General features: G+C 37.8%; 55 protein-coding genes (2 of these 55 only partly in view). 29 read left to right on the top strand and 26 right to left on the bottom strand.

All coding sequences use genetic code 11. The annotated features are described in order from the left end of the window. Positions 1-1,620 carry the start of a transcription-repair coupling factor gene (gene mfd, locus EZ456_RS01465; protein ID WP_131526657.1) on the bottom strand. Its footprint begins 1,719 nt before the window's first position, so the window shows 1,620 of its 3,339 coding nt (coding positions 1-1,620); the start codon lies at positions 1,618-1,620; the stop codon falls past the left edge of the window. Positions 1,621-1,851: 231 nt separating this feature from the next. On the opposite strand from mfd, the gene EZ456_RS01460 reads away from it, so the two are divergent. The 5 genes from EZ456_RS01460 (at position 1,852) to EZ456_RS01440 (ending at position 6,381) form a co-directional block, all read left to right on the top strand. Further along, positions 1,852-2,154, top strand: a complete 303-nt coding sequence (locus tag EZ456_RS01460) for a DUF2752 domain-containing protein (RefSeq protein WP_131526655.1) — start codon at positions 1,852-1,854, stop codon at positions 2,152-2,154. 5 nt (positions 2,155-2,159) lie between these two features. Beyond that, positions 2,160-2,528, top strand: coding sequence for a TM2 domain-containing protein (locus tag EZ456_RS01455; RefSeq protein WP_086548454.1), 369 nt, complete (start codon positions 2,160-2,162; stop codon positions 2,526-2,528). A gap of 347 nt (positions 2,529-2,875) precedes the next feature. Further along, positions 2,876-3,973, top strand: coding sequence for a Nif3-like dinuclear metal center hexameric protein (locus EZ456_RS01450; RefSeq protein WP_131526653.1), 1,098 nt, complete (start codon positions 2,876-2,878; stop codon positions 3,971-3,973). Beyond that, positions 3,973-4,716: a zinc ribbon domain-containing protein gene (locus tag EZ456_RS01445; RefSeq protein ID WP_131526651.1), complete on the top strand. Its 744-nt coding sequence runs from the start codon at positions 3,973-3,975 to the stop codon at positions 4,714-4,716. Before EZ456_RS01450 ends, EZ456_RS01445 begins: the two co-directional genes overlap by 1 nt. Positions 4,717-4,893: 177 nt before the next feature. Then, a complete protein-coding gene (locus EZ456_RS01440) occupies positions 4,894-6,381 on the top strand; it encodes a tetratricopeptide repeat protein (protein ID WP_131526649.1) in 1,488 nt (495 codons plus the stop codon). Here EZ456_RS01440 and EZ456_RS01435 read toward each other — a convergent pair. From EZ456_RS01435 to EZ456_RS01425, 3 genes are all read right to left on the bottom strand, one after another. Next, positions 6,378-7,454, bottom strand: a complete 1,077-nt coding sequence (locus EZ456_RS01435) for a 3-oxoacyl-ACP synthase III family protein (RefSeq protein WP_131526647.1) — start codon at positions 7,452-7,454, stop codon at positions 6,378-6,380. The genes EZ456_RS01440 and EZ456_RS01435 overlap by 4 nt on opposite strands. Positions 7,455-7,532: 78 nt before the next feature. Beyond that, positions 7,533-8,186, bottom strand: coding sequence for a response regulator (locus EZ456_RS01430; protein WP_131526645.1), 654 nt, complete (start codon positions 8,184-8,186; stop codon positions 7,533-7,535). Then, complete coding sequence (locus tag EZ456_RS01425; protein ID WP_131526643.1) at positions 8,186-10,063, bottom strand: sensor histidine kinase; 1,878 nt, start codon at positions 10,061-10,063, stop codon at positions 8,186-8,188. Before EZ456_RS01425 ends, EZ456_RS01430 begins: the two co-directional genes overlap by 1 nt. Positions 10,064-10,213: 150 nt before the next feature. On the opposite strand from EZ456_RS01425, the gene EZ456_RS01420 reads away from it, so the two are divergent. Then, positions 10,214-11,203, top strand: a complete 990-nt coding sequence (locus tag EZ456_RS01420) for a hypothetical protein (protein WP_131526641.1) — start codon at positions 10,214-10,216, stop codon at positions 11,201-11,203. A 150-nt stretch (positions 11,204-11,353) separates the two neighbouring features. Here the strand turns inward: EZ456_RS01420 and EZ456_RS01415 are convergent, their stop codons facing one another. The 3 genes from EZ456_RS01415 to rsfS form a co-directional block, all read right to left on the bottom strand. Further along, on the bottom strand, positions 11,354-11,998 hold the full coding sequence (locus EZ456_RS01415; RefSeq protein WP_131526639.1) for a LutC/YkgG family protein: 645 nt from the start codon (positions 11,996-11,998) through the stop codon (positions 11,354-11,356). Positions 11,999-12,062: 64 nt separating this feature from the next. Further along, a complete protein-coding gene (ftsH, locus tag EZ456_RS01410) occupies positions 12,063-14,084 on the bottom strand; it encodes an ATP-dependent zinc metalloprotease FtsH (RefSeq protein WP_131526637.1) in 2,022 nt (673 codons plus the stop codon). Positions 14,085-14,112: 28 nt separating this feature from the next. Beyond that, positions 14,113-14,487, bottom strand: coding sequence for a ribosome silencing factor (gene rsfS, locus EZ456_RS01405; protein ID WP_057930976.1), 375 nt, complete (start codon positions 14,485-14,487; stop codon positions 14,113-14,115). A gap of 44 nt (positions 14,488-14,531) precedes the next feature. On the opposite strand from rsfS, the gene EZ456_RS01400 reads away from it, so the two are divergent. The 4 genes from EZ456_RS01400 to pfkA all read left to right on the top strand — a co-directional run bounded on the left by EZ456_RS01400 (position 14,532) and on the right by pfkA (position 18,573). Next, positions 14,532-15,308 (top strand): biotin--[acetyl-CoA-carboxylase] ligase, encoded by a 777-nt coding sequence (locus EZ456_RS01400; RefSeq protein ID WP_131526635.1) that lies wholly within the window; start codon positions 14,532-14,534, stop codon positions 15,306-15,308. Between the two features lie 7 nt (positions 15,309-15,315). After that, entirely contained in the window at positions 15,316-15,765 is a 450-nt protein-coding gene (locus EZ456_RS01395) for a protein-disulfide reductase DsbD domain-containing protein (RefSeq protein WP_131526633.1), read from the top strand. Between the two features lie 146 nt (positions 15,766-15,911). Next, positions 15,912-17,597 (top strand): protein-disulfide reductase DsbD family protein, encoded by a 1,686-nt coding sequence (locus tag EZ456_RS01390; protein ID WP_131526631.1) that lies wholly within the window; start codon positions 15,912-15,914, stop codon positions 17,595-17,597. Continuing rightward, positions 17,590-18,573, top strand: a complete 984-nt coding sequence (pfkA, locus tag EZ456_RS01385; protein ID WP_131526629.1) for a 6-phosphofructokinase — start codon at positions 17,590-17,592, stop codon at positions 18,571-18,573. Before EZ456_RS01390 ends, pfkA begins: the two co-directional genes overlap by 8 nt. An 84-nt stretch (positions 18,574-18,657) precedes the next feature. Here the strand turns inward: pfkA and EZ456_RS01380 are convergent, their stop codons facing one another. Further along, positions 18,658-18,981 (bottom strand): heavy metal-binding domain-containing protein, encoded by a 324-nt coding sequence (locus EZ456_RS01380; protein WP_025141635.1) that lies wholly within the window; start codon positions 18,979-18,981, stop codon positions 18,658-18,660. A 178-nt stretch (positions 18,982-19,159) separates the two neighbouring features. Here EZ456_RS01380 and EZ456_RS01375 point away from each other — a divergent pair, with 178 nt between their 5' ends. After that, entirely contained in the window at positions 19,160-22,231 is a 3,072-nt protein-coding gene (locus tag EZ456_RS01375) for a VIT domain-containing protein (RefSeq protein WP_131526627.1), read from the top strand. Positions 22,232-22,431: 200 nt separating this feature from the next. On the opposite strand, the gene EZ456_RS01370 is transcribed toward EZ456_RS01375, so the two are convergent. Continuing rightward, the gene (locus EZ456_RS01370; protein ID WP_165501202.1) at positions 22,432-22,953 is read right to left on the bottom strand and encodes a 5' nucleotidase, NT5C type; all 522 of its coding nucleotides are present in this window, start codon (positions 22,951-22,953) and stop codon (positions 22,432-22,434) included. 144 nt (positions 22,954-23,097) lie between these two features. On the opposite strand from EZ456_RS01370, the gene EZ456_RS01365 reads away from it, so the two are divergent. The 10 genes from EZ456_RS01365 (at position 23,098) to EZ456_RS01320 (ending at position 30,813) form a co-directional block, all read left to right on the top strand. Next, the gene (locus EZ456_RS01365; protein WP_131526625.1) at positions 23,098-23,673 is read left to right on the top strand and encodes a 30S ribosomal protein S16; all 576 of its coding nucleotides are present in this window, start codon (positions 23,098-23,100) and stop codon (positions 23,671-23,673) included. Positions 23,674-23,842: 169 nt separating this feature from the next. Continuing rightward, the gene (gene rimM, locus EZ456_RS01360; RefSeq protein ID WP_131526623.1) at positions 23,843-24,370 is read left to right on the top strand and encodes a ribosome maturation factor RimM; all 528 of its coding nucleotides are present in this window, start codon (positions 23,843-23,845) and stop codon (positions 24,368-24,370) included. Positions 24,371-24,500: 130 nt separating this feature from the next. After that, positions 24,501-24,965, top strand: a complete 465-nt coding sequence (locus EZ456_RS01355; protein WP_131526622.1) for a hypothetical protein — start codon at positions 24,501-24,503, stop codon at positions 24,963-24,965. Beyond that, positions 24,955-25,155, top strand: coding sequence for a helix-turn-helix transcriptional regulator (locus tag EZ456_RS01350; protein ID WP_131526620.1), 201 nt, complete (start codon positions 24,955-24,957; stop codon positions 25,153-25,155). The genes EZ456_RS01355 and EZ456_RS01350 overlap by 11 nt, the downstream gene beginning before the upstream one ends. Before the next feature lie 108 nt (positions 25,156-25,263). Continuing rightward, positions 25,264-25,938 carry a tRNA (guanosine(37)-N1)-methyltransferase TrmD gene (gene trmD / locus EZ456_RS01345; protein WP_131526619.1) on the top strand — a complete coding sequence of 225 codons (675 nt, stop codon included), beginning with the start codon at positions 25,264-25,266 and terminating at the stop codon, positions 25,936-25,938. A 63-nt stretch (positions 25,939-26,001) separates the two neighbouring features. Beyond that, positions 26,002-26,637, top strand: a complete 636-nt coding sequence (locus tag EZ456_RS01340; protein ID WP_131526618.1) for a response regulator — start codon at positions 26,002-26,004, stop codon at positions 26,635-26,637. Continuing rightward, a complete protein-coding gene (locus EZ456_RS01335) occupies positions 26,615-28,396 on the top strand; it encodes a sensor histidine kinase (protein WP_131526617.1) in 1,782 nt (593 codons plus the stop codon). Before EZ456_RS01340 ends, EZ456_RS01335 begins: the two co-directional genes overlap by 23 nt. Positions 28,397-28,510: 114 nt before the next feature. Then, positions 28,511-28,999 (top strand): leucine-rich repeat domain-containing protein, encoded by a 489-nt coding sequence (locus EZ456_RS01330; protein WP_131526616.1) that lies wholly within the window; start codon positions 28,511-28,513, stop codon positions 28,997-28,999. A gap of 220 nt (positions 29,000-29,219) precedes the next feature. Further along, entirely contained in the window at positions 29,220-29,567 is a 348-nt protein-coding gene (gene rplS / locus EZ456_RS01325) for a 50S ribosomal protein L19 (protein WP_025141628.1), read from the top strand. Between the two features lie 70 nt (positions 29,568-29,637). Further along, positions 29,638-30,813: a mechanosensitive ion channel family protein gene (locus EZ456_RS01320; protein ID WP_131526614.1), complete on the top strand. Its 1,176-nt coding sequence runs from the start codon at positions 29,638-29,640 to the stop codon at positions 30,811-30,813. A gap of 436 nt (positions 30,814-31,249) precedes the next feature. Here the strand turns inward: EZ456_RS01320 and EZ456_RS01315 are convergent, their stop codons facing one another. The 3 genes from EZ456_RS01315 to EZ456_RS01305 form a co-directional block, all read right to left on the bottom strand. Beyond that, positions 31,250-31,909, bottom strand: a complete 660-nt coding sequence (locus EZ456_RS01315) for a phosphatidylserine decarboxylase family protein (RefSeq protein ID WP_116250366.1) — start codon at positions 31,907-31,909, stop codon at positions 31,250-31,252. Between the two features lie 55 nt (positions 31,910-31,964). Then, positions 31,965-32,507: a hypoxanthine phosphoribosyltransferase gene (gene hpt / locus EZ456_RS01310; RefSeq protein WP_131526612.1), complete on the bottom strand. Its 543-nt coding sequence runs from the start codon at positions 32,505-32,507 to the stop codon at positions 31,965-31,967. 117 nt (positions 32,508-32,624) lie between these two features. Further along, positions 32,625-34,784 carry a transglycosylase domain-containing protein gene (locus EZ456_RS01305; RefSeq protein WP_131526610.1) on the bottom strand — a complete coding sequence of 720 codons (2,160 nt, stop codon included), beginning with the start codon at positions 34,782-34,784 and terminating at the stop codon, positions 32,625-32,627. Positions 34,785-34,915: 131 nt separating this feature from the next. On the opposite strand from EZ456_RS01305, the gene EZ456_RS01300 reads away from it, so the two are divergent. The 3 genes from EZ456_RS01300 to EZ456_RS01290 are packed head-to-tail and all read left to right on the top strand — an operon-like array spanning position 34,916 to position 36,961. Further along, positions 34,916-35,992 carry an Mrp/NBP35 family ATP-binding protein gene (locus EZ456_RS01300; protein WP_108197003.1) on the top strand — a complete coding sequence of 359 codons (1,077 nt, stop codon included), beginning with the start codon at positions 34,916-34,918 and terminating at the stop codon, positions 35,990-35,992. A gap of 34 nt (positions 35,993-36,026) precedes the next feature. After that, on the top strand, positions 36,027-36,272 hold the full coding sequence (locus EZ456_RS01295; RefSeq protein WP_025141622.1) for a NifU family protein: 246 nt from the start codon (positions 36,027-36,029) through the stop codon (positions 36,270-36,272). Between the two features lie 53 nt (positions 36,273-36,325). Beyond that, complete coding sequence (locus EZ456_RS01290) at positions 36,326-36,961, top strand: peptidase associated/transthyretin-like domain-containing protein (RefSeq protein ID WP_057930958.1); 636 nt, start codon at positions 36,326-36,328, stop codon at positions 36,959-36,961. 227 nt (positions 36,962-37,188) lie between these two features. Here EZ456_RS01290 and def read toward each other — a convergent pair whose 3' ends face one another. The 4 genes from def to EZ456_RS01270 form a co-directional block, all read right to left on the bottom strand. After that, positions 37,189-37,749 carry a peptide deformylase gene (gene def / locus EZ456_RS01285; protein WP_131526608.1) on the bottom strand — a complete coding sequence of 187 codons (561 nt, stop codon included), beginning with the start codon at positions 37,747-37,749 and terminating at the stop codon, positions 37,189-37,191. A gap of 146 nt (positions 37,750-37,895) precedes the next feature. Continuing rightward, positions 37,896-39,128, bottom strand: a complete 1,233-nt coding sequence (locus EZ456_RS01280) for a M16 family metallopeptidase (RefSeq protein WP_131526606.1) — start codon at positions 39,126-39,128, stop codon at positions 37,896-37,898. A gap of 26 nt (positions 39,129-39,154) precedes the next feature. Continuing rightward, the gene (locus EZ456_RS01275; RefSeq protein ID WP_131526604.1) at positions 39,155-39,607 is read right to left on the bottom strand and encodes a hypothetical protein; all 453 of its coding nucleotides are present in this window, start codon (positions 39,605-39,607) and stop codon (positions 39,155-39,157) included. Positions 39,608-39,730: 123 nt separating this feature from the next. Next, a complete protein-coding gene (locus EZ456_RS01270; RefSeq protein ID WP_131526602.1) occupies positions 39,731-41,881 on the bottom strand; it encodes a S9 family peptidase in 2,151 nt (716 codons plus the stop codon). A 244-nt stretch (positions 41,882-42,125) separates the two neighbouring features. Between EZ456_RS01270 and proB the strand changes: the two genes are divergently transcribed. Then, a complete protein-coding gene (proB, locus tag EZ456_RS01265) occupies positions 42,126-43,205 on the top strand; it encodes a glutamate 5-kinase (protein WP_131526600.1) in 1,080 nt (359 codons plus the stop codon). A gap of 87 nt (positions 43,206-43,292) precedes the next feature. After that, the gene (locus EZ456_RS01260; RefSeq protein WP_131526598.1) at positions 43,293-44,540 is read left to right on the top strand and encodes a glutamate-5-semialdehyde dehydrogenase; all 1,248 of its coding nucleotides are present in this window, start codon (positions 43,293-43,295) and stop codon (positions 44,538-44,540) included. A gap of 148 nt (positions 44,541-44,688) precedes the next feature. On the opposite strand, the gene EZ456_RS01255 is transcribed toward EZ456_RS01260, so the two are convergent. Then, positions 44,689-46,071 (bottom strand): MBL fold metallo-hydrolase RNA specificity domain-containing protein, encoded by a 1,383-nt coding sequence (locus tag EZ456_RS01255; RefSeq protein WP_131526592.1) that lies wholly within the window; start codon positions 46,069-46,071, stop codon positions 44,689-44,691. A gap of 193 nt (positions 46,072-46,264) precedes the next feature. Further along, positions 46,265-46,615, bottom strand: a complete 351-nt coding sequence (locus EZ456_RS01250) for a hypothetical protein (protein WP_131526590.1) — start codon at positions 46,613-46,615, stop codon at positions 46,265-46,267. Between the two features lie 82 nt (positions 46,616-46,697). On the opposite strand from EZ456_RS01250, the gene EZ456_RS01245 reads away from it, so the two are divergent. Continuing rightward, positions 46,698-46,967, top strand: a complete 270-nt coding sequence (locus tag EZ456_RS01245; protein WP_394343135.1) for a hypothetical protein — start codon at positions 46,698-46,700, stop codon at positions 46,965-46,967. A gap of 52 nt (positions 46,968-47,019) precedes the next feature. Here the strand turns inward: EZ456_RS01245 and EZ456_RS01240 are convergent, their stop codons facing one another. The 6 genes from EZ456_RS01240 to ffh form a co-directional block, all read right to left on the bottom strand. Continuing rightward, a complete protein-coding gene (locus EZ456_RS01240) occupies positions 47,020-47,697 on the bottom strand; it encodes a type 1 glutamine amidotransferase domain-containing protein (RefSeq protein WP_131526588.1) in 678 nt (225 codons plus the stop codon). Positions 47,698-47,782: 85 nt separating this feature from the next. Then, on the bottom strand, positions 47,783-48,352 hold the full coding sequence (locus tag EZ456_RS01235) for a Crp/Fnr family transcriptional regulator (RefSeq protein ID WP_131526586.1): 570 nt from the start codon (positions 48,350-48,352) through the stop codon (positions 47,783-47,785). 75 nt (positions 48,353-48,427) lie between these two features. Beyond that, positions 48,428-48,799, bottom strand: coding sequence for a hypothetical protein (locus tag EZ456_RS01230; RefSeq protein WP_131526584.1), 372 nt, complete (start codon positions 48,797-48,799; stop codon positions 48,428-48,430). A gap of 345 nt (positions 48,800-49,144) precedes the next feature. Further along, a complete protein-coding gene (locus EZ456_RS01225) occupies positions 49,145-49,801 on the bottom strand; it encodes a SanA/YdcF family protein (protein WP_131526582.1) in 657 nt (218 codons plus the stop codon). Positions 49,802-49,895: 94 nt separating this feature from the next. After that, positions 49,896-51,434 carry a YifB family Mg chelatase-like AAA ATPase gene (locus tag EZ456_RS01220; protein WP_131526580.1) on the bottom strand — a complete coding sequence of 513 codons (1,539 nt, stop codon included), beginning with the start codon at positions 51,432-51,434 and terminating at the stop codon, positions 49,896-49,898. A gap of 369 nt (positions 51,435-51,803) precedes the next feature. Next, positions 51,804-53,141: a signal recognition particle protein gene (ffh, locus tag EZ456_RS01215; RefSeq protein ID WP_131526578.1), complete on the bottom strand. Its 1,338-nt coding sequence runs from the start codon at positions 53,139-53,141 to the stop codon at positions 51,804-51,806. 191 nt (positions 53,142-53,332) lie between these two features. On the opposite strand from ffh, the gene EZ456_RS01210 reads away from it, so the two are divergent. Beyond that, on the top strand, positions 53,333-55,756 hold the full coding sequence (locus EZ456_RS01210; protein ID WP_131526576.1) for a DUF5916 domain-containing protein: 2,424 nt from the start codon (positions 53,333-53,335) through the stop codon (positions 55,754-55,756). A gap of 69 nt (positions 55,757-55,825) precedes the next feature. On the opposite strand, the gene EZ456_RS01205 is transcribed toward EZ456_RS01210, so the two are convergent. Then, complete coding sequence (locus tag EZ456_RS01205; RefSeq protein WP_131526574.1) at positions 55,826-56,815, bottom strand: helix-turn-helix transcriptional regulator; 990 nt, start codon at positions 56,813-56,815, stop codon at positions 55,826-55,828. Between the two features lie 96 nt (positions 56,816-56,911). On the opposite strand from EZ456_RS01205, the gene EZ456_RS01200 reads away from it, so the two are divergent. Continuing rightward, on the top strand, positions 56,912-57,640 hold the full coding sequence (locus tag EZ456_RS01200; RefSeq protein ID WP_131526572.1) for an SIP domain-containing protein: 729 nt from the start codon (positions 56,912-56,914) through the stop codon (positions 57,638-57,640). A gap of 2 nt (positions 57,641-57,642) precedes the next feature. On the opposite strand, the gene EZ456_RS01195 is transcribed toward EZ456_RS01200, so the two are convergent. Then, positions 57,643-57,671: the 3' end of a DUF3078 domain-containing protein gene (locus tag EZ456_RS01195; RefSeq protein WP_131526570.1), read on the bottom strand. Its footprint extends 976 nt past the window's final position; only the last 29 of its 1,005 coding nucleotides appear in the window; its start codon lies beyond the right edge, outside the window — the gene reads right to left on this strand; it ends in the stop codon at positions 57,643-57,645.

Below are 57,671 nucleotides of genomic sequence, written 5' to 3'. Positions count from 1 at the left end.
TCCAGCCTGATTTTTGCGCAAAGCATAAAGCTTGATCAAGTCCCGGGCGATATCTTTAACTTTTTTTTTAGTGGTTTTTTTTAGCTTGTCCCAGGCATCAGTACCCAGTTTATTCATCTTAGGCACACCGCTTTCTTTGCCACTGTATTTGGCAATGCGGTTTAGCGAGTTGATGTTTACATAAAGCAGGTCGTTATCTGCATAAATTAAACGGATCATTTCCTGGGTTTTGCCATTTACCTCAACTTTTTCGAGCCCGGCATATTTTCCAATCCCGTGATCAATATGAGTAACATAATCGCCAGATTTCAGTTCCCTTAAATCTTTTAGGGTAATGGCCTGGCTTTTCTGGTAGCCTTTTTTAAGCTTATATTTATAGTAACGATCGAAAATCTGGTGGTCGGTATAAAATGCCGTTTGAATCTTCGGATCTATAAAACCCTCGCGCAGCATGCTATTGATCGGCGTAAATTTGGCTGTTTTATCAATATCCTCTAAAATGGCATATAAACGCTCGATCTGTTTTGGCGAATCGGTAAAAATAAAGTTAACAGTGCCTTCTTTTTCGTTTTCCTTAAGGTTGTGAATCAGTAGGTTGAAATCTTTATTGAACGATGGCTGTGGTTTGGTTTCAAATTCAAAGCGGTCGTCTGTTTTATAAAAAAACTGTTTGCCGAATTCGATAATGGGAAAATCCTGAAGATGGTCGCCTAGTAATTTTTCGTCAGTAAAGGCAAACTTTGGATCAATCCATTCGGGATTTTGGTTTTTATCTGCCGCTGGTAGTGCTTTCCACAGTTCAACCGCCTTTTTAAAACCAGCTTTAATAATATCGAGCGTAAACTCAACATCCTTAAACCAAAGTTGTGTATCCTGATCGATATAATCGAGAATGCTGATATTGCTTTCAGTTAAGAACTTCGCCTGAACATTCGGTACGATGGTTAACGATTTAACATCTTCTACCGACAATTGGCTTTCAATTTCAAAACTTCTGATGCTTTCTACCTCATCGCCAAAGAATTCGATGCGATAAGGAAGATCAGACGAGAATGAAAATATATCTACAATACCACCACGGATTGAAAACTGCCCTGGTTCGTAAACAAAATCCCTTCTGTCAAAATCGTAGTCAATTAAAAATTCATTGATAAAATCGATGCCCAACTTAGCGCCTAAACTAATTTCTAAAGTGTTTTTTTCTAATGCAGAGCGGTCAATTACCTTTTCGGCAATGGCTTCGGGGTAAGAAACTACAATTTTTCCGTATTCCGAATCGTGGTTCAGCTCGTTCAATACCTCTGCCCGGGCCAGCACATTGGCTGTATCTACCTGCGTAAAATCGAAAGATTTGCGGTACGAGGAAGGGAACAATAAAACCTGCTTATCCAATACGCTTTCAAGGTCGGATTGAAAATAAGCGGCCTCTTCTCTGTCAGGCAAAACGAACAGAATGGGCTTATGTACTAAGAAATAAGAAGAAAGTGCAACGATAGCATCAGCCGAACCTACCAATCCCTTTAATTGTATCTTAGGGTTTTTGGCGCTGTTCAACGCTTTGGTAAATCGGGTTACCCTGTCGTCGGTTTTGTATCTGTTTATTAAATCGCGAATGTTCAAGGCACAAAAATAAGCTTATCTTTTAATATTAACCCGCAATTTGTGTAAAGGTTTTTTTAACTATTTTTGACCGGGTTGCAGGTGAAAATTAAAAACAGGAAAAGAAATAAGATTCAATTCTTAGATTCCATTACTCGTTTGGTCGAAATATATCCCCCTTTTGTCGATTAAGAGCAAATTGATGTAACAAAGGTGGTGCTATGACCTCTAAATTATATAAAAAGTGAAACAATGAAGTACATTAAAAGCTTTCCACTAGAACTTTTTTTCTGGGTAGCGGCTTTAGTATTACTGGCAACAGCGAATGGCCACGAGCATCACTTTACACTTTGTCCGTTAGCCAATTTGGGTTTTGAGGACTGGTGTCCGGGATGTGGTATAGGCAGGTCAATCAGTCATATTTTACATGGCGAGTTTACCGAAAGCTTTTCCGAACATTGGTTTGGGTTTCCGGCACTTTTTATAATAGTTTATAGAATTTACACATTGATAAAAGATAAAAATAAGTTTAAAATTTCAACCACAAATACATAGAAACCATGGATATATATCAATCACCTCTAATGTCGTTACCAGGCATAACGCCAGAAGAATTCTCATACTTACAACAGGCCACTACTGGATTAACCGAGCAACAGTTGCGTAACTTCTTAATGGTTTACAGCAGCAAAAGGAAAAATCCATCAGATATGCTTATTTTCTGTTTAATCGGCTTATTTGCAGTTCCAGGCTTGCAAAGGTTTATCATTGGCCAGATTGGGATGGGTATTTTATACCTGGTAACCGCAGGTTTGTGTTTTATCGGATCGATTATCGACGTAGTAAACCATAAAACCCTTGCTTTTGAGCACAACCAGAAAATGGTTTTCGAAAGCCTGCAGATGGTAAGAATGGGTGGGTTTCAGTAAACCTTTCATTTTAATTGCATTAATGTTTTTTGGAAAGCAAAAACAGAACAATTTTTAACGTTCATCCCGCCATACACGACAAGTCCGCACCCGATGAAAAATCGGGTTTGCGGGCTTTTTGTTGCTGTCGGGTTTATAAACTTGGGTTGGTGAACCTTGAGGGGGCTGAAGGATCAAAAGGGTTACAGGCTGGCGTTAGCTAAACCCGACAGCCGCGATTCCGATTCTTCATCGGATAAGCAAATAGCGGGGCTGCTCTGGCCATTTGCGCCTACTGTACGTTTCCAAAACAAAAACATTAATCATTTCTCTTATCAACAAAACCCCAAATTTTCTATATTTATCAAATGAAATTAGCTGAAATTACCAATTATTTAGAAAGCATAGCACCACTTAACTATCAGGAAGATTATGACAATTCTGGTTTGATCGTGGGCGATCCGAATATGGAAATCCGTGGAGCTTTGGTGGCTTTAGATTGTGTGGAGAAAATTGTGGATGAGGCGATTTCAACAGGTTGTAACCTCATTATTACCCATCACCCAATTGTTTTTAAAGGATTAAAAAAGCTCAACGGTAAAAACTATGTGGAGCGAGTTGTGCTTAAGGCAATCAGGAATAACATTGCACTTTATGCCATCCACACCAATCTCGATAGCATTCATACTGGTGTTAATGCCAGGATCTGCGAGCGGTTGGGCTTAACGGGAACCAAAGTGCTTTTGCCTAAAACAGGTCTTCTGAAAAAGCTGGTTACCTATTGCCCGCAGGCACAAGCCGAGCAATTGCGATCGGCATTATTTTATGCGGGTGCAGGCAATATTGGCAATTACAGTGAATGCAGTTTTAATGCCGATGGTTTTGGCACATTTAAAGGAAACGAAGATGCCGATCCTTTTGTAGGTGAGAGAGGGATTCGCCACCGGGAGGCAGAAGTGCGGATTGAAATGGTTTACCCAACACAGGCTGAGCGAAAAATTCTGGTAGCATTGTTCGAAAACCATCCTTATGAAGAAGTGGCTTACGATATTTACAAACTCGAAAATAAACATCAATTGGTTGGTTCGGGCATGGTGGGCTGGCTGGAATATGATATGGATGCCTACGATTTTTTACACTTGGTAAAAGATAGGATGCAGGCTAAAGTGGTTAGGCATACGGAGGTAATTGGCAAAAGGATCAAAAAAGTGGCGGTTTGCGGGGGCTCAGGAAGCTTCCTGTTAAAAGAGGCCATTGCTGCCGGGGCAGATGCTTTTATTACTGCCGATTTTAAATATCACGAGTTTTTTGATGCGGAGGAAAAATTGATCATTGCCGACATCGGACACTTTGAAACTGAACAATTTACCTCAAATTTATTGCTTGAAATTATTCAGAAAAAATTTACTAACTTTGCAATCCGTTTAACGGAGCAAAATACAAACCCCATAAATTACTTGTTTTAATGGAACAAACCGTAGAACAAAAGCTAAAGGCTTTATACGAATTACAAAATATCCACACAAAAATTGATAAGATCCGCCAGGTACGTGGTGAATTACCAATGGAAGTTGCCGATCTTGAGGATGATGTTTTAGGATTAGAAACTAGAATTGCAAAAATCAAAGGCGAACTTGATGATCTGGAGGATTCAATCGTAACCCGTAAAAATACAATTAAAGATGCGCAAGCTGCCATCAAAAGATACGATACTCAATTAAAAGAAGTTAAAAACAACCGTGAATACGATGCTTTAACTAAAGAAATTGAGATTCAAGGTTTAGATATTCAGGTTTCTGAAAAGAAAATTAAAGAACACGGTTTCGAAATCACTTCTAAAACTGAAATCTACGAAGCTGCTAAAGCTGAGTTAGATGGCAGAAAGAAAGATTTAGATGTGAAAAAAGGTGAGCTTGATGTAATTACTGCTGAAACTGAAAAAGAAGAGCAAGATTTACAAAAGAAAGCTGATAAAGCTGAGCCTCAGATTGATGAGCGTTTATTGGTTGCTTACAAGCGTTTACGCAAAAATGCGATTAACGGTTTGGCTGTAGTAACAATCGACCGCGATTCTTGCTCAGGTTGTTTTAACCAGATTCCACCTCAACGCCAGTTAGATATCCGTCAACGTAAAAAAATTATCGTTTGCGAGCACTGTGGCCGTATTTTGGTTGATGAGGCTTTAACTCATGAAGTAGCAGAAGCTTAATTCGCGTCATAAAATTATTAAAACGTCCCGACTTAATCGGGACGTTTTTTGTTTACACCTATTTTCTGGCGTTTACACAAAACAAGAATATGATTTTAGCGTTTAATGTAGATATTTGTTTAAATGTGAATTACTGTTGCTTTAGCAGCGCAGGATCAAACTGAAATATATTCCCGAATGACTAAAATCTTCCCTGTTTTTGCGTTTTCTGCTCTTCTCCTGTTTCCAGCATCTTTATTTGCAAATTTCGACTTTAACAGCAATTGCCTAAATGCTTATAAAAGTATCTTCGAGCTTAAGCTGGGTAATGCAAGGGCATACATTTCTACCGAAAAAAAGCAGCATCCCAATAATTCTATTATTCCCCTTTTAGAAAACTATGTAGATTATTTTACGGTTTTAACTTCTGAAAGCAAGGCTGATTTTGATCGCCTAAAGGGTAATAAATCTACACGGTTAGATCAAATAAGTGGTGATGATAAAAGGTCTCCGTACTATCTGTACGCACAGGCAGAAATTAATTTGCAATGGGCGCTCATCCGTGGGCGTTTTGGCGAATATTTTAATGCCGCAATGGAAGTTAAAAAAGCCAACAGTCTTTTGCAGGAGAACAATAAGAAGTTTCCAAACTTTCACCTTAACTTGAAAGGCTTGGGGCTGATTAATGCCGTTCTGGGTAATCTTCCGGATGGGGCTTTAAAAACAGCATTATCTACTTTTGGAATTAAAGGGAATCTTCAGAGCGGATTAAATATGTTCGAGAAACTGGCCGACAATTTGCCGAAATCTTCGTACGAGCCTTTTTACGAAGAAGTAGTTTTCTATTACGCCTATGTATTAACTGATGTGGCACATAGCCCACAGGCGTATGCTAAAACCATAAAATATACCGAACGGATTGCCGATACCAGTTTATTAAAAAGTTATTTGCAGAGTTATGTTTGCATTAAAAACGGGCATAGCGAAGAAGCCATTGCTATTTTGGCCAAGCGGCCTGAAGGAGGTGTTTATCAGCCTTTTCCTTACTTAGATTATCTTGAGGGCATTGCGCACCTGAACAAACTAGATTTTAATGCAGCGACTTATTTTAACCGCTTTTTGCAGGCCACCAAAGGTGTTAATTTTGTGAAGGATGCTTATCTTCACTTGGGCTGGATCTCGTTACTGAAGGGAGATAAAGCGGGTTATACAGCCTTTACAGCTAAGGCAGTTAAAAACGGATATACCTACATGGAAAAAGACAAACAGGCGAAAGCTGAAGCTGCCGCAGGAATGCCAACGATTGATCTTTTAAAAGCCAGATTGCTGTTTGATGGTGGTTATTTAAGCAGGGCGTTGCAGGTAATTGATGATAAGAAAGCAACTGATTACACCAACGATAAAGATAAAACAGAGCTGAATTATCGTTTGGGCAGGATTTATGATGATTTAGGGAAAGATGATCAAGCATTAACAGCTTATCAGCAGACGATTAATGAAGGCAAAACCCTAAAATATTATTTTGCCGCCAACGCTGCGGTGCAGATGGGTAAGATTTACGAAAGAAGGAAAAATAACGCGAAAGCGAAAGAGGCTTTCAATACAGCCATTGCCATGAAAAATCATGAATTTGAAAGCAGTATTGAAAGCCAGGCTAGGGCCGGATTAAAACGGTTAGCAAATTAGAAGCGGTGTATAAAGGCATTAATGTGCATGCCTGCTCCTACTGAAGCAAAAACAGCTACATCACCAGCCTTAACTTTATAGCCTTTAACTTCACCTTTTAATACCAGGTCCAATAAGGTTGGTACGGTGGCTACTGAACTGTTTCCTAACCATGAAATCGTCATCGGAACCAAGTTTTCTGGCACGGTATCTTTACCATAAAGCTTAAACAAACGTTTCATAATCGCAGTATCCATTTTGCCATTGGCCTGGTGAACAAATACAATATTTACATCTTCAATACTTAAGCCTGCTTTGTCAATAGCTTTTTTAATTACTTGGGGTACTTGGATTACCGCAAACTCGTACAGTTTACGTCCATTCATTTTCAAATAAAGGTTTCCATTGTTTTCATCAGGATGAGATCCCTTGCCCATGGTAAGTAAATTACCGTGATTAACAGCGTGTGTTTCTGTTTTATGTGCTAATATTCCCCTTTTTTCTTCTGATTCTTCAGCTTCGAAAATTACAGCTCCGGCACCATCCGAAAAGATCATGCTATCACGGTCATGTGGATCGATAATGCGGCTTAAGGTTTCTGCGCCTATAACCATAACACGTTTCGCATCTCCGCTTTTAATATAGTAATCTGCCTGTATTGCACCCTGAACCCATCCCGGGCAACCAAAAATGATGTCGTAGGCAACACAGTCTGGATTTTCAATGCCTAGTTGTTGTTTTACCTTTGAGGCCAAGGATGGCAAAATGTCAATTCGGTTGCTACCCAAAGGGATATCACCAAAATTATGACAAAATATAATATAGTCTAAGGTTTCTTTATCGATACCTGCATTTTCAATGGCTTTTTCTGCAGCCTTTGCGCCAATATGATTGCTTAACTGCTCCGGGCAGGCGTAGCGTCTTTCTACGATCTCCGTAATCTCAGAGAATTTATCAATGATCTCTGAATTCTCTTTTTCCAATCGGTTACCATTCTCAAAAAACGTCGAGTTTAAGAATTCACTACCTGAAATAATATTCTGTGGGATATAACTTCCAGTGCCGGTAATTACCGTATTTATTGCTTTGCTCATAATTATAATACCGCATACTAAAACGGTATGTAGTATAAAAATATCAATTATATTCGGTAATCGAAAATAAATTTATTTTTAGCGAAACTTATTTTCAAGGGCAAATTTTAATAATCCTGCTTTTCCCGTTACGTTTAGCTTTTGTACCATATTTTTACGGTGGGTATCTACAGTGTTTAAAGCTATAAATAATTTTTGGGCAATTTGCTGTGAAGAATAGTCTTCGCTGATCAATTTCAGGATTTCCATTTCACGTGCAGTTAAATTGTGGCTTTTTTGGAAGTGATCGCCATCGTTAAATGCCGATGATGCCTGCGTATCAGATTTTATTTTTTGGAAATATTTTTCTCCCTGTTGTATGCCCGTTATAATTTTAAATAGTGTTTCTGCATTGGTATCTTTTTGAACAAAGGCCATTACGCCAATACCTTCGAGTTTTATCGCTAACTTTTCGGTATAATACATGGATAAGACCATTATTTTAACTGAAGGGAATAATTGCCTGATTTTTTCTGCGGCAATTTCGCCGTCTAAAACGGGCATGTTCAGGTCGAGAATCAAAATATCAGGCACCTGGTTGTTCAAGAGGTGCAGAACCTCTTTTCCGTTCGAAGCCATACCGATTATTTTAAAATTGGGCTGTTCAGCGAGAATGGCCGATAATCCTTCGGCAAATAGTTTATGATCATCAGCGATCATCAACGTGGTGGATTTCTGTTGAATCGTGTCCATTATTTTAGCGGAATATCAATGGTTGTTGTTGTACCGTTTTGATTACTGTCGACCTGAATTTTACCATTAAGGTAATTTACCCTCGATAGAATATTTTGGATACCTAAACCCTTTTTATCTTTATCGGGATTAAAACCAATGCCGTTATCTTCGGCCATAATGCTAATTCTTTCATCGAAAGATAAAATCTGTATAGTTGCCTTTGAGGCAAAAGAATGCCGGATAATATTATTTACCAGTTCGTTAACAATCCGGTATATGGTAATCTCCACTCCGCTTTCAATAGGGTGTTTAACCTGAAAAACAAATTCGAATGCAATTTTACCTGAATGGTTCAGGGTTGTAAAATGCTCATTTAATGTTTCAATTAAACCTAACTGCTCAAAGTTTTTTGGCATTAAATTGTGCGATATTTCCCTTAAATCGGCACATGCCTTTTCGATCATGCCAATGGTTTGATTGTAAAATACGCGGTCGTTTTCAGTAAGTTTTAAAACTTTGTGCTGAAAAGTGGTGATATTTAGTTTTATAATGGAAAGTGTGCCGCCGAGGTCATCATGAAGATCGCGGGCCAAACGCGTTCGCTCATCTTCCTGTGCGTTAAAAATGCCATCGGCGAGGTCTACCTGATGTTTGCTTTTTTCTTCCAGCAGGATTTCTTTTTCTTTTTTTAGAAAATTATAGCGCTGTGTTAAGGCAAATGAAAGGAATATAATCTCGGCCGTTAAACCCACCACTAAGCCATTTGGTTTTAGCAGGTTGAAATTGGTTAGGCCTAGCGTATTAAAAACATAGTTGAAAACGCCAAATAACAACATCACTGTGGCGATAAAATAATACCAGCCCAGTTTATACCCTGCCCTGATCCTTTCTACTACACAAATAATAATCACGATTACTGTGAGCAGTGCCAGGAAATTGTTGATGTAAAAAACCGTTTTTTCAAAGATGATAAACGATTTTAACAGCATAAACACTGGGATAATCGACATGGCCCAACAGAATCTTTTATAATAGTTTGTAAAGCGATATAGTCGACTATTGGCGCTATTTTGATTAACAAATAGTTGCATCACCTGGATTAACAGGCCGCAGCTCAGTGATGCCATAATTAACCGCATATAATCTTGGAGACCAGGTAAATTTGGGTAGAACCATTGAAAGGCCAGCCCCTCTTCTTCCAGAATAAAAATTAGCGTGCAAAAAATGTAAATCGCATAATATAGGTGGATGTTATCTCTAACAGAGGCAAATAACAACAGGTTAAATATCACCGCAAAAACAAAAATGCCTGTATAAAACCCAAATAAGGTATGTTGTGGAATCTCTGCCTGAATAATATCAACATCGCGGCCGATAGATATTGGCATGTACATGTTCTGTCCGCGTTTATCGGCCCACAAATAAAAAGTGGCCTTTTCATGTGGCGAAAGAACCATTGGGTAAATAAAGCTTCTGTTGCGATACGGACGTTGTTTAAAAGGGAAATGATCGCCTGTTAGGCCTAAGGGGTAAATCTTTCCATGCTCATCTACTTTAAACAGCTGAAGCTGGTTAATGCTTGAGCTCTGCTCCTTAAACATCAGGTGAACAGATTGATTCAAGGTGTTTTCTATATCAAAAGCAACCCAGTAATAAGATTGGGTATAACCTTTACTAAAAACTTTCCCTGCTGTTAACGGGGTGAGTTTGTGAGCCTCTTTATATTTTATAATAGAATCGATGCTCAGGTTTAAATTTTTGTCTTCATAGAAATACCCATGTTTGCTAATGTTAAATTTTGTGGCCGTGTCGATCAAAATTGGACTGCCCTGTTGAGCAACGCACACCTGAAATGGATGTAGGAAAAATAAGAATAGCAGGAAAACTTTATTCATTGTTTTGAGAGAATTAGTGGCATGCTTTAAACTACCAATCAATATTTCATAAATATAGGATATAAAATAAGCACTAAATATACCGAGTATAGGGTATATAGATCACTTTGGTTGTGGATTACTTTTACATCAAATTAAACGAACTTAAAAATGAAAAATTTCTTGACTATTGTTTTGCTGCTGTTTATGGTGCAGGTAGCAAATGCCCAATCGCATGTTGCGAAAAGTGAGTACGCCCGCTATAATTGTAGGTTCGCACCTAAAGGTTCTAATAATGCAGAGGGAAAGTTGATGTGTCCTGCTTGTGCAAAGGAAAATGAGGATGCCAGGAAAAAGAAAATAGCTGATGATAAAGCAGCTTCCGATCTAAATAAAATAAAAAACGAAAAACTTAAAGCAGAGAATGCTATTGCCTTTAAAAAGAAGCAGGCTGAAGTTACAGCTAGAAATAAAGTAACCGAAGTGCATGTCACTATGCCCAAAACAACTGCAACTGAGAACAAAAAAACTGAACCGTCTGTAAAGAAGGGGCCGGTTAAATTAGCTAAAGATATAGAGCTATATGCAGGTTGGGGAATGGGAATGTTTACCCATAATAGTCGGACAAATTTCTTTTTAAACGAGAATAAAGATACGGTGTTAAAGAGTAACGACTATTTAGAAACCTACGCTGTGTGGCGCGAAAACAAGAATAATTTTCCGAAGAACATTGGTATAGTGCTTTTGAAGGAAACCAATAAAATATCAAATGGAAGGGATCAGAATGTTGCCGATATAGTAGACCTTAAAGGTAAAAGGTATTTTAACGACAATACCATTAGTACCATTTTTCACCTTGCGGATGATTATTTTGTAGTGTGTAAAAGCCCAACCCTTCCGGAATGGCGCTCTTATGGAAACAATTATACAGGCTACGAAAATGTTGAAATTTACAACCTAAAAACCAAGAAAAGTATAAAACTGGATAAAGATGCGGGCCGATTTGTAAGCATATCCATTTATGTCGGTGGGCGTAAAATGGGAGATCCAGGTCTCGAACCTTTTCTCTCTCGTGTATATATCAATTATGATGAAGATGTGTATTGCCTTAATGTCAACAGGGAAATGGTGGTTAAGAAAATACTAAAAGCAGATAGGTAGTAGTATTTAACCACCAGTACTTATTTTAGTACCCAAGAAGTAATTATTAACGAATAATACGATTAATGGCAGGAGTAAATACATTGTTCTTGCCATTTGATCTTCAAATTTTAATCTATACGACCAGGAATGGTTATAGAAATGACGAATTTAACTAAAATCATCAATCAAAAATACAAAAAGCTCCTTAGGTCCGTGCGCACCTAAAACCAATGTTTTTTCGATATCGGCAGTTCTGCTTGGGCCTGTAATGTTGCTGATCATTGATGGGATCTGATTACCATACTTATTCTTCAGTAACAGAAAAGCATCTTTAAGATCTAAAACCAACTGACTGGTTCTGGCGATCACAATATGGTGATGCGGGAAGATGCTGAGCCTTCTTCCTGCAGCGCCTTGATTGGTTACCATTACACTACCATTGCGGGCAATTAAGGCTTCGCAAAGGGTAATACCTACCTCGGCCTGTTCAAAATCTTTATCGGTTTGGTAAAAAGGAAATTCGTATTTGCTTAAAAATTGCTGAAGTTCTGGTTCCCAGCAGTATATTTTTCGCCATTTAAACTTATCGGCCAGCTGCAGCATGTTTTCAAAAAAATCGATCCCGTCCTCGCAGAAGATAAAGTTGCCAGATATAGCGGTAAGCTGTTCGGCAAATAATACCTCTAGCTCATCCGTATTTTTTTTATACAATTGACTTTCTTCTAAATTAGGATAGGGGTTTTCGCGCTTTTCTAATAGTGCCTTCCTTATCTTTTTTAGTATTTGTTCCTTCGCTGTCGTATTATCCTTCATTATAAAAAAAAGCTACCCTAATAACTAAACTAGGGTAGCAAATGTAATAATAGAAATTATTTATTTATGCTTCTACCGGAGTAATATGTCCGGGAGTTCCGCTTTCTCCCTGATTTTCGAATAAACGTTTTCCAAAAATCACTTCTAAATCATCTTTAAATAAAACTTCTTTTTCGATTAAAATATCAGCCAATTGAATCAATTTATCTTTATTTTCTTCTAATAAACTAATTGCTCTTTGGTATTGACCTTCAATTAATGCAGAAATTTCTTTGTCGATAGTTAAAGCGGTATCCTCTGAATATGGTTTAGAGAAATTATACTCGTTCTGACCCGATGAATCGTAATAAGTAATGTTTCCTAATTTATCGTTCAAACCATAAATGGTAACCATTGCTCTGGCTTGTTTATTTACTTTTTCTAAATCGCTAAGTGCGCCAGTAGAGATGGTATCGAACATTACTTTTTCAGCTGCCCTACCGCCCATAGTTGCACACATTTCATCAAGCATTTGGTGAGGACGAACAATTAAGCGTTCTTCTGGCAAATACCAGGCAGCACCTAAGCTCTGTCCGCGTGGAACAATAGTAACCTTAACTAAAGGCGCCGCATGTTCTAACAACCAGCTTACTGTGGCGTGACCAGCCTCGTGAATAGCAATAGCACGTTTTTCACTTGGCGTAATGATTTTGTTTTTCTTTTCTAAACCGCCAACAATCCGATCTACAGCATCTAAGAAATCTTGCTTATCAACTGCTGATTTATTTTTACGGGCTGCAATTAATGCTGCTTCGTTACAAACATTTGCAATATCTGCTCCAGAAAATCCTGGGGTTTGTTTTGCTAAAAATTCGGTATCAAGCTCTTCTGATTTTTTAAGTGGAGTGATGTGAACTTCGAAAATTTGTTTACGCTCTATAACATCCGGTAAATCAACATAAATCTGTCTGTCGAACCTACCAGCTCTTAATAATGCCTTATCTAAAACATCAGCACGGTTAGTGGCAGCTAAGATAATAACATGTGTATTGGTGCCGAAACCATCCATTTCAACTAAAAGTTGGTTTAAGGTGTTTTCGCGTTCATCATTTCCACCCATTACACCGTTTTTACCACGCGCACGGCCAATAGCATCAATCTCATCTATAAAGATGATACAAGGCGATTTATCTTTTGCTTGTTTAAATAAGTCGCGAACACGTGAAGCGCCTACCCCAACAAACATCTCAACGAAATCAGATCCTGATAAAGAGAAAAAGGGAACCTGAGCCTCACCTGCAACAGCTTTAGCCAATAAGGTTTTACCAGTACCTGGCGAACCTACAAGTAAAGCACCTTTAGGGATTTTTCCGCCTAGATCAGTATATTTTTTAGGGTTTTTAAGGAAATCAACAATTTCCATTACCTCCGTTTTTGCTTCTTCTAAACCAGCAACATCGTTAAACGTAATGTTTACCTGACTTTCTTTGTCGAATAAAGTAGCTTTTGATTTCCCAATACTGAAAATCTGACCGCCACCGCCAGCGCCACCGCCCATTCTGCGCATCATAAAGATCCAGAAACCGATTAAAAGCAATACAGGTAAAATGATGCTTAAGAACCAGCTTGCTAATGGATTGCTACGGCTAGTTTTTTCTGCCAATACCCTTGGTTGGTTAGCAGGAAGATCTTTTTGCGAATCGGTAAGTTGTTTATCAAGGCCATCCATTGTGCCGGCATTGAAATATACAACAGGACTAGCATTGTTACTGTTTACATTAAAAGTGCTATTACTTTTATAAGCATCATAAAGCTTCTTCTTGTCTAAACTATCTTTTTTGATGTAAACCTCTACCCGAACTAAATCATCTGCTTTATAAGCAACAACTTTCTGAACATCACCTTTAAGTAACATCTGTTGTTCAAATTTTTGGTAGGTAACCTCTTTACCGCCATCGGTAGTAAATAAAAACTGTGCTGCTATAATTGCAATGATAATGGCCGCATAAACCCAGAAAATATTAAATTTTGATCCTTTTTGTGGTTTTTTAGGGATGTTTGGAATTCTTTTCCCTTGTTTTTCGTTGGTATTTTGATTGTCGTTCATTTGTCTTTGTCAAAATGGTTGTAGTAGGTTATGCGCTTTGATAATTTGTGCTTTCAGCATCCCCCCAAAGTTCTTCTATGCCATAAAAGTGGCGCTTTTCGGTTTTAAAAATGTGCACAACCACATCGAAATAATCGAGAATAATCCAATCTGCAGATTCGAATCCTTCTTTATGTCTTGGATCGGCCTGAGTGGCTTTATATATTTCTTTTTCTACACTATCGGCAATAGCCTTTACCTGAGTACCGGAGTTGGCACTCGCAATAATAAAGTAATCAGCCACTGAGGTATGAATATTTCTAAGATCTAACCGCACTATATCTTCTCCTTTTTTTTCCTGGATGCCGTGAACGGCTAACTCAGAAAGGTATGTAGAAAGGGCTACTATTTTCTTTTTTACCATTAAAATGCTTTAATTTTGGAATTACAATATTATAAATTCAACACTTGCAAAATAACACTTTTTCGACACTATTTGTTGGTCAAAATTTAATCAAATTAAAAGAAGTTGATTCTACTAATAACTTTTTAAAAGATTTGGTGTCAAAATCCGAGCCATTAGCCGAAGGGACTGTAATTATGGCAGATAATCAGTTTGCCGGAAGAGGACAGCAGGAAAGCGTTTGGCAAACCCAAGCAGGAAAAAATATAAGCACAAGCATTTATTTAAAACCTTCTTTTTTGCCTCTTAATAAGCAGTTTTATTTAAATATAGCAGTTAGTTTAGCCGTTAGTGATGCTTTATCTTGTTTTGTTCCTGAAGGGATAAAAATAAAATGGCCTAATGATATGTATTACCAAAATAAGAAATTAGGCGGAATATTAATCGAAAACACACTGACAGGCAATTCTATTAAATCATCAGTAATTGGCATTGGTTTAAATATAAATCAATCTGAATTTTCGGATAATATTAACCAACGCGCTACTTCCGTCATTCAAATTTTACAAAGAGATGTGCCTTTAATGGATATTATGGATAAAATATTCATATTTATGGAAAAATACTACTTAATTTTGAGGGCTGGAAAATATAGTATTTTACAAAATGATTACCTTTCAAGGCTTTACAACTTTAACATTCTAGGGTTATATATGCAAAATGGAGAGATTTTTGAAGGTACTATAAAAGGAGTTGAAGATGGCGGTAGGTTAACTGTTGATACAAAAAACGGTTTAAAAGTCTTTAACTTTAAAGAAATAGAATTTACACACACAAAATAAACACATAATGAAAAAAATCACCTTGGTGCTTTCGATGGTACTTTTTACCATCGCTGGTGCATTAGCTCAAATCGAAAAGCCGGTTACCTGGGCTTATTCTGCAAAAAAAGTAAGTAAAACAGAGGCTGTTATCTATTTAAAAGCTACTATTGATGATAGATGGCATATTTATTCTCAGAATGTAAAAGACGGAGGGCCGGTAAAAACCACTTTTACTTTTACACCTTCTAAAGATATTAGCCTTGTAGGCAAAACAATTGAACCCAAAGCAATTGTTAAATATGAAAGCACTTTTAAAATGAACGTCAGTTATTTCGAAAAAGCGGTAATTTTTCAACAAAAAATTAAGCTAAATAAAGCAACTACAGTAGTTAAAGGGGTGGTAGAGTTTATGGTTTGTAACGATAAACAATGCCTTCCACCAGAAGAAGTTGAGTTTAGCATTCCGGTTAAATAGTTGACATCAAAATATTTACAAGCAGTCCCGAATTTTCGGGACTGTTTCTTTTTAAAGTAAAATCTACGTGTTGTAGTGGTTTAAAAGAAATCGTTTCTAAAATTATTCTTAATTTCACGGCTTCAAAATACACACAAAACACACAAATGAAAAAGGTTTTATTATTGTTATTAATAGCAACAATGTTTATTGCATTGCCTGCTGTTAAGAGTTACGCCATTGTAACTCAAGATACCACGGCAACCGCTCCTCCCGATGATATTGTTTTTACCGAAGTTGGTTCTGCACAAGATAGTGCTGCGAATGGCGCGGTTAAGGATTCGGTAAAAAAAGACAGCGTTAAAGTTGAAAAGCCGGCTGCCGTTTCTAAAAGCGCAGCTCCAAAGCAATCCCTTTGGATAACTTTTGGCTTAGGTCTTTTAGCTGGTATAGCCGCTTTCTTCCTTCCATGTATTTTTCCCATGGTTCCGCTTACAGTTGGCTTTTTTACTAAAAGAGCAGAAAGTAAAGCTAAGGGAATCCGGAGTGCCATTATTTATGGACTATCGATCATTGTAATTTATGTAGGTTTAGGTGTAATTATCACCTTAATCTGGGGTGCAAGTGCGCTTAACGAAATTTCTACTGATGGATTTTTTAATATTTTCATCTTTATCATACTGATCGTTTTTGGGGTATCTTTTTTAGGTGCTTTCGAAATCACGCTGCCCAGTTCATTTGTTAATAAGCTCGACGCAAAATCAGATTCGAAAGGTTTGAGCGGTATATTTTTCATGGCAGCAACTTTAGCGGTTGTTTCCTTCTCTTGCACCGGCCCACTGATCGGAACCTCATTGGTTGCCATTAATACCGATCTGCTAACACCAGTTGTGGTGATGTTTGGTTTTTCATTATCTCTAGCGGTAATTTTTACCATGTTTGCCATTTTCCCAAGTTTAATGACGGGGTTGCCAAAATCTGGCGGGTGGTTAAATTCAATTAAAGTTTTCCTTGGTTTCTTAGAGTTAGGATTATCGTTAAAATTTCTTTCAACAGCCGACTTGGCATATCATTGGGGGATATTAGACCGTGAAATTTTCTTGGCAATCTGGATAGTACTCGCTTTAATCTTAGGTGTTTATTTACTGGGAAAAATTAAATTTTCTCATGATAGCGATCTTCCTTATGTTTCTGTACCAAGGTTATTTATTGCAACAGCAACTTTCGTATTTGCGATATATTTAATCCCAGGCTTATGGGGTGCTCCTTTAAAAGCAGTAAGTGCATTGGTACCTCCATTATCCACGCAAGATTTTGTAATTGGACAAGATGGTGGTGGTTCTAATCAAGTATCAACACCTAGCCATGCGAAGCGTAAATATTCTGAATTCTTGCACATTCCGCATAATATTGATGGATTTTTTGATTATCAGGAAGCTTTGGCTTACGCAAAGGAGGTAAAAAAACCGTTATTTCTTGATTTTACAGGCCATGGCTGTGTAAATTGCCGTGAAATGGAAGCAAGAGTTTGGTCTGATCCGAGGGTGCTTAAAAAGTTAAAGGAAGATTATATTGTTGTATCGCTTTATACTGATGACAAAACTGATTTGCCAGCAGCTGAGCAGTTCGAATCTAAAATTTTAGGCACAAAAGTGAATACGGTTGGTAAAAAATTTAAACATTTGCAGGCTGAAAGATTTAATACCATTTCGCAACCATATTATGTACTTTTGGGTACTGATGAAAAAGAATTAGTTTCGCCTCCTATTGGAGTAGAATTTAATATAGATAAATATTTGCAATATCTGGATAATGGATTATCAGAATTTGCTAAGAAACAAACAAATGAATAAGATTAAGAATATTGGTGTTTTAACCTCTGGCGGAGATTCGCCAGGCATGAACGCTGCAATAAGAGCCGTAGTTAGGGGCTCTATTTATTATGATATTGAAGTAACCGGGTTTATCCGTGGGTACGAGGGGTTGATCAACAATGATTTTATCCCCATGGACCGCAAATCTGTAGCGAATATTATCCAACGCGGAGGTACTATTTTAAAAACAGCCCGTAGTGAAGCATTCAAAACTGTAGAAGGCAGAAAAACAGCTTACGCAAGCTTAAAAGCTAATGGAATTGATGCCTTGGTTGTAATTGGTGGTGATGGAACATTTACGGGTGCCAATATTTTTTCTAAAGAATTCGATTTTCCGATTGTGGGCTTGCCAGGTACCATTGATAACGATTTAGCAGGTACCGATTTTACCATAGGATACGATTCGGCGATTAATACGGTTATCGATGCAGTAGATAAAATCAGAGATACAGCCGAATCGCATGATAGGCTTTTTATTGTGGAGGTAATGGGCCGCGACTCTGGGTTAATTGCTTTGAGAAGTGGAATTGGTGTTGGTGCCGAAGCGATCATGATTCCTGAAGCAAATATGAATGCAAACGATATCTTGCACAAATTGGAGCATAGCCGTAAAGATAAGGCATCAAAAATTATTATCGTTGCCGAAGGTGATGATACTGGTGGTGCATTTAAAGTTGGCGAAATTTTGCAGGAAAAATATCCACATTACGATACAAAAGTTTCGGTTCTGGGTCACATTCAACGTGGCGGCAAACCAACCTGTATGGACCGTGTGCTGGCCAGCCGACTTGGCGTTGCGGCGGTAGAAGGTTTAATTAATGGCGAAAGTGGCGTAATGGCTGGTCAAATTAACCGAGAAATCGTTTTTACCCCTTTTGATCATGCCATAAAGCACATCAATGCTGAGATGGTGAGTTCTAAGTGGTTAAAACTAATCGACATTCTTTCGTTTTAAACGAAAACAACATATAAAAGAAAAGTCTTTCCCGCACCGGAAAGACTTTCTTGTTTTTGCTTAGTTTCGCAATAAGCAAATTTCTTAATCTTCTAAAATTACAGCTGTGCCATTGGCACTTACCATAAGCATGCTTCCACCGCTTCCTACGGTTTCGTAATCTAAATCAACACCAACAATAGCATTTGCACCAAGGGCGGCGGCATATTGCTGCATTTCGTTAACTGCAGTATCTTTCCCCTCCCTTAAAACGCGTTCGTAAGAACTCGATCTACCCCCTACTATATCTGTTATTCCGGCAAATAAATCTTTAAAAATGTTTGCCCCAATGATAGTTTCTCCAGTTACCAGACCAATATATTTTACAATTTTTCTGCCCTCAACCGTGGGCGTTGTGGTTACTAACATAGTTTCAGTTTTAATAATTAGAACCAAATTTTTTCGAAATGTTACATTTTTTTAGAAAAGCCTGTTTTAGGTTTTCTGCAGCGATTTTGGGCTTCTAAAATCAATGAAGAAGATGAGGTTCTGAAAATAAATTTATGTAATCGCTAATGCTTTTGCATCACTATTTAAAATTACCGTTATGAGACCATCTAAAACCTTACTCATTCTTCCTTTATTATTGGCCACATTTTTTGTTCAGGCGCAAATGCCTGTGTTAAAGGTGCAACAGGCCGAAACCAGCGAACAAAAAGATGCTGTTAAACTTAAAAAGTTAAATATCGATGTACAGATTACCGGAAATGTGGCCACCACGGTAATGACGATGACATTCCATAATAGCAGTAACCGCATTTTAGAGGGTGAATTAACATTCCCGATGCCCGAAGGGGTAAGCATTAGCCGTTACGCTTTAGATATTAATGGAAAAATGCGAGAAGCTGTTCCGGTAGAAAAAGCAAAAGCAACTGAGGTTTTTGAAAGTATTGAGCGGAGAAGAGTTGATCCGGGTTTGCTGGAGAAAGTAGAAGGAAATAATTTCCGCACCAGGATTTATCCATTACCAGCCAATGGGAGCAGAACCATAATCGTTGGTTATGAAGAAGAGCTGGGATTTAACAGTAATAATGTTTTAAAGTATCATTTGCCGCTCGATTATAACCAGGCCATCGAAAGCTTTACACTAAAAACCACTGTTTTCGAAAGCATCATCAAGCCAGAGCTTGGCGAACAGCCCGATGGCAGCTTTGATTTAAAGGCTAACGGGAATACTTATGTTGGAGAGATCAATAAAACCAACTATCAGCCTAAAAATGGTCTGACTATTAATCTGCCAAAACGAAATGATCTGACCGAAGTGCAAATGCAAAAAGCATCAACAGGTTATTATTTTCTGGTTAATGTTTTTCCTAAAACCGAAAGCCGCAGAAAACAGTGGAGTAATCAAATAGGTTTAATCTGGGATGTTTCTTTAAGTGGTCTTCAACGCAATACCGAGAAGGAAATTGAACTGTTGGATTTAATTATTAAACAAAAACAAAATTTAACCATTCAGTTAGGCTTAGTTAACAATGGCTTTAAGAATGCAGGTACTTTTGTGATCTCGAATGGTAATTGGACACAATTAAAAGATAAACTGAAGAACCTTGTATATGATGGTGGTACAAATTTCAGTGCAATCAATACTAGAAGTCTGCAGGCCGACGAGTATATTTTATTTACAGATGGGTTATCTACATTCGGGAAAAATACTGTTAGCTTAAATAAACCCGTTCATTGTATCAATACAGCCCTTAAAGCTGATTATAGCACATTGAAATTTATCAGTATGAAAACGGGAGGACAATTTGTAAACCTCAATTCCACTTCAGTTACTGAGGCTTTTAAACAATTGAACCAGCAAAACCTTCAGTTTTTAGGGATTAAAAACGGAGCAGATGTAAGGCAGACTTATCCGTCAATGAAAGTAAATGTAAATGGACACTTCTCTTTGGCCGGTATTATGAATGAGTTTAATACCGAATTTACGTTGCAGTTCGGTTTTGGAAATACGGTTGTTTCAGAACAAGTCGTTCGCTTAAATGCTACGGAGCATGCTCTAAGCAGTATTGATGTTAGTCGTGTTTGGGCGCAGAAGAAAATTGCTGAAATGGACATTCAATATGAAGATAATAAGGATGACATTAGTGTTTTAAGTAAACAGTTTGGTATTGTTACCCGCAATACGAGCCTTATCGTTTTAGAAAACCTTGATGATTATTTGCGTTATGATATTGTACCTCCGGTTGAATTGCAACAGGCTTATAATACGGTTTTGAAGCAACGTAGAGCTGCTATTTTAGAACGTAAGCAAGATTTAATCAATGCGGCGGTAACCATGACTAAAGAACTGAAAACATGGTGGAATACCGATTTTTACTATAAAGAGTCAGAAAAGAAGAAAGAGAGATACCCTGATCCTGGGCAAAGAGATGTACATGGAGATCCAAGTGCTAATATTGTAATGGCTGAACCTGCTAGAGAGAGCCGAAGAAGAGAAGTTGCTGCCGATCAAGCGCGTGCTAGAAATAGGGCCGAGTCTGCAAGTCAGGTGAGAATGCCAGCGCCAGTTGCGAAACAAGCATTAACCAATAATGAAGATAAAGCTCTTAATGAAGTGGTGGTTGTCGGCTATTCAGCTCAACGAAAAAGTGCCGTTACCGGATCGGTCACAACCATTAGGGGGACTGCTTCAAGTGGTTTTCTTGAGGGCAAAGTTGCAGGGGTTCAAGTGGCAAAAACCACACCGGCTCCTCAACAACTGGCTATCATTATCCCAGAGTTTAAAAGCGATAAGGATTATATGAAAAACCTGGTTGGAAAGCCAGATAGTGCTTACCAGATTTATTTAAAAATGCGTTCAACTTACATCAGTACGCCTATGTTTTATTTTGATGTGGCCAATTGGTTTTATCAACAGAAAGATAGCGTTAGGGCACTGACCATTTTAAGTAATATTGCTGATCTGGATCTCGAAAATGCCGATTTATATAAAACTTTAGCCTATAAATTAAAACAGACCGGAAATTATAAAGACGAGATTTTTATCACACAGAAGATTTTGCAATGGCGGCCAATGGATGCTCAAAGTTACCGCGATTATGCTTTGGCCTTAGCCGATAATGGGCAATACCAAGCGGCGTTAGATAATTTATACAAGGTGCTTACCCAAAGTTATAATGCTCAGATTGCTGACCGAGACCAAGGAATTGAGGAGATTGTGATATCCGAAATAAATAACCTGATTGCGAAACAGGGCAATAACGTAAGTGCCAAAGGAATTGATAAAAGGTTAATTCAATCCTTGCCTGTAGATGTACGCGTGGTGCTGAACTGGAATAAAAATGATACTGATATAGACTTGTGGTTAACCGACCCAACAGGCGAAAAAGGATTTTATGGAAACTCGAGAACAAAAATAGGCGGCAGGATCAGCAACGATTTTACTTCAGGTTATGGCCCCGAACAATTTATGATCAAAAAAGCAATAAAGGGAAAATATAAAATCGAAGTTAACTATTACGGCGATAGGCAGATTAACATTAGCGGGCCAACAACCGTAACCGCTGAGATTTATACCCGATATGCAACAGGCAAACAACAAAGAAAAGTTATTGTACTGCCGATGGCAGCGGGGAGAAGTGGTGGTAACCTAGTTGGAGAATTTAATTTTTAGAAATGTGATTACACGGATAAAATGATTGCACAGATTTAAGAGTTGTCAACTTTCTAGCGGGTTGGCTATTAAAGTTGACAACTCTAAGTTATTCTAAAATTGTCGTTTAGAATAGAAGCACAGGAATAAGTGGGAGTGTAAACAATCTAAATGGAAATACCTGATGGGATTCTTGTTATTACGCTTCTTTAAGGAAATAGTTAAAGCAATAAACCAGCTACTTCCTCCCAGGTGTTTACGCGTTCGTATTCTGTTAGGAGCAAATTATGGGGCGAGGTAAATAATAAAGGGCGACCAGTAAAATTTACAAAATTTTTAGCGCGGTCGTCGATAATAATATCAACATTCACAATTTTATTTCCGCAGAACATAATGTGCTGCCAATCGATGAAAGGAAAATGTTCGGCCATCCAGTCGTACTTATCAATCAATGAATTACGGAACTCCATCGCCGCCGAAACAATGTAAACATCATATTTCTCTTGTAAAGCTTTAATTACCCGCTGGCTATCTGCAATAACTTCGAGATCGCGAAAAAAACCGGGCTCATTTATATATTCGAACCATTTCTGGTTAACATCTTGCGGAACATGGTGATAGATTTCGTTTCCGGCATCAATTTTTAAATCTAATGGAACGTTAAAGTCTCGGTTATACAGTTTAATAAATTTTCCAAGGGCATCGGCAATCACCTCGTCCATATCAATCGCAATTCTTTCCATTTTGTATCTGCAAATATTTTGGCGCAAATATCCTGAAAACAAAGAAATTAAACTATGTTTTTAATTTACAGTATTTTAGTTATCTTTGCAGCCCCGCAGCATGAAGCTCCGGGAACTATGTTGAATACATAAATACAAAAAGAAATGGCAACTAAAATCAGATTGCAAAGATTCGGTAAAAAAGGAAAACCTTTTTTCCACGTTGTGGTAGCAGATTCTCGCTCTCCACGTGATGGTAAATTTATTGAGCGTTTAGGTTCTTACAACCCAAACACCAATCCTGCAACCATCGAAATTAACTTCGAAAAAACTTTAGCTTGGGTAAACAGTGGTGCACAACCAACTGATACAGCTCGTGCTATCCTTTCTTACAAAGGTGTTTTATACAAAAAACACTTAGAAGGCGGTGTTAAAAAAGGAGCTTTAACTCAAGAACAGGCAGATGAGAAATTTGCGGCTTGGTTAGATGCTAAAGCTGGTAAAATTTCTGGTAAAACAGAAGGTTTAGCTACTTCTAAAGCAGATGTGCGTAAAGCAGCATTAGCAGCAGAAGCTAAGAAAAAAGAAGATAAAGCAGCAGCTATCGCAGCTAAAAATGCACCAGTTGCAGAAGAGGTTGTTGAAGAAGAAGTTACTGAAGAAGCACCAGCTGTTGAAGCTGAAGCAACTGAAGAAGCTCCTGCAGCAGAAGCTACTAAAAAAGAAGAAGGAGCAGAATAATTTTAATTATTTTGTCTCATAAAATAGCGTTCCGGATATTCGGAACGCTATTTTTATTTAAAAGATATTATCACAGTTCGTCATGCTGAACTTGTTTCAGCATCTCTCTTGAAAGACCTTAAACTAAATCCGATGGCTATCGGAGCAGGGTGACGATTGAATTTGAAATATGAAACACGAAGAAGCATTTTATATAGGTTACGTTACCAAAACGCGGGGTTTAAAGGGAGAAGTTCAGGTATTTTTCGAATTTGATGAATACGAACAACTCGAATTTGATGTGGTATTTGCTGATATGAATGGTAAGCTCGTTCCGTATTTCGTGGCTTCAGCAAAACTACAAGCCAATAAAACAGGCTATTTTAACTTTGATGATGCTGATCATATCGATAAAGTACAGCCACTATTAAAAAAGAAATTATACCTGCCCCTATCGCAGATGCCCGAACGCGAAGAAGGAGAATTTTTGTATACCGATTTTAAAGGCTATTTGGCAATAGATGAAACTTTGGGTGAATTGGGCGAAATTTTGGAAGTAAACGAATATCCGCAACAATTTGTGGCTACAGTGATGTATAAAGAAACCGAAATTCTGTTCCCGCTAAATGAAGATTTTATTGTAGAATACGACGAGGATGAAAAAACATTAACCCTCGATTTACCTGAAGGTTTGCTGGATGTTTATCTGGAAAGCTAAAAAAATCAAAAATATTTTCGTGTTTTTTGCTACTGTTAAGCCTATTTTGTAAAATAAAATAATCTTTTAGTAAAAAATACTTGACATTTATATCAAAAATACTTTACATTTAGTAAAAAATATTTGATATATGAAAAATTCGCTTTTAATCCCAAACAAGTACAAGGTAATTGGTTGGGTGATTTTTTTAGTCTTTTGCATCTTGGGATTCTTCTGTTTAACTAAGGAATTTAGAATCCCTGGTTTTCAAATTTATTCATTAAAGTATATAAATGAACACTCACCAATTAATTTCGCTGATTATAATTTAACCAATGAGTTTGCAATTTTAGGTATTACCATAGGATTACTGATGGTAATGTTTTCTAAAGAAAGAATTGAGGACGAATATATTGCTGTACTTAGGCTAAAGAGTTTGCAGTGGGCCGTTTTGGTCAGTTACGTTCTACTGTTAGCCATAAATTTTTGTTTTTACGGGCTTTCATTTTTGATGATTTTGGTGTATAATATATGGACAATACCCATAGTTTTTTTAGCCAAATTTAATTATAGTTTGCACCGATTAAGAAAAGAAGGGTTCTCTGATGAAAAATAATATTCGCGTACAACGCGCCATAAAAAATATCACCCAGGCCGAACTTGCTGATTTAATTCAGGTTTCAAGGCAGACTATTAATACTATCGAATCAGGAAAGTATGTTCCATCAACAGTATTGGCGCTGAAAATGGCCAGGGTTTTTGATAAACCTGTTGAGGAAATATTTGAGCTGGAGGATGGCGATTAACAGATCATGTTTTTTAAAGGAAAATCGATAAGGGTTAAAATTGATACTGAGCATAGCAAAATTCGACTTTGGACTAAAGACTTCAGACTAAAGACTTACCTTTGCACCATGCGTTTCGATATTATAACAGTTTTGCCCGCTTTATTAGAAAGTCCGTTTGCTCATTCTATTTTGCAGCGCGCACAAAAAAAGGGCATTGCCGAAATTGTAGTTCATAACCTACGGGATTATGCAACCAACAAACAAAAGAGTGTAGACGATTATCAGTATGGTGGTGGTAGCGGCATGGTAATGAGTATTGAGCCTTTTGCGGCTTGCATTGAGAAATTACAGGCTGAGCGCGAATACGATGAAATTATTTTTATGAGTCCAGATGGTGTTACTTTAAATCAAAGTACCGCAAACGAACTTTCCATTAAACAGAACATCATTATTTTGTGTGGCCATTATAAGGGCATAGATCAGCGTATACGGGATATCTTTGTAACAAGGGAGATATCGGTTGGGGATTATGTTTTGAGTGGAGGAGAGCTGCCTGCTGCAATTGTGGTAGATGCTGTTGTGCGTTTAATCCCAGGTGTTTTAAATGATGAAACTTCTGCCCTATCTGATAGTTTTCAGGGAGAACTGCTTGATGCACCAGTTTACACCCGACCGGCAGATTGGCGTGGACATAAAGTGCCTGATGTTTTATTAAGCGGCCACGAAGCTAGAGTGAATGAATGGAGGCATGAACAAGCCTTGGAGCGAACTAAAACACGCCGGCCTGATCTTTTAGAATAAAATTTCCTTGTAAATAATAAAGGTAAATTCTATTTTAGGAGAAACGCTTCTAGTCCCGATAATATGCCCAAACAGATTGTTATTTGTGATGACCATTTACTTTTTTTAAATGGCATTTCCGAATTGCTTAAAAATACCGGGAACAACTATGACATTTTTAAATTTAGTGATGCGCATTCTTGCAGAAACCATTTAATGCAAAATGTTGCTGATGTTTTCATCTGCGATTTAAATATTAACCACTTTGATGGGTTTGTATTGATTGAAGAACTCAAATCTCAGCTGAAAAACACCAAAGTAATTGTCCTCACCGCTTATTACGAAGATTTTCTGATTCAAAAGGCAAGGAAACTGGGTGTAAATGCTTTCCTGAAAAAAGAAACACCTGCCGAGGAGCTTATCAGTATTATCGAATCAAACAAAAATAGGGAGTTTTATACCAATAAGAGCTATAAAAAAGGAGAGAGCGTGTATAGCGCGATTGATGGTTCAATTGTCAATAAATTCCGGATCTCTAGGCAGGAGAAAGAGATCATTAAATTAATCATCAAAGGATTAACCAGTAAAGAAATTGCTGAAGTATTGTTTATCAGCATCACAACAGTAACTACCCATCGGAAGAACATCCACCGGAAGCTGGAAATCAATAATAGCAGTTCGCTCATTAAATTTGCTCATGAGAATAACCTACTTGATTAGCTTTCTGCTATTCCCGCTATTCTCTTGGGCACAAACCATAAACAAATCAATATCGGTTGTATCCAGCTATGCTGTAGACCAAAACTCATCATGGACGAGAGGCATTTTCCAACAACAAAAATTTCACTCACTTCAGCAAAATAGCAAAGTTAACATTGGCTACAACAAAGATGCGGCAGTATGGTGCAGATTTATTGTAAAAAATCTAAGCGCTTCACAAAGCATGAAAACGTGGCTATGTTTTAACAATAACCATATTGATAGCCTTACCCTTTATGATGGTAAAGTAATTAAAACCATTGGCGATAGAACGGTTGGCAGAAGCCCTTTTATCGAAACACTGGCATTTGAACTTAACCTGCAACCAAGCGAAGAAAAGTTACTCTGGGTTAGGGTTAAAAAAGAGACTTCCTTTTTAGATTTTTCTTATAACCTTGAAGATCAGGATCGCCTGGAAGCTAAGTCATCAAGAAAAACAGCACTGACTTCCTTTTTTATCGGTATCGTCTTTTTGCTGCTCATGATCAATGGAATATTATTCTTGATGACCAAGGACAGATTGTATGTTTATTATATTGGCTATTCTATACTAACCGCATTTTACACGGCAATTACAACCAACTTTGCCAAGCATGTTCTATTTCCGCAGTTTAGATTTTTTAGCGAGGGACGGGTTTACACTGGAGCACTTTGGTATATTGCCCTCAGTATTTTTCTTGGATATTTTTTAAAGCTGAAAGAAAATCAGCCCGTTAAGCATAAGTTAATTATAGTTCTTGGTAGCATAAATTTTTTGCTAATTTTAATTTCGATTTCGTTATTGGTGTTTTATAATGACTTTGAATTTCGATACTTCTTTGTGTTGGGCTATATCATATTCCTGGCTTCAATATTCATCCTTTTTTGGGCGGCATTAACACATCTAAAAATTGAAAAAACCCAGGCGGTGTATGCACTTCTTGCCTTTGTTCCACAACTTGTATGGGGCGCTTGTTTAATTTTAAAGACCTTTGAAGTTATTCCCCAATCATTGGGCGATAATTGGATGTTATTTATCAGTCTTTATGAGGTGTTTTTGTTCGGTTATGTTTTATCAAGAAATTATATCGATATTTTTTTGAAGAACAACGAGCTGATGCAAGAGGTTATTTTTGAAAAGGAAAGCTCGCTAAGAGCCATTAGTGAAGTTCAGTTACGTGAGCGGAGAAATATCGCTAATATCATTCATGACAATGTAGGGAGTAAGATTGCCCATATTATTCATCTTTTTGACATGAAGAATGCCAAACTTGCCAAACAAACAATAAACGAACTGGCTGAGGACATTAGAGAAATATCACATAAAATACTGCCAAAAGCACTTGATGAAGGAGCCTTAATATCCAGTCTGCAAAGCCAGATTTCCAGTCTAAACGCAGTTTTAACAGATGTAAAAATTGAGCTTTTCTTTTATGATTTTCCTGATAAAATTGATGAAAAATGGATTTATGATTTATACCTTATCACACTTGAGGTTATAAACAATGCTATTAAACATGGTAATGCAGCGTTAATTACCATCGAACTTTATAAATATGCCAAAAACTACCATTTTCAGTTTACTGATGATGGGCTCGGCTTCGATCTGCAGAAAACAAGCAAAGGCTTTGGACTCGAAAACATTGAAAAAAGAGTAAATTACTACAAGGGTAATTTCGAAATCAGTAGTGTTAAAAAAGAAGGCACTATTATTCAGATCAATATCCCATCCCATCATTAACCTTTATCCGTTTTCGTAGGTTCAGTAGCTTTAAATATACCCTTTAAAGGGTATTTCTGCCAGAGTAACTTTCATGTACTTTAGCTTAATAAAAGCAATACACCCTTTAATAAAATGAGACTTAAAGGATTAGAAAAACAATTCTGGTGGCATTTTGGGCATATTACCGAAGCTAAAAACATCCCTACGGAACTGCCTGGTTTTACCAGCATTGATTCGTTGGTTGATGATGAGTATTTAGCCATGCTTTTTGCAAAAGTTTCTGTTATGGAGAGCGTTTATTTGAAAGAAACAAGGGTAACCGATGAGGGCGTGAAATTGATCAGTAATATTAAGCAGCTTAAACATTTAACGCTCATGAAGCATGAAAATATTACTAAAGCGTGTTTGCCCTATCTGAACAAACTGACCGATTTGGAATACCTCGATATTTGGAAAACTAAAATCAGGTTAGAAGATATATCGGTTTTAAAAGATTTAAAAAACCTAAAAGAGCTGCATATATCACCTCACGAGGAGGGGGTAGAAGAAAGTTGGGATGCTATTTTGGAAAAAATTATTAAAGCGGAAGAAACATTGCCCAACTGCACTATACACACTTAAGATAAAGCGTAGGTAAATAATTTACCTCAGAATATTGAATACTAAATTTCGCAATAAGTGCCCTGCTGACCTTTTGGAATAGAAGCATTTAACACAATCGAATGTGGAATTCATAAAGATTGTGGAAAAAATTAAATTAGGTTTTTTTTTATCAAAAATAATCCCTAATATTGCAATCCGATTTTCACGGGATGAAATATCGATTTAATAGCTTAAAATCATGGATTTAGTAAAATTTGTTGAAGAGCAGGCCATCGCGAAAAAAGATTTTCCTGCGTTCAAGTCTGGCGATACAGTGAGCGTACACTATAAAATTCGCGAAGGTAATAAGGAACGTATCCAAATTTACCAAGGTGTTGTAATACAACGTAACAGTGCTGGTGCTAACGAAACTTTCACAGTTCGTAAAATGAGTAACAGTATTGGGGTTGAGCGTATTTTCCCTATTAATTCTCCAAACATTGAGAAGGTAGAAGTGAATAGCTATGGTAAAGTTCGTAGAGCGAAATTGTTCTATTTACGTGCTTTAACTGGTAAAGCTGCCCGTATCAAATCTTTGAGAAAATAATATTCTTTATTATAAGATATAGCCTTCACGATTAATTTCGTGGAGGTTTTTTTGTTTGTACCTTTGTAAAATGTTAGATTCTGCTTTTTTCGACCAAGTTTTTTGGGGCAACACCATAAAAGCCTATTTCCTTTTCGGAGGGATACTTTTTTTAGGCTTAGTTTTTAAGAATATTGTTTCTAAGCTGTTAAGCAGATTACTGTTTAAGCTTTTCAGAAACTTTTCAAACCAATCGCATAACGATGCTTTCGTTGCCTTATTGGTAAAACCCATTGAGGTTTTTATTCTGTTAACAACACTTTATCTTTCCATTAACCAATTAAAACACCCGTTAGAGGTGGCTGTGTTCCATTATAGCAAATTAATTGGCAAGGTTAAAGAGTTGATACCTGTAACGATTGGCGATTGTATTGACCGGATATTTTTGTTTGGGATCATCCTGTCTATTTTTTGGATTATTTTAAGGATAATCGATTTCATTACCCACGTTTTGCTATATAAAGCATCGCTTACTAACAATAAGGCTGACGATCAATTGGTGCCCTTTTTAAAAGAACTGTTTAAAACGATCGTAATCTTTATCGGTTTCTTCACCCTTCTGGGTTTTGTTTTCGAGGTTAATGTATTAACGCTGATTACAGGATTGGGTATTGGTGGTATTGCCATTGCTTTGGCCGCTAAAGAGAGCTTAGAGAACTTAATAGGTTCATTCACCATCTTTTTAGATAAACCATTTACCGTGGGCGATCTGGTAAAAGTTGATGGTGTGGAGGGAACGGTTGAAAAAGTAGGGTTTAGGAGTACCAGAATAAGGACTTCCGAAAAAACCATGGCTACTATACCCAATAGAGGGATGATTGATGGTGTTTTAGAAAATCTATCGCTGAGGGATTCGCGGAAAGTATCTTTTATTATTGGACTTACTTACGAAACCAATTCAGCATCGCTAAGAAAAATCATTAGCGAAATAGAAAGTTACATCAACGATCATCAAGGTACCAGCGATGATGGTAATGCTTCTTTTAAAAGCTTTGGCGATTCTGGGTTGAATGTAGAAGTTAACTATTTCGTAACTGTACTCGAATATGCCGAATTCCTTAAAATCAGGCAAGAAATCAATCTTGAAATTATGGATATCGTTATCCGGAATAAATCAGATTTTGCTTATCCTACACAGCGCTTAATTAGCGATAGACCGGCTCCGGCAGGTCATAATGAAGAGGTAGGTAATGATACTATGGATTAAATAGTGACAGATTCCGTGGTCTGTGTAACTAAATGCTATTATTTAGTAGAAAAACAAAAAAGATGTCATCCTGAGCTTGTCGAAGGACAATCTTTTTTAGGTTTTTCGCATTTAAGGTCTTCGACAAGCTCAGACTGACAACGAGTGAGAGTTTAATTTAATAACATTGGTGTCTTACGGATAATAGGAATGTATAATTCTTTTTCTTTTTGGAAAGCAAGGGCAGTGGAACTATTGAAGTTTGTTCCTGCTCACGCTTCTGCCGATTGAAATATCGGCATCCCGCTTCGATCAGGTTTAAGTGGCAGCTTTTTGTGTTTCAAAATCTTTCAACTTCCGTGGTCTGTGTCCTCACAGATATCCAAGTAGCTAAAAATAAAAAAGCCGTCCCGATTTTACATCGGGACGGCTTCTCTTATATTCTGTTATGTGGCGCTTAACTCAAAGTAGCTAGTGTAGTTATTCCACCTTTTACTACCTGATTAAGCTCTACGTTCACTTTTGTGCCTACAGGTAAAAATACATCAACCCTGGATCCGAATTTAATGAAACCAAATTGCTCGGTTTGTACCACCTGATCGCCTTCTTTTACATACCATACAATTCTACGGGCTAAAGCACCGGCAATTTGACGGAACAATACTGGTGTGCCGTTTTTATGCTCCACAACAGTTGTAGTACGTTCGTTCTCTGTTGATGATTTTGGATTCCACGCAGCAAGGTATTTTCCCGGGTGGTATTTAAAGAATTTCACCACTCCAGAAATTGGATTACGGTTAATGTGAACATTTACTGGCGACATAAAAATCGAAACTTGTAGTCGTTTATCTTTAAAATATTCACCTTCTTCTGTTTCTTCAATTACTACAACTTTACCATCTGCAGGGCAGATAACCAAGTTTTCTCCCGAAGAAAAGCTGCGGCTTGGGTTTCGGAAAAACTGCAACACAATGATAAATAATGCGGCTGAAAAGATATAAATGAACCAGCGCAACCAGGTTATGTCGTGATATTTATAATCGACTACGGCGTTGATTACGAAGATAAACAATATGCTTAAGGCAATGGTGGTGTAGCCTTCTTTATGTATGGTCATTGTTTTAGAAATTATTGGGCAAAGGTGCGAAAAATAAATTAATCCAATCTAAAAATTATGCCTCTGTTGCTCTGTAAATATCAGTCAAGTTTCTACCAAGGCCATTATAATCTAATCCGTAACCCACCACAAACTCATTAGGTATTTCAAAACCAATGTATTCTAGTTCTTCAATTTCATATTTTAAAGCACTTGGCTTAAGTAAAAGAGAAGCTACTTTAATTGAAGCAGGATTTTTTTCTTTTATCGTTTTTAAAATATGCGTTAAGGTTAAGCCCGTATCAACAATATCTTCCACAATGATAATATCTCTGCCTTCGATGTTATCCGGCAGTCCGATTAATTCTTTTACATTTCCCGAACTTGCTGTTCCTTCATATGAGGCTACACGCATAAAAGCAACTTCGCAGGGTACGTTAATTTCTTTGATCAAATCGGCCATAAACAGGAAACTGCCGTTTAGCACGCCGATAAACAATGGGCATTTGCCCTCATAGTCAACATTAATCTGGATGCCCAGCAAACGTATCCTTTTGTTTAGGGTGTCATTCTCTAAAAATATCTCGAACTCTTTATCCTCTACTTTTATTTTATGCATGCTGCTGTTGAAAGGTTATTGTTAATTGTTTTATTGTTGGATTGCTAGGGTCAATAGGATAAACTGGTTAACTGTCAACTGCGAACTGAAAACTGCCAATTGGCAACTGAAAACTGATTACTTCTGCGTCTTTTCCAATTCCTTTTGTTTCCTACGTTCTTCCCTGCGTTCTTGCCTCAACTGTTTTTTGGTTTTACCAGTATCAGCAGGGTTAGTTATCTGTTTGCTCGAAGTATCTTTTTTAGACCCTCCGCCAAAAATACGATCGAATAAACTTTTGTTTTTATCCTGCACAATTACAGGTGGTAAACCATCTTCATCATCGTCAAATACTGTTGTGTCGATAACGGCAGTATCAGGTGCTAAATACTGGCGTAAACCTTCTCTTAAACGTACATTATAAAAACCATAACCAGAAGTATCGCTTGCTACCAGGCCTCTCCTTGCCATGATATTTCCCATAAACCTAAAGTAGTTGAACATGTAAGATTTCAAGCTTCCATCGGCCATAAATTTGTACATAGATGCTTTTGGTTTCGGTACAATACTCGCCAGAAACAAACCATCACCAATGGTTAAATCGGCAGGTTGTTTTCCGAAATAATAGCGCGAAGCTTCACCTATTCCATAAATATTCTGGCCTAATTCCATAATGTTGAAATATACCTCGAGCATCCGTTGTTTGCTTACCAGGTGATTATGTTCGATAAGCCAAACAATTAAAATTTCTTCAGCTTTACGGGCCAATGTTTTTTGACGGCTTAAATAAACGTTTTTAACCAGCTGCATGCTAATCGTGCTACCGCCGCGTTTAAATTTCTTTTCTTTAAAGTTTACGGCGATAGATTTACGGATCGATTCTTCAACAAAACCATTATGTGTAAAAAATGAAGGATCTTCTGCTGTTAAAACCGCATTAATAAAGTTTTTAGATATCGAAGATAAAGGCGTAAAATTTGAGTTTGATGGGCCTATGGTAATATCGCGCATCGGTTTACCATACTCATAAGGTGTGTAAACAAATGGACTGTTAATTTTTTGCAGATTGGTTTTACCCCACTGCACAATTTTGAAATCAACCGGTGTTAACGTAGAGCTAAAGCGAACACTATCCGGTATTTTAGTGTCTAAATAAAAATTAAGGTTGTATTTAACCTTACCCTGTACTTTTAATCCTTCCAGCGATTCGAACAAGCCTTGTGGAAAAGCATCTAAAACCCCTTGAGCATCCTGTTCTTCGGCATTTAGCTTTAACTCATATATTTTGTTCTTGCCTAAAGTATATTTAACAAAGGGATGGATCTGTGCATTTTTTAGGTAAGCTGTTGAGGTACTGTCTAAAGCAATATAATTGGGGCCAACTAAAACATCTGCATCCAATTTTGCACTTTGTACAATGATATCTTTTGATGCAATGCGTGGTTGATTAATTAACATGTTTTTTACCGACCAAGAGCCTGATATCTTATAATCGTCGCCACTGTATTTTGCATTTTTAAGTTCGGTTTGCAAGGTATCGAAGCTGATTTTTGCGTGGAGCTTATTGTTCAGGTAAGGTAATTCCAGTTTTTTTCCATCGGCATAAGCGGTGAAGCTCAATTCTTTGCTGCCAGGGTTTACATAACCATCTACATGCCAGGTAGATTCGTTGTTATTCACATCAATGGTCGATTTTAAATCGCCGCCATCAATTATAGCAGTAGTTGCAAAACTCAATTTGGCAGTATCGTGATCATTTAATTTAAAAACCATGTTCTTCACATCCATATCGTCAGGAATTTTATATAAAACCTGATTTAAGATGTTACTGGCTATTTCTGCTAAGTTGGCTTTTGCATTGGTTTGAGCGCTGTCTTTTTTCTTTCTTTTTAAGATAAAATCGATGTTTGTGGTCGAATCTTTCAGTACTACACTTACAAATCCATTGTTCAGTTTTACTTCTGAGAGTTTTACTTTACCAAAAATAAGCGGCAAAAGTTTTACACCCACACTGAGTTCACCAATGTTCGAAAGTGTATCTCTATCTTTAGGAACAACAGAAATGTTGGTCATTTTTACGGTGCTAAGCCCGGTAAAACCAGCCGATCCGATTTTAACCTCCAAACCATAATCTTTATCAGCTTTAGCAATTGCTTTGGCCACCATTTTTTTAAGAAGTGCTTCCCTTTTGCTATAGGCTACTGCACCTAAAGCAATACAAACAACTAAAAAAACACCTAAAACCCAGGCTCCGATTTTTAAATATTTTTTGGGGATCTTAATTTTTGGTATTCGCATATAGTCGTTAAAATGGTTAATTGCTTAAACGTAACAATTAAATGTTTATTTCGTGTTAAAATTACAGTTAAAAAGCCTAAATAAAAGTATTTGTGGCTATGTTTTGTTAATTTTGAATTTAAATTAATACCATGCAGATTAGCCCGCAACAAGTTTTAGATGCACTTAAAAATGTCGAAGATCCCGATCTTAAAAAAGATCTGGTTACTTTAAACATGATTAAAGATTTACAGATTACAGATAACCAGGTCAATTTTACATTAGAGCTTACTACGCCGGCATGTCCGATGAAGGAAATGCTAAAAAATGCCTGTACAAATGCCATCAAGCATTTTGTATCGCCAACGGCAGAAGTAGTAATCAATGTAACTTCGAGGGTTACCCAACCAAGCAATTCATCATCGTTAGATAACATCAAAAACATCATTTTGGTTTCATCTGGTAAAGGAGGAGTTGGTAAATCTACTGTAGCGAGTAATCTGGCCGTTGTACTGGCTAAAGATGGCGCTAAAGTTGGCCTTATCGATGCTGATATTTATGGGCCATCGGTACCAACCATGTTCGATCTGGTTGATGCAAAACCAGGCGCTGAAGAAACAGCTGATGGCAAAACGAAAATTTTACCAATCGAAAAATACGGGATCAAGTTATTGTCCTTGGGGTTTTTTGCAGATCCGGGACAGCCAGTGCCTTGGCGTGGACCAATGGCTTCGAATGCAGTAAAACAATTGTTTAACGATACCAACTGGGGAGAACTAGACTATCTGATCGTAGATCTTCCACCGGGAACAGGCGATATCCACATCACCATTACCCAGAGTTTCCCAATTTCGGGTGCTGTTGTGGTTACTACGCCTCAGCAAGTTGCCCTGGCCGATACGCATAAAGGTTTGGCCATGTTCAGGATGCCAGGGATTAATATCCCGATTTTAGGTGTTATAGAAAACATGTCGTATTTTACACCAGCAGAATTGCCGGAGAATAAATATTATATATTCGGAAAAGGTGGTGGCACCGAACTTGCAGCACGCTTTGATGTGCCTTTTCTAGGCGAAATTCCGATTATCCAGAGTATTTCGGAGGCTGGAGATAAAGGGAAGCCAGTGGCATTGAACCAAAATCCTTTGCTGGATGTTATATTTGGAGATATCGCAAGTAAAATTGCACAACAAATATCCATCAACAATGCGCAAATGGTGAATTGCTAAAAAATTACTATTTTTATAAATTAAAAAATATATAATGAATTTAACAGAACAAGTAGAACAGGCATTAGAAACTATCAGGCCATACTTAAAGGCTGACGGAGGTGATGTTTCTGTTGAAGAAATTACATCTGAAGGAACAGTAAAGCTTAAACTTTTAGGCAACTGCGGTTCTTGCCCGATGAGTTTCATGACTATGAAATCTGGTATCGAACAGGCAATTATGAAAGCCGTTCCTCAGATCACTTCAGTAGTTGCCGTTAACATGGCCGAGCAAGAATAAGCTTTAACACTATTTAACAAGGAAGTTTTATTAATAAAATTACTTTTGTCTTAATGAGATATTGTGTTGCCCTAATTTGTCTAATTTTTTCTGTAACCGCTTTTGCACAACAAAAACCGGCACAGGATAAACTCATCCAATTTTCTGGGATTATTACCGATATCGATAGCTCAAACGTGATTCCTTACGTTACCATCACCAATCTTTCTGCGAAGAGTAAAAGGGTTGGTGCCGATTATAGAGGGTATTTTACTTTTATTGTTAATCCTGGTGATACCATCTTGTTCACCGCCATTGGTTACAAAAAGTTTTCTACTGTAATTCCTGAAAGTACACCGGATAGCAAGTATACCATTATGGTTAAACTGAAAGCCAATGTGATCGATTTACCATCGGTACGTGTTTTTCCTTGGGCAACAACAGAAGAATTTACCCGCGAGTTTTTATCGATGAAACTAGCGGATGATGATATGGCCATAGCCAAAAAGAACCTTTCGCGTTCATCAATTGATGGTTTAATCCAAACGTTGCCGCGTGACGGACAGGAAATCGGAAGTCAGAATTATCGCTATAATTTCGATAGGATGGTTAACAAAAATATGGTGCAAACCAATCCGCTGCTAAATCCTTTTGCCTGGGGCAAGTTGATGCAGCAGATCTTCGACGGAGACAAGAGTCGGACTAACTAGTCGGGAGTTTTGAGTTCGGAGTCTCTAGCCTTGGGCGGAGAACCGTCTCTTTCTGGAAACGAATTAGTTTCATGGGGCCGTCATCTCGACTGAAGCGAAATGGAGAGATCTATCTATTAGATTTCTCGACTACGTTGCACTCCGCTCGAAATGACGACCGCGGTAATTGCAGGAATAAAAAAAGGGAAAACGTTTCCATTTTCCCTTTAACATCTTACATTAAAACTTTATCTTTTTTTGCTCTTATTCGGAAACTTCATTTTGTAATCTGTTGTGATATTTCCTTTCGAAATCGCATCCAGTTTGCTTTTGAGCATTGTTTTGCGGAGAACACTTACTTTATCGGTAAATAGTTTTCCTTCGATATGATCGTATTCATGTTGAATTACACGTGCAGGCATTCCGTCTACATCATCTGTATGTTCTACCCAATTTTCATCGAAATAAGTAATTTTAATGTTCGGTTTGCGCATAATGTTTTCACGGATATCAGGAATACTTAAGCAGCCTTCATTAAAACTCCAGGCCTCTCCTGTCTCTTCCAAAATTTCTGCATTGATAAATACTTTTTTATAACCTGGTTTGCCATCGTCATCTTCGCCGGTATCTACAATAAATAAACGGATCGGCAAGCCGATTTGAGGAGCAGCTAAGCCCACACCATTTGCATAATACATGGTGTCGAACATGTCGCTGATTAATTGTTTTAATTCTGGATAATCTTTATCGATATCGGTTCCTATCTTTTTTAAAACAGGATCGCCGTAAGCTACTATTGGTAATTTCATTGTTTTATATTTTTTTCAGACCTAAATCTGAGCTTGTTAATCATTGCAAAACGCTGTCATCCTGAAGCCTGTCGAAGACCTATAGTTACGCCCTTCAACAGGCTCAGGATGACAAAGCGAAACATATTGACTTGCAAAAATAAGAATTATTCCTCTATTGGGCAGAAGGTAAAGATATTCAGTTGCTCAATATCTAAAATCTCGTTAGTAACATCTGCCATTTGCTTCGTGGTAACCGCATTTATTTTCTCAAAAATAGTTTCCAAAGAATCGATTTTGTTATGGTCAATCAGGCTTTTGGCCATTGAAATGATTAAACCAATCCTGTTTTCTTCTCCCAAAGCAATCTGTCCGATAAATTTGTTTTTGGCTTTTTGTAGCTGTAGCTCATTTAAAGGATGCTCTCTTAACTTTTTGATCTCCTTAAAGATTAAGGAGAGTGCTTTGGTCTGTTTTTCTTTATCAGTTCCGAAGTAAATGGAAAAAATCCCAGTATCGCTTAATGGAGAAAAATTGGATTCGATAGTATAAGCAATTCCATATTTCTCTCTGATTTGCAGATTTAACACGGAGCTCATTCCATTACCGCCAAAGTAATTGTTTAGCAGCATTAAAGCTACTTTTTGCGATTGATGTGTAGAATAGGCCTGTGTACCCAAAATACAGTGTGCCTGCATAATTGGTTTGTAAATAGTTGTATTGCTTTGTGGAAGCATACCTGGTTTAACCCTTTCTTTGTGTGGGTTATTCTCTGCTACATCTGCAAAATGTTTGCTTCCTTTATTTACAACGCTGTTTAAAGTATAATTCCCTAAAACGGCAACTACAATTTCATTGGTGCGGTAATTGGCCTTTCTGAAATTGATTACATCCTCGCGGGTAAAATGCTGCACGGATTCGGTCGTGCCCAAAATATTGTTGCCTAATGCATGCCCGGCGAAAAGCATATCCTCAAAATCATCATTAATGGCCTCTTCTGGTTGATCGAGGTAAGAAGAAATCTCATCCAGAATTACACTTTTTTCTTTATCCATTTCCTCTTCGGGGAAAGTAGAGTGGAACAGGATATCGTTGAAAAGATCTAAGGTTCTATCTAAATATGGATTTAAAAAAGAAGCGTGCACGCAGGTATATTCTTTTGTAGTATAGGCATTTAAATCTGCCCCAACACTTTCCAAACGATTTAAAATCTGGTTGGTGCTCCGTTTTTCGGTACGCTTAAAAATCAAATGCTCAATAAAGTGTGCTAAACCCGCTTTGTTTTCAGGCTCATCGCGCGATCCTGTGTTGACGATGATGCAAGCGTGAGAGATGGCAGAGGCCGAGGGCACATGCAATAAGCGTATGCCGTTTGGCAAAGTGTGAACATTGTATTCCATTGAGGGGCAAAGATAAGGCTAATTGCTTACAAAGACTCGGTATCTGGGTATTGCAATTGTAAAGCGGAAATCAATTTATCTTTAGTTGGCCTCTTGAGTATCAAAAAAATAAAATTAGCGGCACCAAATATTAAAAAGAATGAATTATGTGTCATAAAAAAACCAACAATATTGAAAAGTGCGCCTCCTTCCAGCAAAGCCGAACTAATGATAAATGCACTTTGGTACATATTGATTTTTATATCAGCAGACGCAGCTTTATCAATTTTTGCGATTAAGTTTCTGTAAAAAAAGATACTGGCCGAGATCGTGATTAATCCCATAATCGGAAATATTGGATTAAAAGGCGAAGTGGTTTTAGGGTTTGCATCAAAAAACATGATTTCGCGGTTAAGAAATATGGTTACCAGGGCAAATAGGAAAACGCCAGTGCATAAAGCAAGATGGATAATTTGAAGTGTTTTTAGTTTGGTGTTCATTGTGGATTTTAGCTTGATTTAAATTTTAAAAAGCATGGTCGTCATTCCCGCGCAGGCGGGAATCTTAAAGCTGGTTGCATTAAGATTCCCAGTCAAGTTGGGAATGACGAACCGAGTAAAAGATTATTTCGTTATTCCCTCCAATGAGAATAAAAATGCCCAGCGTAACGAAACATCTTTTAAATAATCGAAACGGCCAGATGCGCCACCATGACCAAATTCCATGTTGGTTTTAAGTAGTAACACATTTTTATCGGTTTTTGTAGCCCTTAATTTGGCTACCCATTTGGCAGGTTCGAAATACTGTACCTGGCTATCGTGTAAGCCTGTAGTGACTAACATATTTGGGTAAGCTTTTTTCTCTACATTTTCATAGGGAGAATAGCTTTTCATATAATCGTAAGCTGCTTTTTGTTTTGGATTGCCCCATTCATCAAATTCATTGGTGGTTAGTGGAATGCTTTCATCCAGCATGGTATTAATTACATCTACAAAAGGAACATCAGCAATAATACCATTCCATAAATCGGGGGCTATGTTGGCCACAGCGCCCATCAATAAACCGCCTGCGCTACCTCCATGTGCATACAAATGGCCTTTTGAAGTATATTTATGGTCAACAAGATACTCTCCTGCAGAAATAAAATCGGTAAAAGTATTTTTCTTTTTCATCAGCTTTCCATCTTCATACCATTGTCGGCCCATTTCCTGTCCGCCACGGATATTGGCGATGGCGAAAACAAAGCCACGGTTTAACAAGCTTAATCTAGGCGAAGAGAAATTTGCATCTGTACTCGATCCATAAGATCCATACGCATAGAGCAGTAAAGGGGCATTCCCATTTTTTTCGAAGCCTTTTTTGTAAACGAGTGCAATCGGTATTTTTGTGCCATCTTTTGCTGTAGCGAAAACACGCTCTGTTGCATAATCTTTAGGATTGTAGCCACCAACAACTTCCTGCTGTTTCATTAGTTTTTTATCCTTCTTCTCCAGGTCATAATCGTAAACAGAATTTGGCGTAGTTAAAGAAGTATAGGAGTAACGTAGTGTTTTACTGTTGTACTCAGGGTTTGCACCTACACCAGCAGCGTAAACAGGTTCATCAAACTTGATGTAATAATCTCTACCATCCTTCTTCAGTACGTGCAGCTCGGTCAAGCCATTTTTACGTTCTGATAATACCAGGTGATCTTTAAATTCTTCACCATATTCGAGTAAAACATCTTTTCGGTTAGGAATAACCTCTTTCCAGTTTTCTTTTTCCGTTTTATCCAGAGGGCACTCCATTAAACGAAAATTTTTAGCGTTCCAGTTGGTTATGATGTAAAACTTATCATCAACAGTTAAAATATCATATAAAACATCTTTTGAGCGGGGCGAAAATACTTTAAAGGCTGCCTCTGGATGGTCGGCATCAATCATTCTATATTCAGTAGTTAGTGTTCCCTGCGACGCAATGAAAATAAAACGGCCATTCTTCGATTTCATCACACCGATATAGTTGCTGTTGTCTTTTTCATCATAAACTACCGCATCTGTTTTAGCATCGGTACCAAGGGTATGTTTTTTAATTTTTTCGCTTAACAGCGTAACCGGATTTTTTGAGGTATAAAAAAGTGTTTTATTATCATTCGCCCATGCTACCCCGCCTTCAGTATTGGTAATGGCATCCTTTAGGATTTCACCGGTTTCTAAATTTTTAACATTGATGGTGTATTGACGGCGTGAAACCTGATCTACACCAAAGGCCAAAAGTTTATTGTCGGGACTAACACTAAATCCGGTTGCACTATAATAGGCATGGCCTTTTGCCAGCTTATCTACGTCTAAGAGTATTTCCTCGGTGGCTGATAAGCTCCCTTTTTTACGGCAGTACTTAAAATATTGTTGCCCATCTTCGGTTCTGGTATAATAGAAATAACCATTTTTGAAAACAGGAACAGACTCGTCTTTTTCTTTAATCCTAGCTTTCATTTCTTTAAACAGATCAGCCTGAAATTGATCTGTACTTTTCATCATCGTATTCAGGTAAGTATTTTCGGCTTTTAGATAATCCACAACTTTTGTGCTATCAGGGCCTTTTTTAAAATAATCGATCATCCAATAATAGTTATCTACCACGGTATCGCCATGTATAATTCGTTGGTGCGGAATAATTTCTGCTACAGGAGCTTTGGCATCTGGCCACTTAATCGCTTTCATTTCTTTCTTTTGAGGGTTATTGCAAGCCATAATTGCACTCAGTATGATTAGGCTGGGTAAGATACGTTTCATAGCGGTTTGAATTTAGGTTGAATGCAATTTAAATAAATAGTTTATTAGTTCAATGGTCATTGGTTCATTAGTGGCGAGATGGCTAATTGTATAAGCTGTTTAAATCGGTTAATCGACTCAAAGCTCCAAACTCCCAACCCCAAACTAATTACCATTTTAACAAAAATCCATTATGCCTATAGATAATCATCTGAATTAGAAAAATTGATGGTAAATTGCCACATCAAATTGCTTGAAAATAATAATGAAATTAGAGTACAAAAAAATAGTTGTTAAAGTTGGTTCGAATGTAATTACACAAGCGAATGGTTTGCCTGATGAAGCTAGGATTAAACACCTTGTAAATCAACTGGCCGACATTAAAAAGCAGGGCATTGAGGTTATTTTGGTTTCTTCCGGTGCGGTAGCATCAGGCAGAAGTTTGATCAAGGTTTCTGAAAAACAAGATGCCGTAACCACAAGACAACTATTAGCAGCCATTGGTCAGGTAAAGTTGATTAATACTTATGCTAATTTCTTTGCGGCACATGAAATTCAGTGTGCACAGGTTTTGGTTACGAAAGAAGATTTCCGCGATCGAGCACATTATTTAAACATGAAAAACTGCCTGCAGATTCTGCTTCAAAACGAGGTAATCCCTGTCGTAAATGAAAATGATGTGGTTTCGGTTACTGAACTGATGTTTACTGATAACGACGAGCTGGCGGGCTTAATTGCTTCGATGTTAAATGCTGATGCCTTGATTATCCTATCGAATGTAAATGGCATTTATAATGGTGATCCAAAAATGGAAGGATCGGCTGTTATTGAAGAAATTAATGGTTCGGTTGCTAACCTGGCGTCCTTTATCCAAACTGGTAAATCGCAATTTGGCCGAGGCGGAATGATTACCAAATCGACTATGGCGCAAAAAGTTGCTAAATTGGGGATAACGGTCCATATTGCCAACGGAACCCAAGATAATGTGCTTACTTCTTTGTTAAACAAAGAACTGGTACATACGCGCTTTGTGCCCGAAAAAAGCAAATCGGGCAAGAAAAAATGGATTGCCCATTCTGAAACCGCTGCAACAGGCATTGTAAAGTTGAATGATGGTGCAAAAACGGTATTAACCTCTGGCAAGGCAACCAGTTTGTTGCCAGTTGGGATAATCGAAATCCAAACAGACTTTTTAAAAGGCGACATTATTAAAATTGTAGACGAAAAAAATAACCTAATTGGCCTTGGAATCGCTGAATACGGATCAGACAAAGCGAGGGAAAGAGTCGGACAAAAGAAACAAAAAGCACTGGTGCATTACGATTATTTTTACTCGGCTATTTAGTAGAATCATTCGTCATCTTGAACTCGTTTCAGGATCTTAATTAATAGATGCTGAAATGAATTCAGCATGACGGATCTTAATAAAAAAATGGATTACAAACAATACTTCGAAAAAGCCAGGCAGGCTAGTCGTACCATGATTAGCTTAAGTAAGGAAACAACAGATGCCGTTTTAACAGATCTGTCTGCTGCGTTAGTAGCCGATACTGAATTAATTCTTGCTGAAAATGTAAAAGATTTAGCAAAAATGCCCATCGAAGATCCTAAATACGACAGGTTAAAATTAAGCGCAGCACGTATTGCCGATATTGCAAATGATCTTAAAAATGTTGCAGGCTTAAACATCCCGTTGGGTAAAATCCTTTCTGATAGAATAATGGATAACCAGCTACATATCCAAAAGGTTAGTGTGCCATTAGGTGTGGTTGGCGTAATTTATGAAGCCCGGCCAAATGTTACTGCCGATGTATTCTCACTTTGTTTTAAAACTGGAAACGTTGCTGTGCTCAAAGGAGGCAGTGATGCTGAGTTTTCAAATTTGGCTATCGCCAAAGTAATTCATGCTGTACTAGATACCTATAAAATCAACCGTGATGTTTTAACGCTATTGCCGGCAGAAAGAGCCGCAACCGAAGCTTTATTAAATGCAAGAGGTTTTGTTGATGTGCTGATCCCGAGGGGAAGTCAATCCTTAATTAATTACGTACGCGAAAACAGTAAAATCCCGGTTATTGAAACGGGTGCCGGAATTGTACACACTTATTTTGATGAATCTGGAGATTTAGAGAAAGGAAAAGCGATTATTTTTAACGCCAAAACCAGGAGAGTGAGCGTTTGTAATTCTCTGGATTGTGTATTGGTTAATCAAAAAAGGCTTAGCGATCTTCCAGCGCTTCTATCTCCTTTGGCAGAAGGAAATGTTGAGTTATATGCTGATGAAAAGAGTTATGAAGTATTAAAGGCTTTTTACCCAGCCCAACTTTTAAACCAAGCTGCACCGGAGCATTTTGGAACGGAGTTTTTATCGTTAAAATTAGCCGTTAAAGTAGTAGCTGATTTAGCTGAAGCATTGAACCACATTGCCGATTACAGTTCTAAACATAGCGAAGCCATTATTTCTGAAGATGCTACTAATATTGCCCAATTTTTAAATGAAGTAGATGCCGCTGCGGTTTATGCCAATGCTTCTACCGGATTTACTGATGGTGCACAGTTTGGTCTGGGTGCCGAAATTGGTATCAGCACACAAAAACTTCATGCCCGCGGACCAATGGGCTTGGAAGAGTTAACCAGTTATAAGTGGGTGGTTAGAGGTGATGGGCAAGTGAGGGGCTGATAGATTTATTGTCATTCTGAATGCAATGAAGAATCTCTTTTTGGTTGATGTTAATAGATCATGGTTTATTAGCCGCAATGGCCATCAACTACGAGCCAAAAGACCATAGACTGTCAAGAAAAATCATCATCACTAATGAACAATTGAACTATAACTCAAACACCTCTCCCCTGTCAGGTACGGCAACATTAAAACCATCTTCTTGTAAAGCTAAAGAAAGACTTTGCAGACTTTTATCTTCACCATGCACCAAGAAAACTTTTTTGGGTTGACCGGTTTGTTTAATTGTTTTTATCAAGTCATTATGATCGCCGTGACCACTGAGCAGGTCGGTTTGGTGTATTGTTGCGTAAACCATCATTTCGCGGTCCTTAATCCGCACAATTGGTGCGCCGCTTAACAATTTATAGCCGAGTGTTCCTTTTGCACAGTAACCGATAAAAAGAATGGTACAGTAATAATTCTGAATATTGTAGTATAAATGATCTTGAATCCGCCCTCCTTCTAGCATTCCAGCAGATGAAATGATAATACAAGGATCGAAATAATTAGAAACATCTTTACTTTCTTTCATGGTTTGAACGTAAGCCAGATGCTCAAATTCAAATTCATCGCCCATGGTTTGGTAAAAATCTTTCGCTTCCTGATTAACCAGGTTATGGTGTTTGCGGTAAACCTCGGTAGCTTGGATGGCCATAGGGCTATCTACAAAAATCTGAATGGGTGGCAACAGTTTTTTGGTGAAAATCTGGTTTAAGGCAAATACCAACGATTGTGTGCGGCCAATACTAAACGCTGGAATAATCAATCGACCCGGACTTTTAATACAGGCTTCGGTAATTTCCTGAACTAATCTTTCCTCTAAGGTCTGATTTTTGGTGTGCATTCTGCCGCCATAAGTTGCTTCGCTTACCAGGTAGTCAACCTCTGGCAACGGATCAGGATTAACCAAAACGGGGTAGTTCTCTCTGCCGATATCGCCTGTAAAAGCAATTTTCTTCTCTATACCATTATCGTTTATGGTTAAAATAGCTGCGGCGGCGCCAAGTAAATGACCCACGGGTACAAAGCTTAGGCTGATATCGCCATTAATCTTAAAAGGTTTGTTAAAGGCAATGGTTACAAAACGATCGATCGTATCCATCACATGTTTGTGCAGGTACAAAGGTTTTGGACCGCTAAAGTTACCGCGTTTGGTGCGAGGTTTCCGGCTAGCTTTTCTTAAAAAAAGTTCTACAGAATCGAATAATAGTATCGATGTAAGGTCGGCTGTTGGTGGTGTACAGAGTACTTGGCCATCAAAACCCAATCGAACCAGTGTAGGTAAATTACCAGAGTGATCAATATGGGCGTGAGTTAAAATAACCAGGTTTATGCTTGCCGGATCGAAAGGGAATTGCTGGTTTTCTTCCTGGTAGGTTTCCTTCTCATAATCTAATCCACAATCTATCAGTATTTTATAATGTCCAACTTCTAGCAGGTGCATACTCCCTGTTACCTGTTGTGCTGCGCCCCAAAACGTTAACTTCATCTTCTTATCTATCGCGTAAGTTCTTTAGCCGTAAAGTAATATAATTGAAGGGATTTTTAAACAATCAAGCGTAATTTTTTAATTATTGTTTAACCACAGCGTTCACCTAGAAAGCTCACAGAGCAACACAGAATTAATGGCAATTCTTTTATCATGTAAATTCAGAACTCATCTCTCCTGAATTTGGGCTTATTTATAGTTCATTTTCTTCCCTAAATTTGAGTCCCCTCGATATTTCACTTTTTGCCTCTTCCGAAAAATCTTCTAAATCAGCTGTTGTAATGATTTTATCTACAAGCATAGCAATTACAGTATCTAAAAACCATGAATTCCTAAGCCCGTCATATCTTCTGGCGATGTGTTTGTCGAAATCCGTTACAGCGGTAAAAATTTTATAATAATCATCTCTATTATCTTCAGGCTGTTGTTTTTTCCATTGGTTTAAAATTTCGGAGAATACCTCCATTTCTTTTTTTAGTTCCCGTTGTAAAGCTACCTCGAATAACTTTCTGGCAACTTTATTGTCTGCTTTAGAAAAACTCATGTTCATGTTAAAATTATAATTAAAGATAAGAATGTCTTATATATTCAGCCCGACTTAAGCTCAACAAAAAGATTTTTTATCTTTGCAAGAAATATTAGCCATGCAAGAACCTTTCGACATTGAAATCGGACCAATTAATTATTCAGTTTTCCCTGAAGGAAATGATTCTTATACTATTTTTAAAGATGGAAGAGAATATATCCAAATTCAGAAAGACACCTCATCTATCTGGTTAAAAATGGATTATAAAACTGAACTTCCGATTTTTGAAGAAGACGAGGAAGTGAATGCAATTGGACAGGCCATTGAAAAATATGTTCCTGAAGAGGATGATGAGGAAGAAGAATTATAGCTTTCCTGCAATATTTATACAGGTTGATATTCTCAACCTGTATAAAAAATAATTAAATCAGTTTCAGCAACTCTTCGGCTACTTTTTCCGATGAGGCCGGATTTTGTCCGGTTATCAATAAGCCGTCAACCACAGCATAAGGATTCCAATCAGCGATTTTGCTGTAATGCCCGCCGTTTTTTACCAACATATCCTCAACAAGGAAAGGCACTACTTTTGTTAATTGTACGGCCTCTTCTTCAGTATTGGTAAATCCGGTTACATTTTTGTCTTTCACCAGGTATTCGCCATTCACTTTTACATCTTTAAGCACCCCTGGCGCATGACAAACGAAAGCAACTGGCTTATTGGCGGTATAAAATTCGGTTATGAGTTGTTGTGAGGTTGTGCTTTCTGCTAAATCCCAAAGTGGTCCATGGCCACCAGGATAAAAAACCGCATCGTAATCACTCATTTTTACATCTTCCAATTTAATGGTGTTTTTTAATTTATCCAATAGAACAGCATCCTTATCCATTCTCCGCGTGGTATCGGTTTGAAATATGGGATCTTCGCTTTTAGGGTCAATGGGTGGTTGACCACCTTTTGACGATGCCAATGTAATTTCTATGCCCTTATCGCTTAAGGCATAATAGGGAGCAGCTAGCTCTTCTGACCAAAAACCTGTTTTTAAACCTGTATTTCCCAATTCGTCGTGGCTTGTAAGCACGAATAAAACTTTCTTGTTCATATCTTTTTATGTATTTATAAAACAAAATTATGGTGCTATTTTTCAATGACAAAGGATTAGAGTCACATATTTGGTGTGCGCTAAATCACACTTTTGCGGTAAGCCTGCTTAACGTTTCCCTTGAAATGCCTAAGTATGCTGCAATAATAGTTTTAGAAACCCTTTGTGTAAGTTGTGGATATTGTTGCGATAATTGCTCAAAGCGTTCTCTAGGACTTGTGCTAAGCAGGGATAAAATCCGTTGTTGTAAGGCTATATAACCAAAACTATTTTTCACTCTGAAAAAATGCTCCATTTTATGGTGTTCAGCGCATACTTTGTCTAAGTTCTCTTTGGTAATGGCCAATAATTCTACATCTTCTAAACAGCTGATGTTAGTAATTGAGTTTACATTGCTGTAAAAAGCCCTGAAATCAGAGATCCACCAGTTTTCCATGGCAAACTGTATAATGTATTCCTTGCCGTTGGCATCGGTGAAAGTGGCTTTTAAAAGCCCTTTAATTACGAAATAGATATTTTTTACAGGTTCATTTTCCTGGATCAAATATTGGTGTTTTTTGAGCTTTTTAAGCCTGAAATGGGCAATTATAGGTTCAAATTCTTGATCGGTAAGCGGGATGATTTCTTCGAGGTGTGCTTTTAATTCAAAACTCATGCTATAAATTTAGCTAATCTGAATTATTAGGTATAAAATAAAAGCGCCAATTGGCGCTTTTATTTTTATTAAGAATTATCGGGTACAATTTGCTGTCCAGGTACCTTTAGAATTAGTTACCAAGATTTTTAATGTACTTGCGTTAACGCTTATACCAGTTAATCCGTCGCCAATACTTGTGTAAGTATCACCCGAACCCTGGAATTTTACGCCTGTAATATCAGGGATACCGGTGCCAAAAATAAAGTTATAGGTATCGCCGGTTTTAACTACCCTTACCTTGCCATCATCATCGCTAATGTCTTTTGAGCCATCGTTATAAGTAATGGTTCCAGAATAAGTACCAACAAAGAAATCCCGATCGGCAGGATCGGTATCTTTTTTACATGATACCATTACGGTTAATGCTATTAAAAGCATGCTGAAAATTTGAATTGTCTTTTTCATCTCTTTCACTTTTTTATTTTAAATAGGTAATAAATGTAACATGGCTATGACAATGACTATGCCAAACGAATCCTTGATACCTAAAAAATGGGGAGATAACAAAATAAAAACAGCAAAAGAATGTGCGTTTAAAATACTGTTTAATAGGGTTTTATGGATGTGGTTGGTCGTTTTTTTCACTCCTTCTGCCCATACAGATTTTTTACAGCTGCTAGCGCTCAAAAACAAATAAAACTGTTCAGTTTAGAAGAACTTGAGAGTTTATTGAAATTGATATAGACCGATATTTGAAGAAAAAAGAAATTTTTTACCACTCAAAGTAATCAAAAAGCGATATATTTCACGTTATTCTTTGGTATAATTTGAAGGGCCGTTAATGTTTACTGTTTTTCCTAAAAAGTGTGGTTTTCTACCAATTAAAATATCAATTGTGGATTTTACAACTGCAAAATATTCTCTAAAAGAAGCATATTTGTAACCCTGATACGTTCCTTGATCGGCAGCAAAGCCGTATGATTTAACGCCCAATTTATTCCCGATATTGATACACCGGTTTAAATGATATTTTTGTGAAACCAGAATGGCGGTATCAACTTTAAAGATATATTTAGATCTATACAAGGTAGAGTAGCTATCAAAGCCAGCATAATCAAGATAGATCTTATTGGTATCAACACCATGTTCATAACAATAAAGTTTCATTACAGTTAATTCATCGTGTGCATCACTACCGTTATCTCCTGACAGCAAAATTTTATCAATTTTATTGTTTTTATAAAGTTCGATACCAGCATCGAGCCTATCTTTTAAGTATTTGCTAGGTTTATTATTGTTAATGCCTGCTCCGAAAATAATGGCCACTTTAGTTCCTGGTGTGTCTTTTTCTTTTGAAAAAATTACCGGATCAGTTTGAGATTTTACCAATAAATTTATGCCCAATACTACAATGATGCCCAATAAGGAGGCATAAATTAACAATTTTATGATTTTTTTAGTCTTCATGGATTAAACGGTAGTAATTATTTATCTCTTAAAGATAGTTAAAGGCAAAACGGATTATTACATGTATTTAAAAATTGATTTTCTGCAAATCGTTTTACCCTGCCCAGCCATCTCTATCCAAACTCCTATAATTAATCGATTCTGCTAAATGCTCGAGCTCTACATTTTCACTTCCGGCTAAATCGGCAATGGTTCGGGCCACCTTTAAAATCCTATCATAAGCACGGGCAGATAATCCTAACTTTTCCATAGCTGTTTTGAGGAGGATGGTCCCTGCCTCACTAACCTGGCATACTTTACGCACCATTTTCGGACTCATTTGGGCGTTGCAATGCAATTCTTCTTTATCAGCAAAACGTTTATCCTGAATTTCCCGGGCTTTAATTACGCGTTCCCTAATGAGATTGCTCCTTTCTGTTTCTGCTGTGGAGGCTAATTCTGTAAAATTAACCGGGGTTACTTCTACATGGAGATCAATCCGATCTAACAGCGGTCCAGATATTTTACTTAGGTATTTCTGCACCACTCCAGGAGCGCAAACACAATCTTTCTCCGGGTGGTTATAAAAACCACATGGGCAGGGATTCATCGAGGCCACCAACATAAAGCTTGCAGGATATTCTACCGAAAACCTTGCTCTTGCAATGGCCACTTTACGATCTTCTAAAGGTTGGCGCATTACCTCTAAAACAGTGCGCTTAAACTCAGGTAGTTCATCTAAAAAAAGTACCCCATTATGGGCCAGCGATATTTCTCCAGGCTGGGGATTCATTCCCCCGCCCACTAATGCAACATCGCTAATGGTATGATGTGGGGAGCGATAAGGACGGATCGTCATTAAAGCATCGGCTGCAGAGAGTTTTCCAGCAACAGAATGGATTTTTGTGGTTTCTAAAGCTTCGTATAAATTTAAGGGCGGTAAAATGGTTGGCAGGCGCTTGGCTAGCATGGTTTTGCCTGCCCCTGGCGGACCGATTAAAATAACATTGTGACCACCTGCGGCAGCAATTTCCAATGCTCTTTTAATATTTTCTTGGCCTTTAACATCGGCAAAATCGTGTTCGTAATTATTGATGTTTTTTAAAAATTCTTCTTTGGTGTTTATTTTAACCTGTTCCAGCGTTTCACTCTTATTAAAGAAAGCAATTACCTGAGCAAGGTTTTCTACACCATAGGCAACTAAATCGTTTACAATGGCTGCTTCGCGAACGTTTTGCTTGGGTAAAATAAATCCTTTAAAACTTTCCTGTTGTGCCTGTATCGCAATTGGTAAAGCTCCTTTTATCGGCTGTATACTTCCATCTAAAGAAAGTTCGCCCATGATGAAATAATCTTCCAATTCGTCGGCAGGAATTTGCCCTGATGCAGCTAAAATGCCAATTGCAATAGGTAGATCGTAAGATGAGCCTTCTTTTTTGATATCTGCAGGGGCTAAATTGACTACGATTTTCTGCTTGGGCATGCGAAAACCTGAAACGTTAATGGCACTAGCCACCCTTTGCAAACTTTCTTTTACAGCATTATCGGGCAGGCCTACCATATAGTATTTGGTACCCGCGCTAATATTCACTTCGATTGTTATGGTTAGTGCATTTACTCCATAAACAGCACTCCCGTATGTTTTTACAAGCATTAATTTTAATTAAAATAAATTGGGATGTAAAATATTCGGGATGAATATTGATTCTAATATACAGATTGTTTAAATAAAGATCAAGTTTTAGTATCTATTAGCGAGTTAGATTCACCAACCACTGTTAATAAACCTGATTGTACGAATGCCGATTCCTTCTATCGGCAGCAGGGAAAGCAGGACTGCACTCCCCTATAGGACACCGATACTCATTTCCAAAACCTATATAAAACAAAAATCCCGACCATTGCTGATCGGGATTTGTATTCTCTTAAAAGATGCTGAAACAAGTTCAGCATGACGCTGTAGGTTGCGATCGGGATTTATATTTTCACAAGGAAATAAGACCTTACGCCCTAAACCTTTCTACTATCTGCCAAATGGCATTTTAGGCATACCTTTCATCATTGCTGCTGCGGCTGCCGGGTTCGAAAACTGCTTCATCATTTTGCGCATATCTTCAAACTGTTTAATCAGCTTGGTTACTTCTTCTACTTTACTGCCCGAACCTTTTGCAATACGTAAACGGCGGCTTTGTTGGATGCTATCTGGGTTTTCTTTCTCAAATGGGGTCATCGAATTGATAATTGCTTCGATTGATTTGAAAGCATCGTCCTGGATATCTACATTCTTCATCATTTTACCCACACCTGGTATCATGCCCATCAGATCTTTCATGTTACCCATTTTCTTGATCTGCTGAATCTGGTTGTAGAAATCGTTGAAATCGAATTTATTCTTGCGGATTTTTTTCTGAAGTTCTGCTGCCTCTTTCTCGTCGAACTGCATTTGTGCACGTTCAACAAGCGAAACCACATCACCCATACCCAAAATACGCGATGCCATACGGTCTGGATAGAAAACATCAAGTGCTTCCATTTTCTCGCCGGTACCGATAAATTTAATTGGCTTGTTTACTACCGATTTAATGGAAAGAGCCGCACCACCACGGGTATCGCCATCTAATTTGGTTAAAACAACGCCTGTAAAATCCAACCTGTCGTTAAATATTTTGGCTGTATTTACTGCATCCTGACCAGTCATCGAATCTACAACGAATAAAATCTCGTGGGGTTGAGTTTTAGCCTTAACTTCCGATATTTCGTTCATTAAAGATTCGTCGATCGCTAAACGACCAGCGGTATCGATAATGATTACGTTATTTCCATTTTGTTTACCGTGTTCAATACCTTCCAAAGCAATGCCAACAGGATCGTTTGATGCACGGTTAGCATACACTGAAACACCAACCGAGGTTCCTAAAACCTCCAATTGATCTACAGCCGCCGGGCGGTACATATCGCCGGCAACCAATAAAGGTTTTTTACCCTTGCTTTTTAAATGTAAAGCCAGTTTACCTGCGAAAGTAGTTTTACCCGCACCGTTTAAGCCTGCAATTAAAATAATGGTAGGGTTTGTTTTAGTATCTAACTCTGTAACTTCGCCACCCATTAAGGCCGCAAGTTCATCGTTCATTATTTTGGTAAGCAATTGACCTGGAGAAACGGCGGTAAGCACGTTTTGCCCCAAAGCTTTTTGCCTCACATCATCGGTAAATGCTTTTGCTGTTTTATAGTTAACATCGGCATCTAATAATGCTTTACGGATCTCTTTCATGGTTTCTGCCACGTTAATTTCCGTAATGCTGCCTTGTCCTTTTAATACTTTAAATGCTCTGTCTAGCTTGTCCTGTAAATTATCAAACATCTTTTTTTAAGCTAAAGGCTTCATGCCGAAGGGCAAAAAGCTACTTGTTTTTAATAAAAGGCAAATGTATCAAATTTTGCTTGTAAATCTTTGCAACTCAAAGTCAAAACTTTAGGAAGATGAGTATTAAATTTTCTTTTGGTGCAACATTTTGTTTTAGGCATGGTCTTATACCTAACTAACCTAAACGAATGAAACGCTGCATCCTCCTTTTTTTTATATTTATTTGTGCTTTTTCTCAAGCTCAGGATATTTCGAAACAGCGGCAACTGGAAGCAAAAAGAACGTTGTTAAGCCCTAAAATAGATGGTGTTTTAGATGATGAGTGTTGGAATAATGTTCCAATTGCTACTGATTTTATTCAGATCAGGCCAAATCCGGGAAAGATAGAAACTCAAAATCGGCGCACAGAAATGAAGGTGCTTTACAATGATGTTGCGATTTATGTTTATGCCCGGATGTACGATCACCCTGACAGTGTTTCACACGAGTTGGTTTCGAGGGATAATATTGGCAACGCCGATTTCATTTCAATTATTGTCGATCCCTTTTATGATAAGATGAACGGAAACGGCTTTTTCGTTACTGCTGCCGGTGTTCAGTTTGATGCCAAATACTCGCAGGTGGGTGACGAAGATGCAAACTGGAACGCGGTGTGGGAAAGTGCTGTTAAAATTGATGATAAAGGCTGGACCTGCGAAATGAAAATCCCTTATTCGGCCCTGCGTTTCTCTGGTAAGGATGTTCAGAACTGGGGTTTAAACTTTAGCCGCAGGATACAGCGGAGCAACACACAGACCTTTTGGAATTTTGTAGATCCTAAAGTAAACGGCTTTATCAATCAGGAAGGATTGTGGATGGGAATAAAAGATGTTAAACCTCCGTTAAGACTATCCTTTTCACCATATATTTCGGCCTATGTAAATCAATATCCGGTTAATTTGCCCGGGGTAAAAAATACAAGCTCGCGGTTTAACGGAGGGATGGATGTTAAATATGGAATCAATAACAGTTTTACGCTCGATATGACCTTAGTGCCCGATTTTGGGCAGGTACAATCTGATAACCGGATATTAAACCTCACTCCTTTTGAAGTGAAGTTTAATGAAAACCGGCAGTTTTTTACAGAAGGAACAGAACTATTTAACAAAGGCGACATATTTTATTCCAAACGGATCGGCTCTATACCATCTTATTATAATTACAGTGAGGTAAGCAGTGGAGATAAAATTGTAAAAGATCAAACTGAGGCCAAGGTATTAAATGCCACAAAAATTTCTGGGCGAACAGCCAAAGGCCTGGGTATTGGTATTTTTAACGCCATTACCAATAGCATGGAAACCGAGGTAGAAGATGCTCAAGGTAACCTTCGTATGGTAGAAACGCAACCACTTACCAATTATAATATTTTGGTTTTCGATCAGTCGTTAAAAAACAACAGTTCGGCTACATTTATCAACACAAACGTGCTTAGGCAAGGTTCAGCTTACGATGCCAATGTAAGTGCCTTGCTTTTCAATTTAAACAATAAAGGCAATAAATATTTCGTAAATGGCGGTGGCAAAATGAGCTATTTACGGGGCGAAGAATCAAGTACGGGTTATAGTTATACGCTGCGGTTTGGAAAACAGAGCGGCAATTTTACATGGAGTTACAATCAGGTATACGCTGATGATAAATTTGATCCATCAGATATGGGTTTCTTTACCAATAACAACTTTTTAGATCAGCGGATAGGCATCGGTTACAACGTATACAAGCCAAGTAAATGGTATAATCAATTTGAAAGTTGGCTTAATATAACCTATTCTCGCAGGGCGATACCAAGTGCTTATCAAAAAATCGGTACTAATGCAGGGTATTGGGTTCAATTTAAAAATCAATGGTCGGCAGAATTAGACTTAAGCTGGGATAGAAAAAGTAACGATTTTTATGAGGCACGAAACGGACAGCTATACCGTGCACCTGAAAACTACGGCATTAGTCTGTATATAAATCCCAACCGCGCGAAAGCCTATAATTTTGGTGGAAATGTTCGCTATTTTGAACAGCAACTTTTCGGCGGCAAACAGTATAACTTTTACTTTTTCCAGAACTTGAGGTTAAATGATAAAATTGCATTTGGTTTAGATTTGAATTTTAACCCAAATTATAATTATGTAAACTGGGTAACCGCACATGGTGATCAAGCTATTTTCTCTAAATACGACCGCAGAACGGTAGAAAACTCATTTGATGCTAAATATACTTTTACCAACCTAATGGGCCTAACAGTGGTATTGAGGCATTATTGGAGTGATAGAAGAAATAAAGAATTTTACCTGCTTAAACCTGATGGTCATTTAACAGAATATCAAGGGGCGCCGTTAACCGGAATGGATAGGAACTATAATGTGTTTAATATTGACTTAATTTATACCTGGCAATTTGCGCCGGGTAGTACCCTTTCTGTTTCGTATAAGGATGCAGCCGAAACTTATGATACCTTTTACACACAGCGTTACAACAAAAATCTAAGCGGGATTTTAAATGCCCCGCAGAATAACAGCCTTTCGGTGAAGGTATTGTACTATGTTGATTATCTAGATTTAAAGAAGAAAAGGAAGAAAGCTTAAAACCGTAGGCTGTTGGGAGCGTTTTAAGACTAAAGACTAAAGAAATAGGACTCTCAACTCCAAACTAAACTACCTTGCTTTCCCAGGGCTGATGCCGAATTTTTTACTAAAAGCACTGCTGAAATGCTGTACCGAAGAATAGCCCAATTCGTCGGAAATATTCTTGATATTTTTGCTGCTATCGGCTAGGAGTTCTTTGGCCCGCATCAATTTATAATCGCTTAAATAGCCAAAAACGGTGTTTTTGAAAACTTCTTTAAAGCCATGCTTCAGTTTAAACTCGTTTATGCCTGCAACCTTTGCCAATTCGGTTAGACATGGGGGATGGATGGCATTGGCTAACAAATATTCGCGGGCATAATAAATGCGGTCTTTATCGTAAGCCGATTTAATGGTAAGGGTGTCGGTTTTTTTTGCTGCAAGTTCAAAAGCCTGGGCTTGCAATGCCAAAAGTTCGAGGCATTTAGATTGCAGGAACAAGAGCTTTAATCCACCGGTAAACTGGCAGTTCATAATATCATTTATACAACTGTGCATCGCTAAACTGATGGGCAGGTTTTCTGATGAAAGCTCTACCGAACGGTTGTTCATGATTTTTTCGGCAAATTTTTTTAACAAAGTGCTGCTCTCACTGGTTAAATCAATAAAGCGGGCCCTTTCAAAATTTACTTCGAAAAATTTATGCGGACCATTTGTAGGGAATTCTGCCATCCCATCAAAATCAGGGCTGTAGATAATGTTATGCTGGTTTGCTTTAATATCGAGGCGCTTATTGGTTAAGTAATTTTCCATTATTCCACCGCCTGTAAGCGAAAAGTGTAATTCTACCAATTCAGGCTCGTCGAAAGTTTTAATGCGCAAACGGTTCTGCTTCATGAGCATATCGCCATAAACAATATAAATTCCGGAAAAAGATATCTGCACGATTTCTGCATCGCCAAAGGGAAAGCTGTATTTGTCTCTTCTTTCGGTTACCAGCGCCTGATTAAATTCGGTATTGTCGAACTTGTTTCCAACAATATAGTATTTATCGTCACCATCGTAAATGTTTAAGGCCATAAAATCCTTTTGATATAAACTTTAATCCCTTTGATATAAAAAGATAATGTTGTTTGACAATTACTTTTGGTCAAAGTTACTAAACAAAAGAATACGATGCCAAAATTACCATCATGGCTGGCCGATACAATGGAAAAAGTGATCAGCAAAATATATCAGGTAGAAGTTGTAGAAACTAAAATGTTAAGCAACAACTTAAAGTGTGTTACCTTTAATGGCGATTTTTTAGATGCCAAATTTATTCCAGGAATGGAAGTGCTGTTTAGGGTTAATGCCAACGAGTACCGACATTATACCTTATCTGCCTTTGATAAAATGCAAGGAACCTGCGAAGTTATCTTTTATTTAAACAGACAAGGGCCTGGGCACAGCCTAGCAGTGAATATTCAAAAAGGAGATTCCTTAAAACTTATTCTAGACCGTGCGCGGATTAAATACAAGGAAGAATCTAACCAGCATTTCTTTTTTGGTGATGAAACCAGCCTGGGTTTGTATGAATCGCTTGGGAAAAAAGTGATAGATGAAGATGTAGAATATTTTGGCATTTTAGAGCTACAGGAAGAAAACCTTTGCGCTATTGAACAACTAAATTTGTTGATCGATGTAGTGCCTTCTGATAGGAATACTCCGGCTAAAAACGCCATCAACTGGATGGAAAATATGCACCCAATGTGCTGGGAAATGTGGCAAAATGCTACTTTTTATCTCACTGGAAGAGCAAAGTCTATACAGTATTTTAAAAGATACCTCAAGCAAAGGGGAGTAAGCTTTAGGCAGATTATTACGATGCCATATTGGGAAATTGGTAAAGTTGGTGGCGCGTAAACCTATCTAGGAAAGGTAAAGCCAAAGCCTA

It is taken from the genome of Pedobacter psychrodurus (assembly GCF_004331735.1).
Taxonomy (GTDB): domain Bacteria; phylum Bacteroidota; class Bacteroidia; order Sphingobacteriales; family Sphingobacteriaceae; genus Pedobacter; species Pedobacter psychrodurus.
The sequence above is the reverse complement of the archived record's forward strand: the minus strand, read 5'-3'. Positions and strand labels throughout refer to the sequence as shown.

What these genes read in the sequence shown, in the direction of transcription:
- EZ456_RS01460 (WP_131526655.1), top strand. Translation starts at nt 1,852, where the DNA reads ATGAAGTACATTAAAAGCTTTCCACTAGAACTTTTTTTCTGGGTAGCG.
- EZ456_RS01455 (WP_086548454.1), top strand. Translation starts at nt 2,160, where the DNA reads ATGGATATATATCAATCACCTCTAATGTCGTTACCAGGCATAACGCCA.
- EZ456_RS01450 (WP_131526653.1), top strand. Translation starts at nt 2,876, where the DNA reads ATGAAATTAGCTGAAATTACCAATTATTTAGAAAGCATAGCACCACTT.
- EZ456_RS01445 (WP_131526651.1), top strand. Translation starts at nt 3,973, where the DNA reads ATGGAACAAACCGTAGAACAAAAGCTAAAGGCTTTATACGAATTACAA.
- EZ456_RS01440 (WP_131526649.1), top strand. Translation starts at nt 4,894, where the DNA reads ATGACTAAAATCTTCCCTGTTTTTGCGTTTTCTGCTCTTCTCCTGTTT.
- EZ456_RS01435 (WP_131526647.1), bottom strand. Translation starts at nt 7,454, where the DNA reads ATGAGCAAAGCAATAAATACGGTAATTACCGGCACTGGAAGTTATATC.
- EZ456_RS01430 (WP_131526645.1), bottom strand. Translation starts at nt 8,186, where the DNA reads ATGGACACGATTCAACAGAAATCCACCACGTTGATGATCGCTGATGAT.
- EZ456_RS01425 (WP_131526643.1), bottom strand. Translation starts at nt 10,063, where the DNA reads ATGAATAAAGTTTTCCTGCTATTCTTATTTTTCCTACATCCATTTCAG.
- EZ456_RS01420 (WP_131526641.1), top strand. Translation starts at nt 10,214, where the DNA reads ATGAAAAATTTCTTGACTATTGTTTTGCTGCTGTTTATGGTGCAGGTA.
- EZ456_RS01415 (WP_131526639.1), bottom strand. Translation starts at nt 11,998, where the DNA reads ATGAAGGATAATACGACAGCGAAGGAACAAATACTAAAAAAGATAAGG.
- ftsH (WP_131526637.1), bottom strand. Translation starts at nt 14,084, where the DNA reads ATGAACGACAATCAAAATACCAACGAAAAACAAGGGAAAAGAATTCCA.
- rsfS (WP_057930976.1), bottom strand. Translation starts at nt 14,487, where the DNA reads ATGGTAAAAAAGAAAATAGTAGCCCTTTCTACATACCTTTCTGAGTTA.
- EZ456_RS01395 (WP_131526633.1), top strand. Translation starts at nt 15,316, where the DNA reads ATGAAAAAAATCACCTTGGTGCTTTCGATGGTACTTTTTACCATCGCT.
- EZ456_RS01390 (WP_131526631.1), top strand. Translation starts at nt 15,912, where the DNA reads ATGAAAAAGGTTTTATTATTGTTATTAATAGCAACAATGTTTATTGCA.
- pfkA (WP_131526629.1), top strand. Translation starts at nt 17,590, where the DNA reads ATGAATAAGATTAAGAATATTGGTGTTTTAACCTCTGGCGGAGATTCG.
- EZ456_RS01380 (WP_025141635.1), bottom strand. Translation starts at nt 18,981, where the DNA reads ATGTTAGTAACCACAACGCCCACGGTTGAGGGCAGAAAAATTGTAAAA.
- EZ456_RS01375 (WP_131526627.1), top strand. Translation starts at nt 19,160, where the DNA reads ATGAGACCATCTAAAACCTTACTCATTCTTCCTTTATTATTGGCCACA.
- EZ456_RS01370 (WP_165501202.1), bottom strand. Translation starts at nt 22,953, where the DNA reads ATGGAAAGAATTGCGATTGATATGGACGAGGTGATTGCCGATGCCCTT.
- EZ456_RS01365 (WP_131526625.1), top strand. Translation starts at nt 23,098, where the DNA reads ATGGCAACTAAAATCAGATTGCAAAGATTCGGTAAAAAAGGAAAACCT.
- rimM (WP_131526623.1), top strand. Translation starts at nt 23,843, where the DNA reads ATGAAACACGAAGAAGCATTTTATATAGGTTACGTTACCAAAACGCGG.
- EZ456_RS01355 (WP_131526622.1), top strand. Translation starts at nt 24,501, where the DNA reads ATGAAAAATTCGCTTTTAATCCCAAACAAGTACAAGGTAATTGGTTGG.
- EZ456_RS01350 (WP_131526620.1), top strand. Translation starts at nt 24,955, where the DNA reads ATGAAAAATAATATTCGCGTACAACGCGCCATAAAAAATATCACCCAG.
- trmD (WP_131526619.1), top strand. Translation starts at nt 25,264, where the DNA reads ATGCGTTTCGATATTATAACAGTTTTGCCCGCTTTATTAGAAAGTCCG.
- EZ456_RS01340 (WP_131526618.1), top strand. Translation starts at nt 26,002, where the DNA reads ATGCCCAAACAGATTGTTATTTGTGATGACCATTTACTTTTTTTAAAT.
- EZ456_RS01335 (WP_131526617.1), top strand. Translation starts at nt 26,615, where the DNA reads ATGAGAATAACCTACTTGATTAGCTTTCTGCTATTCCCGCTATTCTCT.
- EZ456_RS01330 (WP_131526616.1), top strand. Translation starts at nt 28,511, where the DNA reads ATGAGACTTAAAGGATTAGAAAAACAATTCTGGTGGCATTTTGGGCAT.
- rplS (WP_025141628.1), top strand. Translation starts at nt 29,220, where the DNA reads ATGGATTTAGTAAAATTTGTTGAAGAGCAGGCCATCGCGAAAAAAGAT.
- EZ456_RS01320 (WP_131526614.1), top strand. Translation starts at nt 29,638, where the DNA reads ATGTTAGATTCTGCTTTTTTCGACCAAGTTTTTTGGGGCAACACCATA.
- EZ456_RS01315 (WP_116250366.1), bottom strand. Translation starts at nt 31,909, where the DNA reads ATGACCATACATAAAGAAGGCTACACCACCATTGCCTTAAGCATATTG.
- hpt (WP_131526612.1), bottom strand. Translation starts at nt 32,507, where the DNA reads ATGCATAAAATAAAAGTAGAGGATAAAGAGTTCGAGATATTTTTAGAG.
- EZ456_RS01305 (WP_131526610.1), bottom strand. Translation starts at nt 34,784, where the DNA reads ATGCGAATACCAAAAATTAAGATCCCCAAAAAATATTTAAAAATCGGA.
- EZ456_RS01300 (WP_108197003.1), top strand. Translation starts at nt 34,916, where the DNA reads ATGCAGATTAGCCCGCAACAAGTTTTAGATGCACTTAAAAATGTCGAA.
- EZ456_RS01295 (WP_025141622.1), top strand. Translation starts at nt 36,027, where the DNA reads ATGAATTTAACAGAACAAGTAGAACAGGCATTAGAAACTATCAGGCCA.
- EZ456_RS01290 (WP_057930958.1), top strand. Translation starts at nt 36,326, where the DNA reads ATGAGATATTGTGTTGCCCTAATTTGTCTAATTTTTTCTGTAACCGCT.
- def (WP_131526608.1), bottom strand. Translation starts at nt 37,749, where the DNA reads ATGAAATTACCAATAGTAGCTTACGGCGATCCTGTTTTAAAAAAGATA.
- EZ456_RS01280 (WP_131526606.1), bottom strand. Translation starts at nt 39,128, where the DNA reads ATGGAATACAATGTTCACACTTTGCCAAACGGCATACGCTTATTGCAT.
- EZ456_RS01275 (WP_131526604.1), bottom strand. Translation starts at nt 39,607, where the DNA reads ATGAACACCAAACTAAAAACACTTCAAATTATCCATCTTGCTTTATGC.
- EZ456_RS01270 (WP_131526602.1), bottom strand. Translation starts at nt 41,881, where the DNA reads ATGAAACGTATCTTACCCAGCCTAATCATACTGAGTGCAATTATGGCT.
- proB (WP_131526600.1), top strand. Translation starts at nt 42,126, where the DNA reads ATGAAATTAGAGTACAAAAAAATAGTTGTTAAAGTTGGTTCGAATGTA.
- EZ456_RS01260 (WP_131526598.1), top strand. Translation starts at nt 43,293, where the DNA reads ATGGATTACAAACAATACTTCGAAAAAGCCAGGCAGGCTAGTCGTACC.
- EZ456_RS01255 (WP_131526592.1), bottom strand. Translation starts at nt 46,071, where the DNA reads ATGAAGTTAACGTTTTGGGGCGCAGCACAACAGGTAACAGGGAGTATG.
- EZ456_RS01250 (WP_131526590.1), bottom strand. Translation starts at nt 46,615, where the DNA reads ATGAGTTTTTCTAAAGCAGACAATAAAGTTGCCAGAAAGTTATTCGAG.
- EZ456_RS01240 (WP_131526588.1), bottom strand. Translation starts at nt 47,697, where the DNA reads ATGAACAAGAAAGTTTTATTCGTGCTTACAAGCCACGACGAATTGGGA.
- EZ456_RS01235 (WP_131526586.1), bottom strand. Translation starts at nt 48,352, where the DNA reads ATGAGTTTTGAATTAAAAGCACACCTCGAAGAAATCATCCCGCTTACC.
- EZ456_RS01230 (WP_131526584.1), bottom strand. Translation starts at nt 48,799, where the DNA reads ATGAAAAAGACAATTCAAATTTTCAGCATGCTTTTAATAGCATTAACC.
- EZ456_RS01225 (WP_131526582.1), bottom strand. Translation starts at nt 49,801, where the DNA reads ATGAAGACTAAAAAAATCATAAAATTGTTAATTTATGCCTCCTTATTG.
- EZ456_RS01220 (WP_131526580.1), bottom strand. Translation starts at nt 51,434, where the DNA reads ATGCTTGTAAAAACATACGGGAGTGCTGTTTATGGAGTAAATGCACTA.
- ffh (WP_131526578.1), bottom strand. Translation starts at nt 53,141, where the DNA reads ATGTTTGATAATTTACAGGACAAGCTAGACAGAGCATTTAAAGTATTA.
- EZ456_RS01210 (WP_131526576.1), top strand. Translation starts at nt 53,333, where the DNA reads ATGAAACGCTGCATCCTCCTTTTTTTTATATTTATTTGTGCTTTTTCT.
- EZ456_RS01205 (WP_131526574.1), bottom strand. Translation starts at nt 56,815, where the DNA reads ATGGCCTTAAACATTTACGATGGTGACGATAAATACTATATTGTTGGA.
- EZ456_RS01200 (WP_131526572.1), top strand. Translation starts at nt 56,912, where the DNA reads ATGCCAAAATTACCATCATGGCTGGCCGATACAATGGAAAAAGTGATC.